Origin of the sequence: Methylobacterium platani (genome assembly GCF_001653715.1) — a bacterium.
GTDB classification, from domain to species: domain Bacteria; phylum Pseudomonadota; class Alphaproteobacteria; order Rhizobiales; family Beijerinckiaceae; genus Methylobacterium; species Methylobacterium platani.
Window position 1 is genome coordinate 1 of record NZ_LWHQ01000069.1, and the last position, 48,296, is coordinate 48,296.

Below are 48,296 nucleotides of genomic sequence, written 5' to 3' on the forward strand. Positions count from 1 at the left end.
GAGCTTCCTGTCGCGGCGCGGAACGGCGCCGGTGGCGCGCGAGCGCCTTCAGATCCTGCTGGCGCACGAGCGCACCGCCTTCGGCAACTCGGACCTCGTCGCGACCCTGCGCGAGGAGATCCTGGCGGTGATCGCCAAGCACGTCGCCATCGACCAGGACAAGGTCAAGATCACCATGGAGCGGGGCAATTCCGTCTCGACCCTGGAGATCGACGTCGAGCTGCCGAAGACGCTGCACCGCGCGGCCTGAGCCGCCGCGCGGCCGACGGCGGTCCACCGCACGGCGTCCGCCCCTTGCGCTCGCGGCCCGCCCGGCCAATCTCAGGCATTCCCCGGGCCGGACGGAGCATGCTTTGGCGGACGCCTTCCCCTTGCAGGACAAGCTGGCCCTGGTCACCGGGGCCGGCGGCGGGATCGGGGCCGCGCTCTCCGCGGGCCTCGCCCGGAGCGGCGCCCGCCTCGTCCTGATCGACCGCGATGCCGAGGGGCTCGCCCGCAGCGAGGCCGTCGTGCGGGCCCTCGGGCGCGAGGTGAGCGCCCACATCCTCGACCTCGCCGAGGCCGACGCCATCGCGGCCCTGCCCGCGGCGGTGGCCGCCCGGCACGGGCCGCTCGATCTCCTGGTCAACAATGCGGGCGTCGCGCTCGCCGGCCGCTTCGCCGATGTCGAGCTCGCCGATTTCGACTGGCTGATGGACGTGAACTTCCGCGCCGTGGTGCGGATGACCCATGCCTTCCTGCCCGTCCTCGAGGGCCGGCCGGCGGCGCAGATCGTCAACCTGTCGAGCCTCTACGGCATCGTCGCCCCGCCGGGCCAGACGGCCTATGCGGCGAGCAAGTTCGCGGTGCGCGGCTTCTCCGAGGCGCTGCGGCACGAATATGCCGGCACGAATCTCGGCGTCAGCGTGGTGCATCCCGGGGGCGTGGCCACGTCAATCGCCCGCAGCGCCCGGGCCGGACCGCGCCTCGATCCCGCCGAGGTCGCCCGGGGCAAGGACGCCGCCGAGCGCTTCCTGCGGCTCTCGCCCGAGGCGGCGGCGGCGCGCATCCTGCGCGGCATCGCCCGGCGCGAGCCCCGCATCGTCGTCGGCCGCGACGCCGCCCAGGTGGCGCTGATCCAGCGCCTGATGCCGGTGCGCTACTGGTCGCTTCTCGCCCGCGCCATGGAGCGAACCGCATGACGAGCCTGCGCGCCCACCTCTTCACCTGGATCATCCGCTGGCAGGTCCGGCCGAAGATCGCCCGGGCCGGCGGCGACGTCGCGGCGATCCGGCGAGTCATGAACCAGGGAAGCTTCCCCGATCGCCCCGGCATCGTCTTCCGCGACGGCGAGGTCGGCGGCGTCCCGGGCGAATGGGCCGAGCGCCCGGACCTCGCGCCGGACGCCCCGCGCCTGCTCTACCTGCATGGCGGCGGCTTCATCGCCTGCTCGCCCCGCACCCACCGGCCGTTCACCGGGGGCTTCGCCGCACGCGGCTTCCGGGTGTTCTGCCCCGATTACCGCCTCGCCCCCGAGCACCCGTTCCCGGCCGCCCTCGACGATGCCGCCGCCTGCTGGTCCGCCTTCGCGACGGCAGGCGCGGCGAGCGTCGCGGGCGATTCCGCCGGCGGCAACCTGGCGCTCGCCCTGATGCTGCGGGCGCGCCGGGACGGCCTGCCGCAACCGCAGGCCGCCGTGCTGTTCTCGCCCTCGACCGACATGCTCGGCCGCGGCGAGTCGATGCGGACGAATGCCCGCCGCGACGCGATGTTCGATCCCGCCAAGCTGCAGCACCTCGTCGACCTCTACCTCGCCGGGCACGACCCGGCCGACCCGCTCGTCTCGCCGCTCGAAGGCGACCCGGCGGGCCTGCCGCCGCTCCTGTTCCACGTCGGCGAGCGGGAGGTGCTGCGCGACGATTCCGTGCGCTTCGCCGAGAAGGCGAGGGCGGCGGGGGTCGATGCCACCGTGAAGACCTGGCCGGTGGTGCCGCATGTCTGGCAGCTCGCCCAGTCGTTCCTGCCGGAGGCGCGCCGCTCCCTGTCGGAGGCCGCCGCCTTTCTGAAGGCCCACGCCCGGGCGCCGGAGGCGGTGCGATGACGGACGCGCCCGCCCCGCCGACGGCGCCCGTCCCGCCGGCACCCTGGCCGGACAAGCCCCTCGACCTCCTGGTGATCGGGGCCGGCTTCTCCGGCCTCGCCATGGCGATCCGCGCCCGGCAATCGGGCATCGACGACCTCCTGGTGGTCGAGAAGGCGGACGGGGTCGGCGGCACCTGGCACGAGAACACCTATCCGGGCGCCGCCTGCGACATCCCGGCCCATCTCTACGCGCTCTCCTTCGCCCCGAAGCCCGACTGGAGCCGGACCTATGCCGGCCAGCCGGAGATCGCCGCCTACCTGCGCGACCTGGTCGACCGGTTCGACCTGGGGCGGCACCTGTCCCTCTCCACCGCCGTCACCGGCGCGGTCTGGGACGGGGCGCGGGCGCTGTGGCGGGTCGAGACCGATCGCGGCCCGCTCGAGGCCCGGGTGCTGGTCTCCGGCATGGGGGCGCTGCACCATCCGGCGCTGCCCGCGATCCCCGGCCTGCACACCTTTCTAGGATCGCTCTTCCACACCTCGGGCTGGGACCACGGCGTTGACCTGCGGGCCAGGCGCGTCGGGATCATCGGCACGGGGGCGAGCGCGATCCAGGTCGTGCCGGCGATCGCGCCAGAGGTCGGGCATCTCACCCTGTTCCAGCGCACGCCCCCCTGGGTGATGCCGCGCAACGACCGGCCGATCGGCCCGCGGATGCAGGCGCTGTTCCGCCGCCTGCCCGCCGCGCGCCGTGCCCTGCGCGAGGTCCAGTTCCGGGTGCGGGAGGCGCGGGCGGCGCTCGGCTTCATCCGGGTCTCGCGCCTCACCCGCCTCGCGGAAGCCGCGAGCCGGCACCACCTGCGCCGGCAGGTCGCCGATCCGGCCTTGCGCGCCCGGCTGACCCCGCCCTACCGCCTCGGCTGCAAGCGGGTGCTGATCTCGGACGATTTCTACCCGGCCCTGGCCCGGCCGAACGTGACGCTCGAGACCGATCCGATCCGAACCGTCACCCCGGACGGCGTGACGATGGCGGATGGCCGCCACCACCCCCTCGACGTGTTGGTGCTGGCCACCGGCTTCGATGTCACCGCGTCGCTCGCCCGGGTGCCGGTGGTCGGCCGCGACGGCCTGATCCTGGCGCGCGCCTGGGGCGAGCGGGTGGCGGCGCATCGCGGGGTCGCGCTCGCGGGCTTCCCCAACTTCTTCATGCTGCTCGGCCCCAATACGGGTCTCGGCCACAACTCCGTGGTGCTGATGATCGAGGCGCAGGTCGAGTACGTGCTCGCCTGCCTCGCCGAGATGCGGGCGCGCGACCTGTCGGCGATCGAGCCGACGCCCGAGGCGCAGGCGCGCGACCTCGCCGACCTCGAGGCGCGGCTCGCGGGGAGCATCTGGCAGCAAGGCGGCTGCGCCAGCTGGTACCAGGACGCCGCCGGCCGCAACGTCGCGCTCTGGCCCGGCACCGTCCTCGCCTACCAGCGGGCGATGCGGGTGCCGGACTGGAGCGAATTCGTCCTGACGCCGGCCCGGGGCCGGACCCGCGCCGCGCAAGAGTCGTGAATCGCATCGCTGCGCTGCGGCGATAGTGCTTTGCGCCCGTCACGGACGCATGCTATCGGCCGGTGCCAACTCAAGACAGGCATTGGCCGGGCAAATCGCCCGGCGCGACGCCGATTTCGCGGCCGGTCCAGGGGTGCCTCATGCCCGTGGACGCCGCACGCACCAGGAGTTGGTTCATGGCCCGCATCAGCACCGATACGATCATCGAGGGCCTGACCTTCGACGACGTCCTGCTCCGTCCCGCCGCATCCTCGGTGATGCCGGCCGAGGTGAATCTCGGCACGCGGCTCACCCGCACGATCAAGCTCAACATGCCGATCATCGCCTCGGCGATGGACACGGTGACCGAGGCCCGGATGGCCATCGCGATGGCGCAGAACGGCGGCCTCGGGGTGATCCACCGCAACCTCGAGCCGCCGGAGCAGGCCGAGCAGGTGCGGCTCGTCAAGAAGTACGAATCCGGCATGGTGCTCAACCCGATCACCATCCACCCGGACGAGACCCTGGCCGACGCCTACCTCCTGATGCGCCAGCACGGCATCTCGGGCATCCCGGTGGTCGAGCGCGGCCCCAACGGCTCGCGCGGCAAGCTCGCCGGCATCCTGACCAACCGCGACACGCGCTTCGCCACCGACCAGAGCCAGCCGGTCGCCGAGCTGATGACCCGCGACCGGCTGATCACCGTGCGCGAGGGCGTGACCCAGGACGAGGCCAAGCGCCTGCTGCACCAGTTCCGCATCGAGAAGCTGCTCGTCGTCGACGACCACTACCGCTGCATCGGGCTCATCACCGTCAAGGACATCGAGAAGCAGGTCGCCTACCCGAACGCGATCAAGGACGAGCAGGGCCGCCTGCGGGTCGCCGCCGCCACCACGACCGGCGACGGCGGGTTCGAGCGGGCCGAGCGCCTGATCGATGCCGGCTGCGACGTGATCGTGGTCGACACCGCCCACGGCCACTCGGCCAAGGTGCTGGAGAGCGTGCGCCGGGTGAAGACCCTGTCGAACGCCGTCCAGGTCATCGCCGGCAACGTCGCGACCCGCGAGGGCGCGAAGGCCCTGATCGATGCCGGCGCCGACGCGATCAAGGTCGGCATCGGCCCGGGCTCGATCTGCACCACCCGCATCGTCGCCGGCGTCGGCGTGCCCCAGCTCACCGCCATCATGGAGGCGGTCGAGGCCGGCAACGAGGCCGACGTGCCGGTGATCGCCGACGGCGGCATCAAGTATTCGGGCGACCTCGCCAAGGCGATCGCCGCCGGTGCCTCGGTGGCGATGCTCGGCTCGCTGCTCGCGGGCACCGACGAGGCCCCGGGCGAGGTGTTCCTGTACCAGGGCCGCTCGTACAAGAGCTATCGCGGCATGGGCTCGGTCGGCGCCATGGCGCGCGGCTCGGCCGACCGCTACTTCCAGGCCGAGGTCAGCGACACCCACAAGCTCGTGCCGGAGGGCATCGAGGGCCAGGTCCCCTACAAGGGCCCGGTCGCCGCGGTGCTGCACCAGCTCTCGGGCGGGCTTCGCGCCGCCATGGGCTATGTCGGCGCCCCGTCGATCCCCGAGATGCAGGAGAAGGCGCAGTTCATCCGCATCACCAATGCGGGCCTGCGCGAGAGCCACGTCCACGATGTGACGATCACCCGCGAGAGCCCGAACTATCCGGGGCGGGTATGACCGGCCTTCGACCGGACGCGACTCGATAAATATCAGTCGCGGGATCCCCTCTCCCGAGTGGGCAGGGCTGTCCTGGGAAAAGAAGGGGCGCGTCTCCCCTCTCCCGTGTGGGAGAGGGGCCGGGGGTGAGGGTGACACGCTTCCGTATGAATCACTGAGCGTGGTGCTGGTAGCGGCACGGTCAGAGGCGACTCAGAACCGTGCCACCCGCACCCCTAACCCCTCTCCCACACGGGAGAGGGGGACGCGCTCTGCTCGTCAGTATGCGCAGTGAGCTATTCAGGTGAACCACTGGCGGGCTCACCCCCCCTGCGCCCCTCCGGGCACCGGCCCCAGCCGCTTCGCCAGTCGCTCGATCCGCTCGGCGGTGCGCTGCACGGTCTCGGCCAGCCGCGCCTCGGCGCCCTCGCGCTCGGCGGTGCCGGCGTTGGCGGATTCCCGCAGGGCCGCAGTCTCGCGCTCCATCGCCTCCATCCGGCGCCGGGTCTCGGCGAGCTCGTCCGCGAGGGTGAGCGCCGCCATCACGTGCAGACGCATGTCGCCGATCTCGCCGAAGGCCTTGCGCATGTCGCCGATGCGGGCGTCGAAGCTCGCGGCCAGCCCTTCCAGGTGGCTCTCCTCGCCCTCGCCGCAGGCCATGCGGTAGGTCTTGCCGGCGATGGTGACCGTCACTTGAGGCATCGCCCCCTCCTCGCACGCTTGAAACGCCCGTCCAGGACACCGGGTCCCGGACGTCAGCCCTCGCCCCGCTCGCCGGTGCGGCCGAGCACGCCCTCGACGGAGCCGATGGCGCGGCCGAGGCGATGGTCGACCTCGTCGGTCACCGACTGCATCTCGGCGAGGCGGGCGGTCGCCCCGTCGAGCTCGGCGGCGAGCCGGGCCCGGTCGTCGCGCATGATCTCCAGCTCGGTCTCGAGATCGCCGTGGCTGCGCTCCGCGTCGAGCCGGCGCGCCACCGCGGATTCGAGCAGGGCCACCGAGGCTTCGAGACGGCGCAGCGCATCCTCCACCGCTGCGGTCATGCTCACCTCCGAATGAAACGCCGACTGGAAACGCGGGACTACGTGACCGAAACCCTAAAGGCCAGGGCCGTACCTCGCAATCGCCGGGCCGGGGCCGCCCCGGGCGGGAAGCCCGCGCTGGGGATAGCGGGGGCGGATCACGCGGCGGCCGCCACCTCCAGGCGGTTCCGCCCGCCCGCCTTGGCGCGGTAGAGCGCGCGGTCGGCGGCCGAGAGCAGGGACGACAGGTCGTCGAGGCCGGGCCGCGCCGCCGCGAGGCCGACGCTGACCGTCGCCGGGATGCCGGGGCCCTCGCCCTGCCGCCCCGCGCCCGCGAAGCGGCGGGCGATCTCCTCGCCGGTCCGCCGCGCCGCGGCGACGTCGCGCCCCGGCAGCAGGGCGGCGAATTCCTCGCCGCCGAGCCGGGCGACCAGGGCGTCGGGCCCGGCGATCCGGCGGGCGGTCTCGGCGAACAGCCGCAGCACCGCGTCGCCGGCGGCGTGGCCGTGGCGGTCGTTGATCGCCTTGAAGTGGTCGAGGTCGAAGGCGAGGAGCGCCGCCGGCCGGTCCGGCCCGCGGTCCCGCAGCAGCCGCTCGCCCTCCTCGAAGAAGCCGTGGCGGTTGGACAGCCCGGTGAGGTAGTCGGTGCGCGAGGCCGCGACCGCCTGGGCCTGCGCCTCCTCGCGCACCAGCGCGATCAGGCTCATCGGCATCGCGACCGAGTAGAGCACGCCCTCGTACATCGTGATCTTGCCGAAGACCGGCAGCAGCGCCTCGCCGTAGGCGGCGACGAGGAACGGCGTCAGGACCGCCCGCACCAGGTTGAACAGGCCGTGGCCGGCCGCGATCGCGATCACCACCGGGCGCGAGCGCAGGCCCCGGGCCGTGCGGCTGCGCCGGACGGCCAGAGCGGTGAGGCCGCAGGCCAGCACGATCGGCAGCGACGCGACGTAGTTCCAGAACGCCCCGGGGAAATGCACGCCGACCGTGGCCCACAGGAGCGCCAGGGCCGCCAGCACCGCCAGCGGACGGCGCAGCCGCGCCGGCCCGTCGAGGCTCGCCGCGCCGTGGAACACCAGCAGGTACCCCGCCACGATCAGCAGGTTGGCGAGCGCCGCGCCGCCGACGCCCGGCACCAGGGCCCGGTTCATCGCCACGACGAGGCCCGCCGCGAAGGACAGGTAGGCGCCGGCCCAGATCCCGAGAACGCGCGCCCGCGCCGGATGGGCCTGACGCTCCCACAAGGTCATCGCGACGGCGACGAGCAGCGTCCCGACGATCAGGGCGTAGAGGGTATGAAGATCGATCTGCATCGCTGTCGTCACCTGTACTCGACGACCTACCTGCGATCCGGCGTAAATTTGGTTACAGAACGGGCCGTCTCTCACCCGTCGTGCGGCATGGTTAAGTCGGGCCTGACCGGATCGTTACAGATGCCGAAGCCCGATCGCGCCGCCGATTCCGGGGCGGGAGACCGCCCGCGGGGCTCCGGAACGGGTTTTCCCCAAGCTGGGCCCTGAGTTTGACACGCCCCGGCGCCATGTTAGGAAGCCGGCGCCCCGCCAGGCGGCTGTCGCCGGCGGACAGACAGATACGAGCTGCCGTGACGCCTCCCGTGCCCCCCGCCAGCGCCGTCCCCGCCGGGACGGCCGGCGCGTCCGGGACCACGAGCGCAGCGCGATCCGGCGGCCCGGCCCGGCCCCGCCCGGTCATCCCCCACGCCCGTCGCCCCGGCGCCCGCCGCGCGGCCCGGCTCGCCGCGGGGCCCGGCCCCCGCGGCCCGATACCCCCCGATCACCCAGCCCTCAAGGGAGAGCACACATGACGGTCAAGGTCGCCATCAACGGCTTCGGACGCATCGGCCGCAACGTCCTGCGCGCCATCAAGGAGGCCGGCCGCACCGACATCGAGGTCGTGGCCATCAACGATCTCGGCCCGGTCGAGACCAACGCCCACCTGCTGCGCTTCGATTCGGTCCACGGCAAGTTCCCCGGCACCGTCTCGGTCGAGGGCGACCACATCGTGGTCGACGGCCAGCGCATCCGCGTCACCGCGATCAAGAACCCGGCCGAGCTGCCCCACCGCGAGCTCGGCGTCGACATCGCGATGGAATGCACCGGCATCTTCACCTCGAAGGACAAGGCGAAGCTCCACCTCGATGCCGGCGCCAAGCGCGTCCTCGTGTCCGCTCCTGCGGACGGCGCCGACCTCACGGTCGTCTACGGCGTGAACCACGACAAGCTTTCGGCCGACCACCTCGTGGTCTCCAACGCCTCGTGCACCACCAACTGCCTCGCCCCGGTCGCCAAGGTGCTCAACGACGCCGTCGGCATCGAGCGCGGCTTCATGACGACGATCCACTCCTACACCAACGACCAGCCGTCGCTGGACCAGATGCACAAGGACCTCTACCGGGCCCGCGCCGCGGCCCTGTCGATGATCCCGACCACGACCGGCGCCGCCAAGGCCGTCGGCCTGGTGCTGCCGGAGCTGAACGGCCGCCTCGACGGCACCTCGATCCGCGTGCCGACCCCGAACGTCTCGGTCGTCGACTTCAAGTTCAACTCGAAGCGCGCCACCTCGGTCGCCGAGATCAACGAGGCGATCAAGGCGGCGGCGAACGGCCCGCTCAAGGGCGTGCTCGGCTTCACCGAGGCCCCGAACGTCTCGATCGACTTCAACCACGATCCCCATTCCTCGACCTTCCACATCGACCAGACCAAGGTCATGGACGGCACCTTCGTGCGCGTGCTGACCTGGTACGACAACGAGTGGGGCTTCTCGAACCGCATGGCCGACACCGCCATCGCGATGGCGAAGCTGATCTGACGCCGATGACGGTCCGGCCTCCCCCGGGAGGCCGGACCGTCTCCCGGGCGGTCCCCCGGCGGGGCCGCCCTCGTCGACCTTCAAGATTCGCCCCGCAGGATTCGCCCCCGAGGATCCGCCGATGACCGACGCCGTGCCCTCCGCCCGCCCCGCGACCGCTCCCCTGCCGCAGGGCCAGATGGCCCCCGCGCAGGCCCTCCAAGGACAAGCCTCGCCCGCGCAAGCCGCACCCGCACAAGTCGCGCCCGTGCAGGTTTCTGCCGCGCCCGCGTCCCATGCGCCGACGCCCCCGCTGCCGAGCCAGGTCGCCGACCAGCTCGCCCGGATCGAGGACAAGGCCTCGCGGATCGAGGACAAGTACGCCCGCTCCGAGGCGCTGCTCGGCCGCGTCGAGGACCGGGTCGAGGCGGCCGGCGCCCGCATGAACGAGGCCGCCCGCCAGGCCGACCTCGCGGCCCTGCGCAACGAGGTCCGGGCCCTGTCCGAGCGCACCCGCGGCCTGCCCGGCCTCGGCGCCCTGATGCTCACCGCGCTCGTCACCGCCGTGCTGACGGTGGCTCTGACCCTGGTGGCGCAGCGCCTCAACCTCCAGGGCCTGATCCCGCTGCGCTGAGCCGGCGCCCGCCATCCCCGCCATTCCCGCTTGTAAGGTGCCCCCGCCGATGACCCGTTTCCGTACCCTCGACGATGCCGGCGACCTGAAGGGCAAGCGCGTCCTCGTGCGCGTCGATTTCAACGTGCCGATGGACCAGGGCCGCGTCACCGATTCCACCCGCATCCAGCGCGTGCTGCCGACGCTGCACGAGCTCGTCGAGGCCGGCGCCAGGATCGTCCTGCTCGCCCATTTCGGCCGCCCGAAGGGCAAGCCGGTCCCGGCCGAGTCCCTCCGCCCGATCGCCGAGGCGACCGCCAGGGAGCTCGGCCGCCCGGTCGCCTTCGCGGAGGATTGCGTCGGCGAGACGGCCGCCGCGGCGGTGGCGGCGCTCAAGGACGGCGACGTCCTGATGCTGGAGAACACCCGCTTCCACGCCGGCGAGGAGAAGAACGATCCCGCCTTCGTCGAGGCGCTCGCCGCGAACGGCGACGTCTACGTCAACGAGGCTTTTTCCGCCGCCCACCGGGCGCACGCCTCGACGGAAGGGCTCGCCCACGTCCTGCCGGCCTATGCCGGGCGCCTGATGCAGGCCGAACTCGACGCGCTGACCAAGGGCCTCGAGGCCCCGGCCCGGCCGGTGGTGGCGATCGTCGGCGGCTCCAAGGTCTCGACCAAGATCGACCTGCTCAAGAACCTCGTCGCCAAGGTCGACGCCCTGGTGATCGGCGGCGGCATGGCCAACACCTTCCTGCACGCGGCCGGCCTCGGCGTCGGCAAGTCGCTGTGCGAGCGCGATCTGGCCGGCACCGCGCAGGCGATCATCGAGGCGGCGCGGGAAAAGAACTGCGCCATCATCCTGCCGGTCGACGGCGTGGTGGCCGAGGAGTTCAAGGCCGGCGCCCCCCACCACACCTACGGGGTCGACGCGATTCCCGACACCGGCATGATCCTCGACATCGGCGGCCTGTCGGTCGACCGGATCGCGGCGGCGATCGACGACGCCAGGACCCTGGTGTGGAACGGCCCCGTCGGCGCCTTCGAGATCGCGCCCTTCGACCAGGGCACGGTGGCGGCGGCGCGCCACGCGGCCGCGCGCACCAAGGCCGGCAAGCTCGTCTCGGTGGCGGGCGGCGGCGACACGGTGGCGGCGCTCAACCATGCCGGCGTGTCGGGGGACTTCACCTACATCTCGACCGCCGGCGGCGCCTTCCTCGAATGGCTCGAGGGCAAGCCGCTCCCGGGCGTCGACGCCCTGCGCCAAAAAGCTTGAGGGTTCCGTTCAGGTCGGCGGGGTTAGGACGCCGACCTGCTCGTCCGCTATAATCCAGCAACATCGACAGTCTCGGAGGATTTCGACATGGCGCGCATCACGCTCAGGCAGCTCCTCGACCACGCCGCCGAGCACGGCTACGGGGTTCCGGCCTTCAACATCAACAACATGGAACAGGGCCTCGCCATCATGGCGGCGGCCGACGCCACCGATTCGCCGGTGATCCTGCAGGCGAGCCGCGGCGCCCGCGCCTATGCCAACGACGTCGTGCTGGCCAAGCTGATCGACGGCCTCGTCGAGATCTATCCCCACATCCCGGTCTGCATGCACCTGGATCACGGGAACAACGAGGCGACCTGCGCCACCGCGATCCAGTACGGCTTCACCTCGGTGATGATGGACGGGTCGCTGAAAAGCGACGGCAAGACCCCGGCGGACTACACCTACAACGTCGAGATCACCCGCAAGGTGACCGAGATGGCGCACTGGGCCGGCTGCTCGGTCGAGGGCGAGCTCGGCGTGCTCGGCTCGCTCGAGAGCGGCCAGGGCGAGGCCGAGGACGGCCACGGCGCCGAGGGCACCCTGTCGCACGACCAACTCCTGACCGACCCGGCGGAAGCCGAGAAGTTCGTCGCGGCCACCAAGGTCGACGCGCTCGCGGTCGCCATGGGCACCTCGCACGGCGCCTACAAGTTCACCCGCAAGCCCGACGGCGCGGTGCTGGCGATGAACGTGATCGAGGAGATCCACCGCCGCCTGCCCAACACCCACCTGGTGATGCACGGCTCCTCGTCGGTCCCGCAGGACCTGCAGGACATCATCAACCAATACGGCGGCGAGATGAAGCCGACCTGGGGCGTGCCGGTCGAGGAGATCCAGCGCGGCATCAAGCACGGCGTGCGCAAGATCAACATCGACACCGACAACCGGATGGCGATGACCGGCCAGATCCGCAAGATCCTGCAGGAGAACAAGGCCGAGTTCGACCCGCGCAAGTACCTGAAGCCGGCGATGGACGCGATGCAGAAGCTCTGCAAGCAGCGCTTCGAGGAGTTCGGCACCGCCGGTCACGCCGGCAAGATCCGCCCGGTCGCGCTGTCCGAGATGGCCAAGCGCTACGCCGCCGGCAAGCTCGACCCGTCGTTCGCCGCCCACAAGGCCGCCGCGGAGTAAGGGCGCGCCCGGCGCGGGCCGCCCGCGCCGCATCGCCGCCCCATTGACCATGCAGCAGGGCGGGCGGCCGAAGGGCCGTCCGCCCCATGCTTTTCGTGCCGGTGCGCGTGTTGCCCGTGCGTCTTCGTCCCCCTTCGCAGGCTCGACTGAACTCCCGATGGCCGAACCCCAGACCCGCCTGATCCTCCTCACGGCCCCCGAGGCCGGCCCGGACCTCGGCCAGCGCCTGGCGCGCGCGGTCGAGGCCGGCGACGTCGCCGCGGTGATCCTGCGCCTGCCGCCCGGCGACGAACGCGCGCTGGTCAACGCCGTCAAGGCGGTGGCGCCCGCGGTTCAGGAGGCCGGTGCGGCCCTGGTGCTCGCCGGGGGCGGGACCACCGACCTCGCCACCGTGGCCTCCCGCTCCGGCGCCGACGGCGTCCACGTGCCGGCGAATTACGGAGCGACGGACCTCGCGGAGGCGGATGGCCCCCCGGAGGCCGGCGACGCCGACGACGAGGAGGAGGCGGGCGAGAGCCCGCTGCGCTCCTTGCGCGATCGCCTGCGCGACGGCCGCATCCTGGGCGTCGGGCGCCTGCGCACCAAGCACGCCGCCATGGAGGCCGGCGAGGCCGGGGCGGATTACGTGCTGTTCGGCGACGAGGCGAAGCTCGGCCTCGACGACCTCGTGGCGCGGCTGACCTGGTGGGTCGAGATCTTCGAGACGCCCTGCATCGCGCTCGCCCGCGACCTCGCGGCGGTCCCGGACCTCGTCGCGACCGGGGCCGAGTTCATCGGCCTCGATCCCGCTCTGTGGGCGGGGGAGGGGGGCGAGGCCGCGGTGGCCGAGGCGCAGAGGATGATCCAGGATCATCGGCCGGCCGGGGAGGGGTGAGAATGCGGACGCTCCGCCTCGCGACGCTGGCACTCCTGCGGGCCTCGGGCCTGGCGGCGCTGGGGATATCGGGCCTCGCGGCCGGGCCGGCCGCGGCCAAGCCGACGCCCGCGGCGCCCGCACCCACGATCACCGCCCCCGCGCCGGCCCTGCCGGGCGTCCAGACCTTCGGCGCGCCGAACCAGACCCTGCCGGGCGCGATCTCGCTGCCGCCGGCGCCCTCGAAGGACCCGAAGGCCGACCTCGCCTACGGCGCCTACCAGCGCGGCTTCTACGTCACCGCGTTCCGGGAGGCGACGAAGCGGCTCGAGACCAACAAGACCGACTTTCCCGCCATGACCCTGCTGGCGGAGCTCTACAGCCAGGGCCTCGGCGTGCGCCAGGATCCGGCGCGGGCCGCCGAGTGGTACCGGCTCGCGGCCAATCTCGGCGATCCGCACGCCGCGGCGACCCTCGGCATGATGCAGATCGAGGGCCGCGGCGTGCCGAAGGACCAGGCGGCCGGCCGCGCCCTCCTGGAGAAGGCCGCGGCCCGGGCCGACGCGACCGCGAGCTACAACCTCGCCCTGATCCTGCTCGGCACCGGCGTGCCGGCGGACCTCGCCCGGGCCGCCGAGCTGCTGCGCCAGGCCGCCCACCAGGAGCTGGCCCCGGCCCAGCACGCGCTCGGCGTGCTCTACCTCCAGGGCCGTGGGCTGGCGAAGGACCCGGCCAAGGCGGCGGACTGGTTCCGCCGCGCCGCCGATAACGGCGACCTCGCCGGCGAGGTCGAGTACTCGATCCTGCTGTTCAACGGCGAGGGCGTCGCGAAGGACGAGGTCCGGGCTGCCCGCTACTTCCGCCACGCCGCCTTCCGGGGCAACGCGGTGGCGCAGAACCGCGTCGCCCGCCTCTACGCCAGCGGCCGCGGCGTCCCGAAGAACCTCGTCGAGGCCGCGGCCTGGGACCTGGCCGCGCGGGCGCAAGGGCTGTCCGACGCCTGGCTGACCCAGGCGGTGGCCGGGCTCGGCCCCGAGGAGAAGACCCGCGCCGAGCGGCTGGCGGCCGACCGGGCGGGGCCGTGAGCGGAGCCGGCGCATCAGCGCCGACGCCCGCTCGGGCTCGTCTCGCGCCTGCGAACGAGTTCGTTCAAAGGCGGGACTTTATGACGCCCTGCCAAGCTAAGTGCTCGCGACGGCTCCCGGCGACACCGCGTACGGCGTGCGACACCGACGGCTGAAGTGCGGGCAGGCGTATGCTTCGTGCGGGCTCGTGCCTTCTCCCGGGCGACTGCCGCGAGAATGGACGGAGCATTCGGGGGTGAGAGGGGCTTGCGACCGAGCTTGAATTTCGCGACCCTGAGCATTGCCCCAGTGTTACCGAGGCAACGCGATCGGATAGCGTGCTGCCCTGCCCCGATTGAGACTGAAGCCGGTATGCTTGTTTCGTCTCCGATCCACCCAGGAAGGCAGCTGGAGAAGCACCGCAAGCGCTGCTCCGGCCTTTGATTTTGGCGTATCTTCTACGATGAACCGGTATGCACGCCGTCGTAATGTGCTCTAGGATCACACCCGGTCTAGGACGTTTCGACGACCGAAGCGGTGTTGCTCTGACGAGATATTTAAATTAAATTCGATGCTGCGCTAGAGCGCAAAATTATTGACATAACAAGGAATTATGGCATATGACGATACCGGAACTTCTTGAGCAGCTTTGGAATTATTTTAAGGGAGACAAAATTGGCCGGATCGAAGTCGGAATAGTCACCGGATTATTCGGAGTTTTTGTTGCGAGCCTTTTTAAGAAGCGGAGGCTCAAGCTCGCCATACGACAAGAGCTTCAAATCATGATGGAATCTTACAATCAACAATTTAGCAATGCTAACAAGAAATATCTTATCGGAAAGATCACGACGGAGCCTACGTACAGAGTAATTATATTGACATCTCAAAAACGAACGGTCATCGGAAATCTGAATGACGACATATCGTATCTCAACAAGCGCACTATCGAAAATCTAATACATTTTAACGATCTTGCCGAGTTGGTCGACGATGCCATCAGGGTAATAAGAGACGATATTTTTTCGTCCCTTACCACCGAGAGGAAAATTAGCTTGTTGAACTCAGTTTTTGGCCATCTTCCAGAACTTCAGTCGCATTACGAAAAGCTAATGGAAGATCTTTAGCTGAGCTTGATGATCTCGGTCGATGCGATCATGGGGCCTCCACAGAGTGCACGTTGGAATGTGCCAACGACATGATTTCTAGCATAATATGGTGCGCCTTCCAACTTTGCCAACCGGTGGAGGCGCGTTTGTCCCGACGAAATGCCCGCCACGTCCGGTGAGCTTGACTTCACGGAGAAGCTCGACCTTCCCGAGACGGATCTGCGGCAAGCGCATGACCTGCGGGTCGTGAGGCGGATAGGCACATCAGCACCGTGAGCCGAGGCGCGATGCAGGGGGCAGCCACTCTTTCGTAGCGCTTTCGGCCGGGCGCCACGCTCCTCCGGGGCTGGTCGCCGGCATCGGCCGCCGGCCTGCGCGCCTGAGCCTGCGCTCGGAACAGAACAGATGCGAGCTACCGGAGGAGCCCGGCCCTCGCGCGCCGGTCGCCCTCTTCGCCCCACACGGCCCGAGCGAGGCCGCACGAATGACCGCGAGTTCGCCCACGACGCCCCGTGACCGAACAAGATCCTGAGCGGGCGAACTATCCGCCCGCGAGGTAATGCTGCTTGCGGTGCTGCGGGTCGCGCCGAAGGACGTTGCCGCTCGAGATGCGGCCGGTCGCGCCTGCGGCTCCCTCAGGACGACATCGACCGGTCGGCCTCTTCCTCGCCGAAGCCGAGCTCGTCGAACACCGCCGAGGCGGCGCGGAACATCGCCTGCATGGAGGGCAGGTCGCGGATCTGCGGGCTCGCGGTGCGCTGCAGGTCGAGGATGCCGGCGGCGAGGCGCAGCACCTGGATCTCGGCCCTGGCGGCCTGCGAGAGATCGGTCGACGACGGGGGGACGTGGAAAGCGGGCGCCATGGTGCGTGCCTGATGGGGTGCTGAGCGGGTCTGGGGTGGGGTCGGCCCGCGGCGGGCGCGGGTTCGGGCGGGACGGGATGCGCCGAGGGTCACGGCCGGTGTCCCTCCTCGGCGGCGATCATGTCCGACGGCGGGTAGGTGCGGCCGACATGGCCGAGCGCCAGCCGGATCAGGTCGAGGGCGACCGGGTCCTCGCACGCGGCGGCGTGCCGGTAGGCCTCGATCAGGTGCTCGGCGAGGAGGTCGGCCGGGGCGCGCATCCCGCCCGGCGGCCGCACGGTGCGGGAGACGGCCTGACGGGAGCCCTGGCGGGCCGCCTCGCGGGATTCCTGGTTAGAACCCTGGCGCGAGCCCTGGCGGGCGATCCGGGTGAAGAGGCGGGTGCCGTCGTGATGGGACATCGCGTGCGACCTCAGGCTGCCAGGCCGCGTCCGGCCCGGTCTCGGTCCGGCGGCGGGGTCGGGGTGCGGGGACGGGCCAGGACGGAGGCGACGATGCCGTAGGCCGCGCGGGTCTCCGCCAGGGCCTCCTCGGTCGTCGCGACCGTGACGGCGCAGAGCGAGGCGCCCGCATAGGCGACCGGCAGGCCGAGCGGCCGCGGGCGCCAGCCGAACTCGGCCATCTGGGGGATCCAGTAGGTCTCGACGACGACGGTGAGCCGCGGGATGCCGTGTTCGAGGCAGTGCTCGATCAGGCCCGCCGCCACGATCCCGGCCGCCCGCGACAACGGCCGCTCCTCGCGGTAGCGCGACGAGGCGAAGAACCGGGTGCATTCCCACGCCCCCGGGCCGCGATCGATGCCGCGGACCTCGGCGAGGTGCGGGAAGATCTCGCTCAGGAGCGTCGGCCGGTCGGCCGGCAGGAGCCGCGTGCCGCCCGCCACCCGGCCGTCGCCGTCGATGGCGAGGAGGTAGAGCGTGGCCTCGGTGTCGAACCGGTCGCGCCCGGCGGCGTCGACGGCCCGCAGCGCCCGGCAGCGGCTCTCCTCGAAGGCGGTGCGGCGCAGGGCGTGGTGCTGCGCCAGCGCGTCCGCGTAGGTGCCACGGCGCGCCGGGTCGATGACGTGGAGGCGGATCATGCGCTGACGTCCCTCGGTCCGGCCCCATAAGGCCAGAGGACGGCGCCGGCCGGTATCCCCGAAAACCGGTAGAGCGAGTGCGACTTTGCGAAAAAAACGCCCGCGGGCGCCGGCTAGAGGGTGATCTCGCGCAGGCGCAGGGCCTCGATCACCGTGTGGGTGGTGTTGCGGGTGCCAATCTTGCTGCGGGCGTTGCGCAGGTGGGTCGAGACGGTCTCGATCGAGACGCCGAGGAGGTCGGCGGTCTCCTCGCGGGTGCGCCCCTGGGCGGCGAAGGACAGGACGTCGCGCTCGCGTGCGCTCAGGAGCCGGCCGGCGGGCTTGGGCCGCTGCTGGGTCGTGCGGGCCGCCGCCGACCAGGCGTAGAGCCCGAGCAGGTGGACGGCGCGGCGCACCCGGGGCGGCAGGTCGATCCGCTCGCCGGCCATCGAAATCCCGCCCTGGAAGCCGTGGGCATCGTGGATCGGCACGCAGTAGCCGGCGCCCATGCCGTGCTCGCGCGCCTCCTCCATCACCCGGCGGGTCTGCGGGGTCGCCTCCGGATCGTCGGTCACCTCGCTCCAGGCGAAGGGCTCGGTGGTGCGCAGGCAGTGCCGCACCACCGGATCGTGGCGGTAATGGCCGACCTGATCGTAGTGCGACAGCCATCCCTCCGGCCAGACGCTGAGCAGCAGGTTCGGGCCGATCCGCTCGCCGGGCTGCGGCAGCCGGGTGATCGCGAAGTAGGAGAAGCCGCAGCGGGCGACGAGATCGAAAATCGTCTTCTGCACGTCGAGAGGGTCCGACAGGCCGTCGAGGCCGTCGATCAGGTCGAACGATTGACGAATGAACGCATCATCGGCGTTCGCCATGACCCGACCCCTGAACCCCGCTCTGAACCCCGCGCCGTCCTCGTGCGACGCGGACCCGCCCGTGACCCGATTGCCCGCCACCGTTGAATACTTTTAGAATCCCGCCAGCAAAGATCAATCGCCGCAGCGCCGCGGGCCGCGCGCGCGGCGTTGCCTCTGGACCCGTTCCGCACTATCGGGAGCCTGAAAGAAGCCCTCCGCTGTCGAAGGTCTGGCCGATGAAAGCGCGCGTCACCGTTACCCTGAAGACCGGCGTCCTCGACCCTCAGGGCAAGGCGATCGAAGGCGCGCTGCGCTCGCTCGGCATCACCGGCATCGCTGGCGTGCGCCAGGGCAAGTTCTTCGAGGTCGAGGTCGACGCCGCCGACGAGGCCGCCGCCGAGGCGACCGTCAAGGCGGCCTGCGACCGGCTGCTCGCCAACACCGTGGTCGAGAACTACCGCGTCGAGATCGCCCGATGAAGGCCGCCGTCGTCGTCTTCCCGGGCTCGAACCGCGAGCGGGACGTCGCCCGGGCCCTGCGCCTCTCCGGCGCCGAGGTGACCATCGTCTGGCACACCGAGACCGAACTTCCCGCCGGCACCGACCTCGCGGTCCTGCCCGGCGGCTTCTCCTACGGCGACTACCTGCGCTGCGGCGCCATCGCCGGGCGGGCCCACGCCATGGACGCGGTGCGGGCGCACGCCGCCCGGGGCGGCCTGGTGCTCGGCATCTGCAACGGCTTCCAGATCCTGTGCGAGTCCGGCCTCCTGCCGGGCGTGCTGATGCGCAACGTCAACCGCCGCTTCATCTGCCACCGGCAGACCCTGCGGGTCGAGCGCACCGACACCGCCTTCACCCGGGCCTATGCCCGGCACCAGGTGATCGACGTCTGCGTCGCCCACGGCGAGGGCAACTACTTCGCCGATCCTGAGACGCTGGCGCGGATCGAGGGCGAGGGCCGGGTCGCCTTCCGCTACTGCGACGCGGCCGGCGGGCTCACGGTCGAGGCCAACCGCAACGGCTCGCTCAACGCGATCGCCGGCATCTACTCCGAGGCCCGCAACGTGCTCGGGCTGATGCCGCACCCGGAGAACTTCGTCGAGGGCCTCGTCGGCGGCACCGACGGGCGCGGCCTGTTCGAGAGCCTGGCCAAGGCGGCCTGAGGGCAGCCGACGCGACGTGAGGACGACGGGAGGCGGGCCTGGCGGCCCGCCTTTCTCGTCAGTGCCCCTCGAACTCGATCAGGGTGCGCACCGGCAGGTCGAGGGCGCGCAGGCGGTCGGCGCCGCCGAGCTCCGGCAGGTCGATGACGAAGCAGGCCGCCACCACCTCGGCGCCGATCCGGCGCAGCAGCTCCACCGCCGCCGTGGCGGTGCCGCCGGTGGCGATCAGGTCGTCGACGAGGATCACCCGGTCGCCGGGCTTCACCGCGTCGGAGTGGATCTCCATCTCGTCGGTGCCGTATTCGAGCGCGTAGGCGATCGAGACCGTGGTGTGGGGCAGCTTGCCCTTCTTGCGGATCGGCACGAAGCCCGAGGAGAGCTGGTGGGCGATCGCGCCGCCCAGGATGAAGCCCCGCGCCTCGATGCCGGCGACCTGGTCGATCCGGCCGCCCGCGAAGGGATGCACCAGCTCGTCCACCGCGCGCCGGAAGGCGCGGGCGTCGCCGAGCAGGGTGGTGATGTCGCGAAACACGATGCCGGGCTTCGGGTAGTCCGGGATCGAGCGGATCGCGTCCTTGAGGGCGGACAGGGTGCGCGGGTCCACGGTGCTGCGGTCCATGGGGAAGACCTTCGGATTGGAGGATGGGGCGGGGCGGGAACCCGGACCGGCGGGTCCCGGCCCGGGCGGGCGCGTCAGCCGCCGACCTTGCGCAGGATGGCGACCAGCTCGCGCTGCAGCACCTCGTTGCCGCAGGCGACCGAGCGCGCGGTCATCGGGTCGGCGCCGCCGTCGGCGCTGCCGGCGAAGCCCCCGGCCTCGCGCACCAGGAGCAGGCCCGCCGCCATGTCCCAGGTCTGGAGGTCGCGCTCCCAGTAGAGGTCGGCCCGGCCGCTGGCGACCGCCGCGAGGTCGAGGGCGGCCGACCCGGTCTGGCGCACGCCGCCGGTCACCGCCATCACGGCGGCGAGCTCCTTGAGCAGGCGCGGATGGCTGCCGCGGCCGAGATAGGGCGAGCCGTAGAGCGCGAGGCTGTCGGCGAGATCCTGCCGGCCGGCGACCCGCAGGCGCTTGTTGTTGAGGAAGGCGCCCTTGCCGCGCTCGGCGATGTAGAGCTCGTCCTTGATCGGCTCGTAGATCACCGCGGCGACGATCGTGCCCTCGCGCTCGAGGCCGACCGAGATGCAGAAATGCGGCACGCCGTGCAGGAAGTTGGTGGTGCCGTCGAGAGGATCGACGTGCCAGGTATGGGTCTTGTCCTGGCCCTCGATGACCCCGCTCTCCTCCATGACGAGGCCGTAGCCCGGCCGCGCCTTCATCAGCGCCTCGCGCAGGGTCGCCTCGGCCTTGCGGTCGGCGGCGGTGACGAAGTCGCCAGGGCCCTTTCGCGAGACCTGCAGGTTCTCGATCTCGCCGAAGTCGCGCTTGAGCCCGCGCGCCGCCTTGCGCACGGCGTCGATCATCACGGTCATCAGGGGAGAGACGATCATCGGACGGCGGCTCCCGGGTTGCGGGTCGGGGTCATGGCGGATCCTGGGGTGGCGGGCGCGGGCGCCCTGCATGACGGGAAGGAAAGGACGGGCGGCTCGCGCCGTGCCGGCGCGGGCAGCCCCACTGATGGTTGCCTCTAAGCCGCATCGCGCGGCGTGTCACATCGGTTCGCGCAAGAAAATGCGCCGCCGGGGTCGCGGGGCCGGATCATGGCCCGCGCCCGCTCTCCCCGCGCAGGGTCCGCACCAGCGCCTCGGCGTCGCCGCCCTGGAGCAGCGGCACCAGGGCCCGCACCCGCTCCGGCGGCAGGTCCCACCAGGCGGTCTCGACGAGCGCCGCGGCGATCTCGGGCGGGAAGCGATGCCGGATCACCCGGGCCGGGTTGCCGGCGACGACGGCGTAAGGCGGCACGTCCCGGGTCACGACCGCGTGCGCCGCGACCACGGCCCCGGGGCCGACCGTGACTCCCGACAGGATCAGGCAGCCCGAGCCGAGCCAGACGTCGGCGCCGATCGCCACGTCGCCGCGGGTCGCGTGATAATCCTCCGGCGCGTCGAGGTCCGGCCACAGGCCCCTCATCGCGGCGAACGGGTAGGTCGACACCCAGTCGATGCGGTGATTGCCGCCCAGCAGGATCTCGACCTTGTCGGCGATCGAACAATAGGGGCCGATCGACAGCCGAGCGCCGGATTCCGGGAAGCGGACCTTCGGCCTGCCGTAGGAGTAATGTCCGATCCGGAAGCCGTAACGGGCCGCAAGCTTGGCGAGATGCCGGCGGGTCTCGTTGTGAGGGTTGCGCCCCTGCCGCAGGCGGTGCAGGAAACCCCTCACCCGCGGGCATCCTCGTGATGGGCGGGCGGGATGGCGGGCCCGACCTTGCGGGCGATCCGGGGAGACAGCGCGGTGAGCAGCAACATTTCGGACGATCTGAAGAGCGGCGCGCTGTTCTACCACCGCAATCCGCGGCCCGGGAAGCTGGAGATCCAGCCGACGAAGCCGCTCGGCAACCAGCGCGACCTCGCGCTCGCCTACTCGCCCGGCGTGGCCGCCGCCTGCGAGGCGATCGTCGCCGACCCGGAGGAGGCCGCGAGCCTGACGGCGCGCCAGAACCTCGTCGCGGTGGTCTCGAACGGCACCGCGGTGCTCGGCCTCGGCGACATCGGGCCGCTCGCCTCCAAGCCCGTGATGGAGGGCAAGGCGGTCCTGTTCAAGAAGTTCGCCGGCATCGACGTCTTCGACATTGAGCTCGCCGAGAAGAACGTCGACAAGCTCGTCGACGTGGTGGCAGCGCTCGAGCCGACCTTCGGCGGCATCAACCTCGAGGACATCAAGGCGCCGGAATGCTTCGAGGTCGAGGAGCGCTGCCGGGCCCGGATGAACATCCCGGTCTTCCACGACGACCAGCACGGCACCGCGATCATCGTCGCGGCCGCCGTCCTCAACGGCCTCGAATTCGCCGGCAAGCGGATCTCTGACGTCAAGATCGTGACGTCGGGCGCCGGCGCCGCCGCGCTCGCCTGCCTCAACCAGCTCGTGTCGCTCGGCGCGCGGCGCGAGAACATCTTCGTCACCGACATCGAGGGCGTGGTCTACAAGGGCCGTGAGACGCTCATGGACCGCTGGAAGTCGGTCTACGCCCAGGACACCCAGGCTCGCACCCTCGCCGAGGTGATCCCCGGCGCCGACGTCTTCCTCGGCCTCTCGGCCGGCGGCGTCCTGAAACCCGAGATGCTCGAGCGGATGGCCGAGAAGCCGCTGATCATGGCGCTCGCCAACCCCTATCCGGAGATCATGCCGAACCTCGCCGAGGAGAAGCGGCCGGATGCGATGATCTGTACCGGGCGGTCGGACTTCCCGAACCAGGTCAACAACGTCCTGTGCTTCCCCTACATCTTCCGGGGCGCGCTCGACGTCGGCGCGACCACGATCAACGAGGAGATGAAGGCGGCGGCCGTCAAGGCGATCGCCGGGCTCGCCCGCGAGACCCCGTCCGACGTCGTCGCCCGCGCCTATGGCGGCGAGGCGCGGCCCTTCGGCCCGCACTCGCTGATCCCGTCCCCGTTCGACCCGCGGCTCATCCTGCGCATCGCGCCGGCCGTCGCCAAGGCCGCGATGGAATCCGGCGTCGCCAAGCGGCCGCTGCCGGACGTGCAGGCCTATGCCGAGTCCCTCGACCGGTTCGTCCACCGCTCCGGCTTCATCATGAAGCCGGTCTTCACCAAGGCGAAGGAGGATCCCCGCCGGGTCGTCTACGCCGAGGGCGAGGACGAGCGGGTGCTGCGCGCCGTGCAGGCGATCGTCGAGGAGGGGCTGGCCAAGCCCATCCTGATCGGCCGCCCGTCGGTCATCGAGACCCGCCTGAAGCGCTTCGGCCTCGCGATCCAGCCCGGCCGCGACTTCGAGCTGATCAACCCCGACGACGATCCGCGCTACCGCACCTACGTCCAGACCTACATGGACCTCGCCGGCCGCCGCGGCATCACGCCCGACGCCGCCCGCACGCTCGTGCGCACCAACAACGCGGTGATCGGTGCGCTCGCCGTCCGCCGCGGCGAGGCCGACGCGCTGATCTGCGGCCTCGAAGGGCGCTTCGAGAGCAAGCTGCGGGTGATCCGCGACATCATCGGGCTCGCGCCCGGCGCCCGCGACTTCGCGGCGCTCAGCCTCATCGTCACCTCGAAGGGCGCCTACTTCCTGGCCGACACCCACGTGCGGCCCGATCCGAGCGCCGAGGAGATCGCCGACGTCGCCATCGCCTGCGGCGACACCGCCCGTCGCTTCGGCCTGTCGCCGAAGATCGCGCTCGTCAGCCACGCCGATTTCGGCTCGTTCGACACGGCGTCCGCCCGCAAGATGCGCCAGGCCCTGGCGCTGCTGCGCGAGCGTGCCCCCGACCTCGAGGTCGACGGCGAGATGGCCGCCGACACCGCCCTGTCGCAGGCAATCCGCGACAAGGTGCTGCCCGGCTCGCGCCTCAAGGGCGAGGCCAACGTGCTGATCATGCCGAACCTGGATGCGGCCAACATCGCTTTCCAGTTCTCGAAGACGCTGGCCGACGCGCTGCCGGTGGGACCGCTGCTGCTCGGGCCGGCGCAGCCTGCGCACATCCTCACGCCGTCGGTGACGGCGCGGGGCATCGTCAACATCACGGCGGCGGCCGTGGTCGAGGCGCAGGGGAGCGAGGGCGTGACGGTCGAGGCGGATAGCACCGCGGAGGTGGGGACGCCGTTGGTTTCGGCGTAGGCGGAATTGGGGCGGCCCGGCGCAGTGATCGCCGGGCCGTTATATTCCGTCGGGGCATCATCATCTTGACCGTGTGAGTCTGCCCCCGACCCTTCCCGGACATTCGATGGGTCCGTTCGAGCCGCCGCATGGCTTCGGCTGTTGCAGCGCCTGCCGCCCAGGGACCGCCGCCCTGCCGGTACAGCTCTGATTTTAACCGTTAAAAAGTATCACGGAATTTAACGCACGTTAAAGCCAGATAGGTCAGCAGTATCAAAATGCTCAAATCATGAGCAAAGATCTTGATTATAAGAGCAGCAGGTTAAGCGCAATCGCTCAGACGCTCGGCCTGCCTATCGATCAACTATTTTTAGGCGGCGATAAAATTGACGGATTGTTTGATGTGCATGAATGTATTCGACTTTATTTGGCCATCCAAACCGAAGACGGCCGCAGGCGTGCCATCGATTTTCTTCGTCAGATCGTAGACGACGAGCAGCCCTAGCCAAGGTCCGCAATCCACCATCAGCAGTCATTCCTGATTCGAGCCAGTCGTCCTCACCTCCTCGCCTACCCCCGCGGCTTCGGCGCCGCCTTCCCCGCCTGCCCCGGCGGCTGCGCACACCCCGCCTGCTTGCCCTTGGCACCATCATCCTTGCCGCCCGGCACGAACATCGCCGAGACACGCCCACCCGCGACCGGGTCCATGTTCGCCCGGCCGGTATTCATGTCGTAGACGAGGCGCGAGCCGCGGGTGACGTTCTGGCACTGGCTCAGGACCACGTTGCCGGTCAGCACGACGCGGTTGGCCACCCGGTCGAACACCGCGTTGTCGCCGCTCGCCACCTGGTCCTTCGACACCACCGTGACCGGGCCGGCGCAGACCACCTGGCGGATCGCGCTGCCGTCGGTCGGGTCGGCGGACTTTTCGGCTTTCTCCACCTTGGGCTCGGGCTTGGCCTCGACCTTCACGGCCTTCTCGACGGGCTTGCCGTCGACGGGCTTGGCCTCCGCCGGCTGGGCGATGGAGGCCTTCGCGTCGGGCTTCGCCTCAGGCTTCGCCTCGGCCGCCTTGCCCTTCGGCTCCTTCTCCTTGCGCTGGTAGTGCACGGTCATGCTGGAGCAGCGGATCGTGCTCTCGCCCTGCACCGCCACGACGTTGCCGGCAAAGATCGCCTTGTTCTCGCGGTCGAACACGTCGAGGCGGTCGGCGTCGATCTTGATCGGCTCCTTGCCGCCGCCGCTGCCGAAGGCGCCGAAGCCGGAGCCCGCTTCCTTCTTCTTGGCGGCGGGCGCAGCCGGGGTCTCGGCCCGCGGGGCGGAGGGGAGGGCGAGGGCCGCGACGGTGAGGCAGCCGAGCGCCGCGAGGGCCGGGAGACGGGGACGCACGCTCAATCGTCCTTGATCTGGGCCTCGGTGGTCCGCAGGTGCGGATCCTCGTCCGTAGGCGCGTGATTGCTGAAGACCGCCTTGACGTTGCCGACGAACGAGATGGTCTTGCCGTTCTCGGTCACGTCGAGGCCGTCGGCCTTGATCGAGCCGGTCGGCATCGTGACGGTGACCGCCTCGCGCGAGTGCATCGTGCCGGCCTTGAAGTCGACATGGGCCGAGGTCAGCCGCGCCTCCTGGCCCTTGTCGGTCCAGAGGCGGATGTGCTGGCTCAGGTCCAGCGCCTCCTTCTGGGTGTCGAAGACCCCGGCCGTCGCCTCGATATGGGCGAGGCTCCCCGATTCGTCGGTGGTGAGGCGCCCGAGCATGCTCTGCAGCTCGATGACGAAGGGCTTCCTCACGTCCTGCAGCGCGGCCTTCGCCGTGACGACGTAAGGGCGGTTGTCCTTCGAGCGATACCCTGAGAGCCGCGGGCTCTCCATCGTCACCTTCGAGCCCGAGACGCCGATCGAGCCGAGGCTGACCGAGACGCCGAGATCGGCGAAGGGGTTGAGCCAGGTGCCGACCACGATCGCGAGCCCTGCCGCACCCGCCCCGAGGGGGATCGCGCGGCGCAGCCAGCGCACCTGGGCGCTGTGCCGGCGCGCCCTCGCATGGGCGCGCAGGCGCCGGGGATCGAGGCCCTGGGAGGGGAGCGCGTCGAGCGGGGAAGCGTGCTGCAAGGGGGAAGCGTGCTGCAAAGTCCTGGCCGCCTGCATCGTGCCGACATCCGGCGCGGGACGCGCGGGACGTTGAGCCCCCGTGCCCCGGCGCGGTGTCGAAGTTATGGCCGCGAGGTTAACAGAACCGCCAGGCTTGCGTCTCGCGCCTCAGCTATGCGCGAAGATGTCGGTTTCGTCCCATTCGAGCAGGTCGAGGCGGGAGCGGGTCGGCAGGAAGTCGAAGCAGGCCTGGGCCATCGCGGTCCGGTCCTCGCGGGCGAGCATCAGGTCGAGCCGCTCGCGCAGGGCGTGCAGGTGCAGCACGTCGGACGCCGCGTAGTCGACCTGCGCCTGGGTCAGGGTCTCGGCGCCCCAATCCGAGGATTGCTGCTGCTTCGACAGGTCGACGCCGACGAGCTCGCGCACCAGGTCCTTCAGGCCATGCCGGTCGGTGTAGGTGCGGGCGAGCCGCGAGGCGATCTTGGTGCAGTAGACCGGGCCCGGCATCACGCCGAGGCGATGGTAGAGCACCGCGAGGTCGAAGCGGGCGTAGTGGAAGATCTTGGTGACGGCGGGATCGGCGAGCACGCGCTTGAGCACCACCGGCTCGGGGCCGGCCTTCGGGATCTGCACCAGGTCGGCCTCGCCGTCGCCGCGGGAGATCTGCACCACGCAGAGCCGGTCGCGATGGGGCTGGAGGCCGAGGGTCTCGGTGTCGATCGCGATGGCCGGGCCCGGCACGTAATCGTCGGGCAGGTCGCCGCGGTGCAGGCGGTGGGGCATGGGCGGGGTGTCCGGGGAAGCGCGTGTCTGCCCCGGCGCCTACCACCCCTCCCGGAAGCCGGCAAGGATCGCGGGCGCTCAGCTCTTCTGGCGGGCGATGACCTTGTCCTTGATGTCCTCGTAGACGTTCGACGGGACGATCTTCTTCGACAGGAGCTCGTCCTTGCCGCGATAGGGCCGGCCCTTGATGATCGCCTCGGAGCGCGCCGCGCCGATACCCTTCAGGGTCTCGAGCTCCTGCTTCGAGGCGCTGTTGAGGTCGAGGAGGGCGGGCTTGGCCGCCTGGGTGGCCGGGGCGGCGGCCTTGGGCGCCTCGGGCGCCCTCGGGGCGGTGGGCGCCGTCGGCGCCGGGGCCGTGGGAGCGGGCCGGGTCGCCGGGGTCGAGGTCGCCGGGGTCTGGGCCAGGGCCGGCGCCTGGATCAGGGCGGGGCCCGCGGCCAGCAGGGCGGTCAGCGCCAGGGCGCGGGTCAGGCGGGGAAAGCGCGTCATCGGGAAAGCTCCGATCGTGCCGCCCTCGGGGTCCCGGATCTGGGCTGTCCGGAGCGGCTGGCCCCATCATGCGGCCTTCGCCGTTGAACGGCAGCTTAATACGTGTATGACGCAGGCCAGCGGTTTTCCGGGGTGCGCGGTTTTCTGGGCCGGTCCCCTAGCCAGGGCGGCGCGTCTCCTCTATAGACCCCGCTCCGATCAGGATCGCGACGCGCGCGGCGGCTCCGCCCGGGGGCCTCTACGCGCCTGTTTTGTTGCACGGGAAGTAGTTCCAATGGCCGTTCCGAAGCGAAAGACCTCTCCGTCGCGGCGCGGCATGCGCCGCTCCGCCGACGCCCTCAAGGCCCCGACCTACGTCGAGGACAAGGATTCCGGCGAGCTGCGTCGCCCGCACCACATCGACCTGAAGACCGGCATGTATCGCGGTCGCCAGGTCCTGAAGGTCAAGTCCGACGCGTGACCCGGCGTGGCGGCGCTCCCGCGCCGCCGATGACCGGCACGGGATGACGGCGCCCCTCGCGGGCGCCGTTCTCGTTTGCGGGCTCAGAACTTTGCGGGCTCAGAACGGGCGCTTCCCGGCCCGCCACAGCCACAGGGCGGTGAGTGCCAGTGTCAGCGCCGCGACGGCGCCGGTCGGGCCCAGCCCGTCGCCGCCGCCGGATCCGACGCCGGCATGCCCGAGGGCCCGCACCAGGAGCGGGCCGGCGATCTGCCCGGCCGCGAAGGCGGCGGTCATCCGGGCGAGCAGCGGCGTCGGATCGTCGGGGCGCGCCTCGCGCGCCCATTGCAGCCCCGCCATCGTGGCGATCATGAAGGTGCCGCCGACGAGCACCGCCGAGGCCGCCACCGCCCACAGGGCGTGGATCGCGAGCGGCAGGGCGGTACCGAGCGCCATGATCCCCTGTGCCGCCGCCCACAGCCGCCGCCGCGGCACCCCCGCGAGGCGGCGCGCCGCGACCGCGACCGACGCCAGGGCGGCGAGGCCGAAGAGCGGCCAGGCGAGGCCGAAGACCAGCGGATCGGGCGTCAGTTCCCGCGCCATCGCCGGCAGGAACGTCGCCGGCACGATGTAGCCGAAGCCGAAGGCGCCGTAGCACAGGATCGGTCCCGCCTCGCCGCCGGCCGGCCCGCGCGCCACGGCGGCGCCCTCGCGCTCCGATGGCTCGGGCGGGATCGTGCCCTGCCGGCGCACGAGGCCCGCGACGAGCCCGGCGCCCACGGCCGCCAGCAGGCCGAGCTCGAGCCACAGACGCGCCGCCGGCTGGCCCCCGCCGAGCCAGGCGAGCGCGCCCGCGAGGGCGATGCCGAGGCCCACCCCGGTATAGATCCAGGCGCCCCGCCGGGGCGCGTGCCGCCGGGCGAGCTCGGCGAGGCACCAGCCGCTGGCGCAGACGAGCGCCCAGGCGCTGAAGACGCCCGCCGCCGCCCGCAAGGTCGGCCCCAGGATCGCCGGGGCGGGGTCGCCCGCCGCGGCCATCGCGAGGGTCGTCAGCGCCACGCCGCCGAGGCTCAGGATCAGCCCGCGGCCGGGACGGCCGGAGAACCGCGCCGCGGTCAGGGCGCCGGCGAGATAGCCGGCATAGTTCGCCGCCGCCCATTCCGCGCCGGCCGCCGCGCTCAGGCTGCCGTCGCGCACCATCAGCGGCAGCAGCGGCGTGAAGGCGAACCGGCCGACGCCCATGGCGACGGCGAGGGCGAGGATCCCGGCGGCGACGATCGGCCAGGTCGTCGGCGGTGAGGCCGCCGGAGGCGCGGCGGAGCGGGCGAGGGGAGGCGAGATCGTGCTCATTGCCGCATCCAACACCCGTACATTCATCTTGGAAAATGAATTTCCGAGACGTATCGTTCTTGCCATGAGAACGATGGATCTCGACGACCTGCACATCTTCCGCAGCGTGGTGCGCGAGGGCGGGGTGACGCGGGCCGCGGAGCGCCTCAACCGGGTGCCGTCCAACGTCACGACCCGGATCAAGCAGTTCGAGGAGCGCCTGGGGATCGCCCTGTTCCGCCGCGAGGGGCGCTCGCTCACCCTCACGGAGGCCGGCCGCACCCTGCTGGGACATGCCGATAAGCTGCTGCACCTGGCGGATCTCGCCGAGCGGGAGCTGCGGGGCGGCGGCGTGCGCGGCACCCTGCGTCTCGGCTCGCTGGAGAGCGCTGCCGGGGCCCGGCTGCCGCCGATCCTGTCGGCGTTCCACGCGCGCTATCCCGACGTCACGATCGAGCTGCAGACCGGCACGACCCGGGCGATGCTGCGCCAGCTCGAGCGCCACGAGGTCGAGGCCGCCTTCGTGTCCGAGCCGTTCGAGCGCGGCGCGCTGTCGTCGGTGCCGGCCTTCGACGAGGAGCTGGTGCTGATCACCGCCCTGGGCGCCGCGGAATCCGCGCGGACCCGGACCGTGGTGGCGTTTCCGCACGGCTGCTCCTACCGCCAGCGCCTGTTCGCGTGGCTCGCCGAGGAGGGCCGGTCGCCCGAGCGGATCCTGGAGATGAGCTCGTACCACGCCATCGTGGCCTGCGTGGCCGCCGGCACCGGCGCGGCCCTGGTTCCGGCCGAGGTGCTCGATCACGCGGTGCTCGGCAGGACGGTCGCGCGCCACACCCTGCCGGCCCATCTGCGGCGCAACCGCACGCACCTCGTCTGGCCGGACGCGGCCAGCCCGCCGCTGCGCGCCCTGATGGCGCTGCTGCCGCCGGCGGAAGGGGAGCCTGGCGCGGGCGCCTGAACGATCGGGCCGCCGAATGCCGGGTTCAGCCGCCTTCCCCGGCGGCCGCGTAACGCTGCGAGGCCACCCGCGAGCGGTCGAGCCGCGACGGCCGCAGGGTGCCGCCCGGCCCGTCGATCAGATGCACCAGGAAGGTCGCCAGCGGCCGGGCCGGCACCGCCTGGGCGGGGGACGCGGCCTCGGTCGGGACGAGGGCCCGGCCGGTCGTGTCCGGGCCTGGGACGGGCGTGTCGGGGTGGGACATGGCGGGGGCTCCGCGAAGCGACGACGCATCAACGCCGCAAGCCGCCTGCCGTGTTCCCGCCGCGTCCTTCGTCCCGACGCGGCTACTTCTTGGCCAGGGCCTCGAGGCGGTTCTGCATCTCGGCCATCTGGCGCTTGAGGTCGTCGAGCTCGCCCTTCGGGGCGGGCGCGGCCGCCGGCGCCTCGGCCGGCTTGTCGTCGGCGCCGGGCTGGCCGCCGGGGCCGAACGGCGTGAACATCCGCATGGCCTCGTTGAAGAAGCTCATGTTGGCGCGCACCTGCTCCTCCATCGCGTGCTGGAAGGCGGTGGGGCCGAAGGTCTGGGACATCTTCTCCCGCAGGCCGTCCTGCTCGCGGGCGAGGTGGTGCATGGAATGCTCGAGGAAGCTCGGCACCATCGCCCGCATGCTGTCGCCGTAGAAGCGGATCAGCTGGCGCAGGAAGGCCACCGGTAGCAGGTTCTCGGCCCCGGCCTTGTTCTCCTGCTCGAAGATGATCTGGGTCAGCACCGAGCGGGTGATGTCCTCGCCCGACTTGGCGTCGTAGACCACGAAATCCTCGCCGGCCTGCACCATGGCGGCCAGGTCCTCGAGGGTGACGTAGGTCGAGGTGCCCGTGTGGTAGAGACGCCGGTTGGCGTACTTCTTGATGACGGTGGGTGTCGACTTGCCGCTGTCCGCCATCGGTACGCTGTCTCCCTGTTGGCGAACCCGGCGGGAATGGGACGGCGCCGGGCGAGCCGAATTTTCACCGGTTCTCATGATCCGACCTTAAGGCCTTCGTGTGCCGGCGAAAACAGCAATCTGACTGCCGTCCACGCAAACTGGCCGCGCTGCCAGCGCGAGAACCGGCCGGGCGCGCCTTGACTTCGTGGAGGGCAACGCTTTCATCCAGGCCAAAGCGCGCGGGAGCGCCGGCAGGAAGCCGGCCGGCGGCCCGCGACGCTGGGTGAGGATGCAAGAGGAGAGGCGCATGGCCGAGAAGGCAGATATCGTCATCGTGGGGGCCGCCCGCACCCCGGTGGGCTCGTTCAACGGGGCCTTCGCCACCGTGCCGGCCCACAAGCTCGGCGCGGTCGCCATCAAGGCGGCGCTCGAGCGCGCCAAGGTCTCCCCCGAGGAGGTCGACGAGGTGATCTTCGGCCAGGTGCTGGCCGCGGGCGAGGGCCAGAACCCGGCCCGCCAGGCCGCCATGGCCGCCGGCATCCCGCAGGAGAAGACCGCCTGGGGCCTCAACCAGCTCTGCGGCTCGGGGCTGCGCACCGTCGCGGTCGGCATGCAGCAGATCGCCAACGGCGACGCCGACATCATCGTGGCCGGCGGCCAGGAATCGATGTCGATGGCCCCCCACGCCCAGTACCTGCGCGGCGGCCAGAAGATGGGCGACCTCAAGCTCGTCGACACGATGCTGAAGGACGGCCTGATGGACGCCTTCAACGGCTACCACATGGGCAACACCGCCGAGAACATCGCCCAGCAGTGGCAGCTGACGCGCGAGGAGCAGGACGCCTTCGCGGCCCGCTCGCAGAACAAGGCCGAGGCCGCCAAGAAGGACGGCCGCTTCAAGGATGAGATCGCCCCGGTCACGGTGCCCGGCCGCAAGGGCGACGTGGTCGTCGACACCGACGAGTACATCCGCGAGGGCGCGACCCCCGAGGGCATGGCCAAGCTCAAGCCCGCCTTCTCGAAGGAGGGCACCGTCACCGCCGGCAATGCGTCGGGCATCAACGACGGCGCCGCCGCCCTGGTGCTGATGTCGGCGGCGGAAGCCGAGAAGCGCGGCCTCAAGCCGCTCGCCCGCATCGCCTCCTGGGCCACCGCCGGCGTCGACCCGAAGATCATGGGCACCGGCCCGATCCCGGCCTCGCGCAAGGCCCTCGAGAAGGCCGGCTGGAAGGCCTCCGACCTCGACCTGATCGAGGCCAACGAGGCCTTCGCGGCGCAGGCCCTCGCGGTCAACAAGGACCTGGGCTTCGACGATTCCAAGGTCAACGTGAACGGCGGCGCCATCGCCATCGGCCACCCGATCGGCGCGTCGGGCGCCCGCGTCCTCGTCACCCTGCTGCACGAGATGCAGCGCCGCGACGCCAAGAAGGGCCTCGCCACGCTCTGCATCGGCGGCGGCATGGGCGTCGCCATGTGCCTCGAGCGCTGAGGCCGCAAGCTCGGTTGCCCGGGGCGCCAAGTCGCGCCGGGCGCTGATATTTCATCTCCGGGACGGAGGCGGCCGGGAGCCCGGCCGCCTGATCCCAGTTAGTACTTTAAGAAGCGGGACAGCACCCGCCTTCATTGTGGAACGGCCGCTTTCCGTAACGTATCGAGGGAAGTGCGCCGAGGGATGGATATCGCTCGAACGCTTGTGAGGAGAGGGCACATGGCAGAACGCGTCGCACTGGTCACCGGGGGCACGCGCGGCATCGGCGCTGCGATCTCGAAGGGTCTGAAGGCGGCCGGCTACAAGGTGGCGGCCAATTACGGCGGCAACGACGAGGCCGCGCAGGGCTTCAAGGCCGAGACCGGCATCCCGGTCTTCAAGTTCGACGTCGGCGACGCCGCCGCCTGCGAGGCCGGCATCCGCGCGGCGGAAGGAGAGCTCGGCCCAATCGACATCCTGGTCAACAATGCCGGCATCACCCGCGACGGCATGTTCCACAAGATGACCTTCGAGCAGTGGCAGGCGGTGATCCGCACCAACCTCGACTCGATGTTCACCTGCACCCGTCCGCTGATCGACGGCATGCGCTCGCGCGGGTTCGGCCGCATCATCCTGATCTCGTCCATCAACGGCCAGAAGGGCCAGATGGGCCAGACCAACTACTCCGCCGCCAAGGCCGGCGTGATCGGCTTCGCCAAGGCCCTGGCCCAGGAGAACGCCAACAAGGGCATCACCGTCAACGTGATCGCGCCGGGCTACATCGGCACCGAGATGGTGAAGGCGATCCCCGAGGAGGTGCTGAAGGCCAAGATCCTGCCGCACATCCCGGTCGGCCGTCTCGGCGAGGCCGAGGAGATCGCCCGCGCGGTCGAGTTCCTGGCCGGCGAGCAGGCGGGCTTCATCACCGGCTCGACCCTGACGATCAACGGCGGCCAGTACTTCGCCTGATCGGGGATCGGGGACGCCGGGCGGCGCCCCCGCTTCCGACACCCGACGTCATCCCGGGGTTCGGCGCCGCCGAGAAACCGGGATCCATATCCGCTGACAACGCCACACGAGGCGGTCGGCGTTCCGCTTCATCCGGCGGCGTCAGCGGTTCTGCATCCCGGGTTCCGCTTCGCGGCCCCGGGATGACACCGAGAATGTCGGCTTCGTGGTGGGAGCAGGACGACGTCTCCCGTCCGACACCTCACTGCGTCAGCGGGCACCCGCTCGCCTTGGCGGACAGGAACGCCTTGTCGCCGGGAATCGTCGCCAGCAGCTTGTAGTAGTCCCACGGCGCCTTCGACTCGGCCGGCGTCTTGACCTGGAACAGGTACATGTCGTGGACCATGCGGCCATTGGCCTGCACCGTGCCGCCGCGGCCGAAGAAGTCGTCGACCTTCAGCTCGCGCATCTTGGCCGCCACCGCGTCGGTGTCGTCGGTACCGGCGGCCTTCACGGCCTTGAGGTAGTGCAGCACCGACGAGTAGGTGCCGGCCTGGATCATGTTCGGCATCTTGCCGGTCTTGGCCATGAACCGCTTGGCGAAGCCCCGGGCCTGGTCGTCGAGGTCCCAGTAATAGCCCTCCGTCAGGACGATGCCCTGGGCCGCCTTGAGGCCGAGGCCGTGCACCTCGGAGAGGGTGAAGAGCAGGGCCGCGAGGCGCTGGCCGCCCTGGACGATGCCGAATTCCGCCGCCTGCTTGATCGCGTTCGAGGTATCGAGCCCGGCATTGGCGAGCCCGATGATCTTGGCGCCCGACCCTTGCGCCTGCAGCAGGAAGGACGAGAAGTCCTGGGCGCTCAACGGGTGGCGCACCGCGCCCACCACCTTGCCGCCCTTCTGGGTCACATACTGGGTGACGTCGGCCTGGAGCGCGGTGCCGAAGGCGTAGTCGGCGGTGAGGAAGAACCAGGTGTCGCCGCCGGTCTCGACCAGCGAGCCGCCGGTGCCCACTGCCAGCGCGTGGGTGTCGTAGGCCCAGTGGAAGCCGTACGGCGTGCATTGCTTGCCGGTGAGGTCCGAGGTCGCGGCCCCGTCCACGATGGTGATCTTGCGCTTCTCCTTCGACAGGCCCTGCACGGCGAGCGCCACCGAGGAGGTGGTCAGCTCCATGATCGCGTCCACCTTGTCGGTGTCGTACCATTGCCGGGCGATGTTCGAGGCGACGTCCGGCTTGTTCTGGTGGTCGGCGTCGACGATCTGCACCGGGACGTCGAGGACCTTGCCCCCGAAATCCTCGACCGCCATCTTCGCCGCCTCGACCGAGCCGCGGCCGCCGAAATCGGCGTAGACGCCGGACTGGTCGTTGAGGATGCCGATCTTCACCACGCCGTCGGAGGCGCCCTTCGGCGCGGCGGTCTGGGCCTGCGCCGCGACCGCGAGGACGAGACCCGCGGCGAGCGCGGTGGTGTGGGCAAGCGCCCGGCTCAAGCGTGTCATGGTGTTCCTCCCCGGCCGACGTTGCGGCCGCATCCCGAGTGCCTTGCCAGGTGCCGGTACCGAATGGCAGCACGGCAGCTAGGGCGCTGCCGGGACGGGAATCAAGCGGCGTCCCGGGTTTGCGCCCCCCGTCTTTCGCCGCACGGCCAAGTTTGGGCCGGCGCGCCCGCTGCCTTTTGGGTGCACGGCTCCCTATATGGGCCTATAAGGCGCCCGCGGCGCGCGCCACTACCGCTACGATCGATCGCAGGTTCACGATGCTGGGTTCCCTTGCCAAGAAGATCTTCGGGTCGTCCAACGACCGCCGGGTGAAGGGATACCGACCCCGCGTCCAGGCCATCAACGCCCTCGAGCCCGAGCTGGCGGCCCTGTCCGACGAGGCCCTGCGCGCCCGCACCGACGCGCTCAAGGCCGAGCTCGCCGCCGGCAAGACCCTCGACGACATCCTGGTCCCGGCCTTCGCCACCGTGCGCGAGGCGGCCAAGCGCGTGCTCGGCCAGCGCCACTTCGACGTGCAGATGATCGGCGGCATGGTGCTGCACGAGAGCGGCATCGCCGAGATGAAGACCGGCGAGGGCAAGACCCTGGTGGCGACGCTCGCCACCTACCTCAACGCCCTGTCGGGCAAGGGCGTGCACGTCGTCACGGTCAACGACTACCTCGCCCGCCGCGACGCGGAGTGGATGGGCCGGGTCTACCGCTTCCTGGGGCTCACCACCGGCATCATCGTCCACGGCCTCGACGATGCCGAGCGCAAGGCGGCCTACGCCTGCGACATCACCTACGGCACCAACAACGAGTACGGCTTCGACTATCTTCGCGACAACATGAAGTACGAGCTGGGCCAGATGGTCCAGCGCGGCCACAACTTCGCGATCGTCGACGAGGTCGACTCGATCCTGATCGACGAGGCGCGCACCCCGCTCATCATCTCCGGCCCGATCGACGACCGCTCGGACCTCTACGTCTCGATCGACGCGGTGATGCCGCGGCTGGTGCGCGAGGATTACGACCTCGACGAGAAGCAGCGCACCGTCTCGCTGACCGAGGCCGGCAACGAGCACATCGAGGAATTGCTGCGCGAGGCCGGCATCCTCAAGGAGGGCGACCTCTACGACGCCCACAACGTCACGCTGGTCCACCACGTCAACCAGGCGCTGCGCGCCCACACCCTGTTCACCCGCGACAAGGACTACATCGTCCGCAACGACGAGGTGGTGATCATCGACGAGTTCACCGGCCGCATGATGCCCGGCCGGCGCTACTCGGAGGGGCTGCACCAGGCGCTCGAGGCCAAGGAGCGGGTCGAGATCCAGCCCGAGAACCAGACGCTCGCCTCGATCACCTTCCAGAACTACTTCCGGCTCTACAAGCACCTCGCCGGCATGACCGGCACCGCCTCGACCGAGGCCGACGAGTTCCAGGAGATCTACAACCTCGAAGTGGTCGAGATCCCGACCAACAAGGAGGTCGAGCGCGTCGACGAGGACGACGAGGTCTACCGCACCGTCGACGAGAAATACGCCGCGATCATCAAGGAGGTCGACAAGGCGCATTCGCGTCTGCAGCCGGTGCTGGTCGGCACCGGCTCGATCGAGCGCTCGGAGCACCTCGCGAGCCTCCTGGTCCAGCACGGCTACAAGCCGCTCGACTACAGCGACCCGTCGGCGCTCGAGGACGTCTACGCCGCCGCCCGCGAGGGCCGGGTGACCAAGCGCTTCGCGGTGCTGAACGCCCGCTTCCACGAGCAGGAGGCCTACATCGTCGCCGAGGCCGGCGTGCCCGGCGCGATCACCATCGCCACCAACATGGCCGGCCGCGGCACCGACATCAAGCTCGGCGGCAACCTCGACATGCGCATCGAGCAGGAGCTCGCCAACGTCCCCGAGGGGCCGGAGCGCGACGCCCGCATCGCCGCGCTGAAGGCCGAGATCGACCAGAACCGCGCCCGCGTCCTGGCCTCGGGCGAGCCCGCCGACCCGGCCGCCGGCCGTAAGGTCGCGCTGCCGGGCGGCCTCTACATCGTCGGCACCGAGCGCAACGAGAGCCGACGCATCGACAACCAGCTCCGCGGCCGCTCCGGCCGCCAGGGCGATCCCGGCCGCTCGAAGTTCTACCTCTCGCTTCAGGACGACCTGATGCGGATCTTCGGCTCCGACCGCATGGACGGCATGCTCCAGCGCCTCGGGCTCGAGGAGGGCGAGGCGATCATCCATCCCTGGATCAACAAGGCGATCGCCAAGGCGCAGCAGAAGGTCGAAGCGCGTAACTTCGACATGCGCAAGAACGTGCTCAAGTACGACAACGTCATGAACGACCAGCGCAAGGTCGTGTTCGAGCAGCGCCGCGAGTTCATGGCGCAGGACAGCGTGCGCGAGACCGTCGACGAGATGCGCCAGGGCGTGGTCGAGGACGTGGTGGCGCGGCACGTGCCGGAGGACGCCTATCCGGAGCAGTGGGACATCACCGGGCTTCGCGAGAGCGTGACCCGCGACCTCAACCTCGACGTGCCGGTCGAGGACTGGGCCAAGGAAGAGGGCATCGCCGACGAGGAGATCCGCGAGCGCCTGCGCAAGGCCGCCGACGAGGCTTACGCCGAGCGCACCGCCCGCAACACGCCCGAAGTGATGGCCTACGTGGAGAAGCAGGTGCTGCTCCAGAGCCTCGACCACCTCTGGCGCGAGCACCTCGTGACCCTCGACCACCTGCGGCAGGTGATCGGCTGGCGCGGCATCGCCCAGCGCGATCCGCTCAACGAGTACAAGTCCGAGGCGTTCGACCTGTTCAACAGCCTCGTCGGCTCCTTGCGCGAGCAGGTGACCGGCCAGCTGATGCGGGTCGAGATCATGTACCAGGAGCCCGAGCCGCAGGGCCTGCCGCCGATGTTCGCCCAGCACCTCGACCCCGTCACCGGCGAGAACGAGTTCGCCTACGCGGAGGGCGCGGCCGGGGGAGGGGGCGGCGCCTACGAGTATGCCGGCCAAGCGCTCAATCCCGATGCGCCGGTGCTGGAGCGCAACCCCGACGACGCCGCCACCTGGGGCCGCGTCGGCCGCAACGAGCCCTGCCCGTGCGGCTCGGGCAAGAAGTACAAGCACTGCCACGGGCGGTTCGCGGCGGACGAGACGACGTCCGTGTGATCCGTCCGGACGAGGACAGGGCGCTCCTCCCCTCTCCCGTGTGGGAGAGGGGACCCCGTGCCCTATGAGTAGTCAGGGCAGATCAGGCGGAACCGGGATCTGTTTCTACAGCCTCTTTCAACGAGAAAGGGGAGGCCGTTCGGCCTCCCCTTTCTCGTTCGCAGCGGACCCGACCGCCCGCAGGCGGCCCGCTCCCCCTCACGCCGTCCGGCGCAGCGGGTAGGACGGCATCGCGACCTCGGCCGCGGCCCGGTCCTGGGCCACGATCACTTCCGGCACGCCGGCCGCCTCGGCGGTGTCGAACAGGCCGACGAGGCGCGGGTCGTCGGCCTCGGCGTTCGAGGCGATCACCACCGCGTCCATCCAGGCGGCGAGCGCGCTCACCAGCGGCCCGGTCTCGGCCTCGAAGCCGCCGCCGAGGCAGGCGATCACCCAGTCATAGGCCTCGCCGAGGGCGTCGAAGGTGAGGCCGAGCGCGTCGTGCCCGGCGACCAGCGCCTCGGCCGGGCCGGTGCCGCGGCCGATCAGGTTCAGGCGCGGGCCGGCATCGGGCTGGATCACGGTCATGAAGTCCGCGCGCCCGGCGACGAGGTCGGTCAGGCCAGGGCGTGCTCCCGACGGGCCGTCGAGGCGCACCATCAGGGCGCGGCCGTGCAGGGCGGCCGCGCGGCCGAGGCTGCGGGCGAGGCCGTCGAGATCCGCCTCGTCGCCGGTGCCGACGAGCAGCACCCGCCGTCCGCCGCCCGCGGTCTCGACCGCGTCGAGCCGCGCCACCAGCACGTCGAGGTCGTAGCGCGCCTCGAACGGCAACGGGACGGCCGGCGCCGGAGCCTGCGCCACGGCCGGGGCCGCTGCGGGCGGAGTCGGCGCGACGACCGGGATCGGCTCGGCGGTCGGGGCCGGTTCCGGCGCGAGGGCGGCGGAGGCCGCCGCGGGCATCGCCGGGGCGGCGACCGGGGCCGCCACGAAGGGAGCGTCGGGCATCGGCTCGGCCTCGGGCCGGCGCAGGGGCGGGCGGCCGCGGCCGCGGCCGGGCGGGTCGCCGGCGAGCAGCGCCTTCGCCACCACGCCGCCGATGGCGAACAGGAAGGCGATGACGGTGGAGAACAGGATGATCGGCAGCTTCTTGGGGAAGGAGGGCAGGTCGGGCACGACCGCCCGCGAGACCACGCGGGCATCGGCCGGCGCGGCGCTCGCGGCATCGCGGGCCGCGGCCTCGCGGAAGCGGCCGAGATAGGATTCGAGCTGCTCGCGCTGGGCCTTCGCCTCGCGCTCCAGGGCGCGCAGCTCGACCTCGTCGCCGTTCGCCTTGGCGACGACGCCGCGCTGGCCGTCCACCGTCGCCTGCAGGCTCTCGACCCGGCTGCCGGCGATGCGGGCATCGTTCTCGAGCGTGCGCACCGCGCGGTCGGCGGCGGCGCGGATCTGCGTCTCCAGGCCCTCGAGCTGGGCGCGCAGCTCCTTCATCCGGGGATGCTGCGGCAGCAGGGTGCGGGCCTCAAGGGCGAGCTGCGCCTTCAGGCCGATGCGCTGCTCGACGAGGCGGCGGATCAGCTCGTTGTTGGCGACGTCCGGGATCTCGAAGCCGCGGCCGTCCTTCATCATCTCACGGATCAGCTTGGCCTTGGCGGCGGCATCGGCCTGGGCGGCGCGGGCCTGGGTCAGCTGGGTCGAGAGCTCGGCGAGCTGCTGGGCGGCGAGCGGCTGGTTGGTCGTGCCGCCGCTGCCGATGAGCCCGTTGCGGGCCCGGAACGCCTCGACCTTCCCCTCGGCCTCCGCGACGCGGCTGCGCAGGGTGTCGATGTTGGAGCCGAGCCAGGTCGAGGCGTAGCGGGCGGTGTCGACCTTCGCGGCGGCGAGCGAGGACAGGTAGAGGTCCGAGATCAGGTTGGCGGCCCGGGCCGCGAGCTCGGGATCCTTCGAGCGGAACTCGACCGTGAGGATGCGCGACTTGCCGGCCGGATAGACCAGGAGCCGCTCGTAGTACTTCTCGAGCACCCGGTCGACCGGCTCGCGGTCGAGGGGGTTCTGGGCGAGGCCGAGCATCACCAGCACCTGCTGGAGACCGCCGACGCCCTGGACCATGGGATCGAATTCGGGGTTGCCGACGAGGCCGAGCCGCTTGATCGCCTCGCGGGCGATGTCGCGCGACATCACCACCTGGACCTGGCTCGCCACCGCCTGCTCGTCGATCGGCTGGGGCAGCTCGCCGCGGTCCTGCTGCAGCCGCGTCAGCGCGCTGTCGCGGCTCTCGAGCAGGAGCTTGGCCTCGGCGGTGTAGCGCGGCGCCACCACGTGCACGAAGGCGACGGAGAGCCCGAAGGCGGCGAGCGTCGGCAGCAGGATGACGAGCCAGCGCCGCCGCAGCAGGCGGCCGACATCGCCGAGGCTCAGGCCGTCCTCGCCCCCGTCGGAGCGGCGCTCGCGGGAGGGACCCGGATCGCCGGGACCTTTGCGGCCCGTCCCGGCGAGGCGGTCGGGCAGGCGGGCATGCGACCGCTCGGCGAAGGGGAAGACGCGGGGCATGGGGGACCGTCGGTCGGGACGCGGAAAAGAGTCGGCCCGAGACGGGCCTGGCCGCGAGAACACCCGATTAAGGTTGCGGGCGGGTTAAGGGCCCGGCGCCGCCGACGATCCGGGTCCGGACGGGCGGATCGCGAGTGAGACTTCATTAACCACGGCAACCTAGTCATGGGGACAGCCTCGGGGGTCGACACCCCGTCGACACGATTTGGACTGGCCGGAAGCGATGAACCGACGCGCCCTCCTCACAGGCATGGCGACGACCGTGGCGACCACCGTCGCGCTCGGCGGCTGCCTGCGGCCGGAATACCGCACCGCGCTCCTCGACGAGACCGGGACCGGCTCGGTCGGCGCCGCCTACTCGCTGGCCGCCGGCGACAAGCTGCGGGTGATCGTGTTCGGGCAGGACAACCTCTCGAACATTTACGCGGTCGACGGGGCCGGGCGCATCGCCATGCCGCTGATCGGCCCGATCAAGGTCGCGGGCGGCAGCACCGCCCAGGCCGCCCGCGCCATCGAGGCGCGCCTGCGCGAGGGGTTCGTGCGCGAGCCCCACGTCACGGTCGAGGTCGACGTCTACCGGCCGTTCTTCATCCTGGGCGAGGTCACGACCTCGGGCCAGTATCCCTACGTGAGCGGCATGACGGTCGAGACCGCGGTGGCGATCGCGGCGGGTTTCGGCCCCCGTGCCGCCCGCGACTACGCCGTGCTCACCCGCGAGGGACCGACCGGCCTCGTCTCCGGCATCGTCCCGATGACCTACCCGGTCCGTCCCGGCGACACGATCGTCGTCAAGGAGCGCTGGTTCTGAAACCTGACGCTCCGCGCAGGCGGGCTCGACTTGCAACGGTTCGACTTGCGACGGTTCGACTTGCGACGGTTCGACTTGCACCGGTTCGACTTGCGCTGACCGACGGTTAACCACGCGGCCAGCGATCGCGGCTTGGACTTACATGTCGAGCCGCTGCCTTAACCTCCCGGCCACGGGACTCGGGCGAGATGGACGGTGCCGCGCGCCGCGGCGTCGTCATCCGTCTCGAGGATCAAGAGCCGTGGCCGCCTCCCATCTCCGCCTCGCCGCTGGCCTGCCGCCGGACGCCGTGCCGGCGCCCGCCCCGACCGCGAGGCCGGCGCGCGCCCCGCGCGAGCGGATCCTGCACGTCTTCCGCGCCCCGGTCGGCGGCCTGTTCCGCCACGTCCTCGACGTCGCGCGGCTGCAGGCCGAGGCCGGCCACGCGGTCGGGCTGTTCTGCGACGCCAGCACCGGGGGCGCCCGGGCCGAGGCGACGCTGGCCGAGCTGGCGCCGCTCCTCACGCTCGGGGTCACCCGGGTGCCGATGCGCCGCAACCCGCATCCGAGCGACCTCGGGGCCCTCGCGGCTTTGTCGGCCCTCGTGCGCCGCGCCGCGCCCGGCGTGCTGCACGGCCACGGCTCGAAGGGCGGCCTGTTCGCCCGCCTGGTCCCGGCCGGCGCCGGTCCCGCGCGCCCGGTCCGGGCCTACACGCCCCACGGCGGCAGCTTCAACTACCGCCCCGGCACGCCGCTGCACCGCCTCTACATGCTGGCCGAGCGCGTGCTGACGCGGCGCACCGACGTGTTCCTGTTCGAGAGCGACTACATCGCCGGGCGCTACCGGGCCTATGTGGGCCCGACCGACCGGCTGGTGCGGGTGGTCCACAACGGCATCGGCGCGGCGGAATTCGCCCCGATCCTTCCCGCCCCGGAGCCGCTCGACCTCGTCTATATCGGCGAGCTGCGCGAGGCCAAGGGCGTGCCGGTGCTGTTCGAGGCCCTGGCGCGCCTGCGCCGGGAGCACGGCCGGCGCCTGACCCTGCTGGTGGTCGGCTCGGGGCCGGACGAGGCGGCCTTGCGCCGGCGCGTCGCCGATCTCGGCCTCGCGCCGGACGTGCAGTTCGAGCCGCCGCAGCCGATCCGCGCCGCCCTGAGCCGCGCCACCGTGATGGTGGTGCCCTCGCTCGCCGAATCGCTGCCCTACGTGATCCTGGAGGCGGCGGCCGCCGCCCAGCCCCTGGTCTCGACCGATGTCGGGGGCATCCCGGAGATCTTCGGGCCCGCCGCTCCCGCCCTGGTGCCGCCGCGCGACGCCGCCGCCCTCGCGGCGGCGATCCTGCGCAAGGTCGACCAGGATCAGGACCGGCGCCGCGGCGAGGCGGCGGCGCTCAGCGCCTTCGTCCGCTGCCGCTTCTCGATGGACCGGATGGCGGAGGACGGGCTTGCCGGCTACGCCGCCGCCCGGGACCGGCGCGCGTGACGGGCGCCGGAACCGATTCGATTTTCAACAATCTCTTCGGGGTCGTCTTAAGCCTTCCGTTAGAGCCGGCGGGCAGGCTCGCGACCCGGAACATCGATCGACGCGGGGCCGCGTGCGCCGCGAACCGAGACCAGAGCCGTGTCGTGAGAGCCTTGTCATGAGTGCGTTCGACGTCCGCGACATCCTGAAGACCGTGGCGGCCGACCCCCAGGGCCGCGAGGCGGTGCCGCCCGCCGAGACGATGGCGCCGGTGCGGCCGGACCCGGCGGTGTCGCCGGTGGTGTTCACCGGCTGCGTCCGGGCGATCGAGTTCGTCCTCGTGGCGCTCGCCGGCCTGTGCGCCCAGCGCTGGCTCCTCGCCGGCGTGGTGCCGCTGCACCTGGGCTACGTCGCGGCGATCCTCGGCCTCGCCGCCCTCGACGTGCTGGTGCTGCAGGCGCTGGGCGCCTACGGCATCCGGGCGTTCCGGGCCTTCTTCAGCGTCGGCGCCCGGGTGGTGCTCGGCTGGTCGCTGGTGGTGCTGCTGGCCGCCACCGTGCTGTTCTTCGCCAAGGTCGGCGACCAGTATTCGCGGCTGTGGCTTCTGAGCGTCTACGGGTCCGGCCTGGCGCTGCTGGTGGCCGAGCGCCTGGTGCTGGCGATGGTGGTGAGCGCGCAGATGCGCCGCGGCCGCTTCGACCGGCGCGTCGCCGTCGTCGGCGGCGGCGAGCCGGCCGAGGCGCTGATCCGGGCGATCGAGGCGCAGGGCGATTCCGGCCTCAAGGTGGTGGGCCTGTTCGACGACCGCAGCGACGGCCGCTCGGCCGACGTGGTGGCGGGCTATCCCAAGCTCGGCACCGTCAGCGACCTCGTCACCTATGCCCGGCGCACCAAGGTCGACCTGATCGTGTTCACGCTGCCGATCTCGGCCGAGGCGCGCATCCTGCAGATGCTGTCGAAGCTCTGGGTGCTGCCGGTCGACATCCGCCTCTCGGCCCACGCCTCGAAGCTTCGCTTGCGCCCGCGCAGCTACTCCTATCTCGGCTCGGTGCCGGTGCTCGACGTGTTCGACCGGCCGATCGCCGACTGGGACGTGGTGGTCAAGGGCGTGTTCGACCGCGTGGTCGGCACCCTGCTGCTGATCCTGCTCTCGCCGGTGATGCTGGCGGTCGGGCTCGCGGTGAAGCTGACCTCGCCGGGCCCGGTCTTCTTCCGGCAGAAGCGCCACGGCTTCAACAACGAGGTCATCGACGTCTACAAGTTCCGGTCGATGTACATCGACCAGTGCGACTACACCGCCGCCAAGGTCGTCACCAAGGGCGATCCGCGGGTGACCCGGGTCGGCCGCTTCATCCGCAAGAGCTCGCTCGACGAGCTGCCCCAGCTCCTCAACGTGGTGAAGGGCGACCTCTCCCTCGTCGGGCCGCGCCCGCACGCGCTCCAGGCCAAGGCCGCCAACACCCTCTACGACCAGGTCGTCGACGGCTACTTCGCCCGTCACAAGGTCAAGCCCGGCATCACCGGCTGGGCCCAGATCAACGGCTGGCGCGGCGAGACCGACACCAACGAGAAGATCCAGCGCCGGGTCGAGCACGACCTCTACTACATCGAGAACTGGTCGGTGTTCTTCGACCTGCAGATCCTGGCGATGACCCCGCTCGCTCTGTTCAAGACCGAGAACGCCTATTGAGCCGGGGGGCGGGGGAGGGCGCGTGCGCTCCTCCCCGACCGGTCATTCGGCGGTCGCGTCCACCGTCAGCCGGTCGAAGATCTTGCCCGGGCTCGGGGCGGTGCTAAAATCCATCAGCCCGAGGCCCGCCGGATCCTTGGCGGCGGCGCTGACCGAGAGCCGGCCGGGCTTGACCACGAAGCGCGACACCGCCTGCCCGAGCGCCTTGGCGGAAGGCGAGCCGCCGAGCACCGCCGGGATGCCGAGCATCGCGGCGGTGCCGTATTCCCGCTGCAGCTCCTCCGGCTTGAGGCTCTGGGCCTTGGCCTGCTGGTCGACGAAGCGCTGGAACAGCCCGCCATTCTCGAGCGTGAGCCCGAGGGACTTGGCGGTGGCGCCGAGCAGCGCCAGGGACGACACCATCGGCTCGGGGTCGAACACCTCCTTGCCGATCCCGCCGATCGTGCCGGTGATCCGGGCGGTGCCCATGTCCTTGCCGGTCAGCGTCACGTCGCGGACGGTCACCTCCCGGGCCGCCTCGTCCCAGCGGATATCGGCCTGCCCCGAGAGGTCGAGAGCGGTGTAGCCGAGGCCGGCGAGGTCGGACAGGACCGGCGCCGTGGTGCCGGGCGGCACCGCGCAGGTGAAGCCGTCGACGGCGAGGCGCGAGGCGGTCGGCACGCCGTCGCGCGGCTCGCTCATCGCGAGGTTGGCCTTGCGCACGGCGAAGCGCACCGGGCCCGAGGCGGCCATCGGATCTCCGGCCGGGGGCGAATCCTTCGCGGCCTGGGCCGGCAGGTCGACGTCGAGGTCCTGCAGGGCGATCATGCCGAGGGACGGGGCGTAGCGGCGCATCTCGGCCGGGTCGAGCGGGCCGGCGGCGGCGCGGCGCAGGCCCTCCAGCATCGGCTTGAGCGACAGGCCGGAGAGGGACAGCCCCTTGAGGGCGACGCGGCCCGCCGGGGCGTCGACCGCCAGGCCCTCGGCCTTGACGAGGCCGGTGCCGGTCTCGGGCGCGTAGGTCAGGCGGGCGAGGCTCGCCTGGACGGGCATCGGGCGGGCGCCGGGCCCGCCGGGGGCCGCGAGCGTGATGCCGCTGATCTCGAGCCCGCCGAGGCCGATCCCGTCGAGGAGATCGGCGGCGAGGCCCGCCATGCGCGCCCGCTCCGGCGCTGCGGGCTTGGCATCGCCCTTGGCCCCCGCCTCGCTCAGGGCCCGCGCCGTCTCGCCCCACGGGATCGTGGTCGGCCGGCCGGTGAGGTCGCGGGCGTCGATGCGGGCGATGCGGAAGGCCGTCCCGTCGGGGCCGGTCAGCGCGATGTCCTCGGCGGTGATCCCGCCGTAGAGGCGGATCGGCGCCGCGTCCGGGCCGCCGGCCTCGGTGAACAGGCGCGCGAGGCCGGGCAGGTCGATCTCGCGGGCGCTCAGGCGGCCATAGGCGCCGGCGGCGTCGGGGCCCGGCCCCTCGACCGTCAGGGTGGCGCCGCCGGCCTCCAGCGTGCCGATCCGGCCGGCCGAGACGTCCCGGGCGACGACGTCGTGGTAGACCGCGACCTGGACCCGCCCGCCCGCCGGCTGCTCGACGCGCAGGACCGGGATCACGATCTCGCGGGCGGAGAGCCTGTCGAGGCGGGTCCGCCACGGGGCGGGACCGGCCGGATCGAGGATGGCCCGCACCTCGTCCCGCGACAGGCCGGTGCCGCGCAGCTCGAGCTTCGGCGCCTTCAGGGTCACGGGACCGAGCGGGATCACGACCTCGTCGAGGGCGACCGTCGCGTCCTGTGCCGGGGAGCCTTGCGCGAGCGCCGGGCCGGCGAGGAGCGGCACGGCCGCCGGCAGGCCGGCGGCGAGCGTCGCGCAGGCAAGGACACCGAGCGCGGCCCGGGCCACGCCCGTTGTGAGTGAGCGGGTCATGGCGGAGCGTCCCGGGATGGAGAGAGCGAAAGCGGGGCCTAGAGCGAGAACGAAGTGCCGCAGCCGCAGGAGGCGGTGGCCTGCGGGTTCTCGATCTTGAACGACTGGCCGATCAGGTCGTTGACGAAGTCGATCGTCGCGCCTTCCATGTACGGCAGCGAGGTCGGATCGACCAGCACCGTGGCGCCGTCCTGCTCGACCGCGAGGTCGTCGCTGGCACGGTCCTGCGCGATGTCGAAGGCGTATTGGAACCCGGAGCAGCCGCCGCCATTCACGCTGATGCGCAGCATCGAGCCGGGCGGCTCGGAGCCCATGATCTCGTTGATGCGGCGGGCGGCGCGGGACGTCAGGGTGATCGGGGTCATCGACGGCTTCTCGGGTGGGGGTCCGGCGTGCGATGGCAACATAAGAATTGAGAGCGTGCGCCGCAACAGCGGCGCGCGAACGCTCATGGAGGGCCTGCCCCGCAACAGCGGCGCAGGGGGATGCAGGCAGGGGGCTGGAACGTGAAACGGACAGGCGAGCGCTGGCGGGCCCCCTACGGCAGCGACCCGTTCGCGTCGCGCGGGCGGCTGATCCCCGAGGCGGCCTCGCCGACCCGCACCGACTTCCAGCGCGACCGCGACCGGATCGTGCATTCCGCCGCCTTCCGGCGCCTCAAGCACAAGACGCAGGTCTTCGTCCACCACGAGGGCGACCATTACCGCACCCGCCTGACCCACACCCTGGAGGTGAGCCAGATCGCCCGGGCACTCGCCCGGGCGCTCGGCCTCGACGAGGACCTGGCCGAGGCCCTGGCGCTCGCCCACGACCTCGGCCACACCTGCTTCGGCCATACCGGCGAGGACGCGCTGCACGCCTGCATGGCCGGGCATGGCGGCTTCGACCACAACGCCCAGGCCCTGCGTCTCGTCACCCGGCTGGAACGCCGCTACGCCACCTTCGACGGGCTCAACCTGACCTGGGAGACGCTGGAGGGCCTCGTCAAGCACAACGGCCCGCTCCTGACGCAGGCCGGGGCGCCGACGCCGCACTACGCGAAGACCGGCATCCCGGTGGCGATCACCGAGTACGACGCGATCCACGACCTGGAGCTGTCGACCTTCGCCGGACCCGAGGCCCAGGTCGCGGCGCTCGCCGACGACATCGCCTACGACGCCCACGACCTCGACGACGGGTTGCGCGCCGACCTGTTCTCCCTCGACGACCTGACCGAGGTACCATTCCTCGCCGGCCTCCTCGACGAGATCCGCCGCACCTATCCGGGGCTGGAGCGCTCGCGGGTGGTGCACGAGCTCGCCCGCCGGGTCATCACCCGCTTCGTCGAGGACGTGATCGCCGAGGCCGAGCGGCGCCTCGCCGCCCTGCAGCCGGCCGACGCCGCCGCGATCCGCCACGCCTCCGCCCCGGTGGTCGCCTTCTCGGAGCCGATCGCGGCGGCCGACCGGGACATCAAGACCTTCCTGTTCGCCCGGATGTACCGCCATCCCGGCGTGATGGCGGTGCGCCGCCGCGCCGCCGCGATCGTCGAGGACCTGTTCGCCACCTTCCGCGAAGACCCGACCCGGATGCCCGAGGAGTGGAGTGCCGGCCTCACCGGTCCCGACGACCCCCGCACCCCCCGCCGCGTCGCCGACTTCATCGCCGGCATGACCGACAACTACGCGGTCAGCCAGCACCGCCGGCTGTTTTCCGAGACGCCGGACCTGCACTGGGTGATCTGGCCGGGGTTGGAGGGGTGAGGGCGACTGATCCTCGTGACCTCGTGTTCTGCGTGATCCCACCCACGACCTCATCCTGAGGTGTCGGTCCATCCCTGATGGACTGACCTCGCAGGGGCTCTCCCGATGGCCCGATGATTTCCGAAGCCCTCCTTCGAGGTCGATCGATCTCCGATCGACTGACCACGGTCCACGACACCGCGACCTCGGCCCGACCATAGGGGCGGACGATCCTCGTAAGCCTCCCCCTTTCCCGGACGACTGCAACGAAGTGGAAGGAGATCCGGGATCCAGCGAAAAAAGTGCCGCGAAGCGGCTCGATATTCTGCAGCGTTGCA

At 71.3% G+C, this 48,296-nt stretch carries 46 protein-coding genes; 25 read left to right on the plus strand and 21 right to left on the minus strand.

Annotation, left to right across the window (positions count from 1 at the left end; all coding sequences use genetic code 11):
* Nucleotides 1-7 precede the first annotated feature (7 nt).
* From minE to guaB, 5 genes are all read left to right on the plus strand, one after another.
* Entirely contained in the window at nucleotides 8-250 is a 243-nt protein-coding gene (gene minE / locus A5481_RS27480) for a cell division topological specificity factor MinE (RefSeq protein WP_064504434.1), read from the plus strand.
* A 103-nt stretch (nucleotides 251-353) separates the two neighbouring features.
* Nucleotides 354-1,181, plus strand: coding sequence for an SDR family NAD(P)-dependent oxidoreductase (locus A5481_RS27485; protein WP_048436218.1), 828 nt, complete (start codon nucleotides 354-356; stop codon nucleotides 1,179-1,181).
* Nucleotides 1,178-2,080, plus strand: a complete 903-nt coding sequence (locus A5481_RS27490) for an alpha/beta hydrolase (RefSeq protein ID WP_048436219.1) — start codon at nucleotides 1,178-1,180, stop codon at nucleotides 2,078-2,080. Before A5481_RS27485 ends, A5481_RS27490 begins: the two co-directional genes overlap by 4 nt.
* Nucleotides 2,077-3,621 carry a flavin-containing monooxygenase gene (locus A5481_RS27495; protein WP_048436220.1) on the plus strand — a complete coding sequence of 515 codons (1,545 nt, stop codon included), beginning with the start codon at nucleotides 2,077-2,079 and terminating at the stop codon, nucleotides 3,619-3,621. The genes A5481_RS27490 and A5481_RS27495 overlap by 4 nt, the downstream gene beginning before the upstream one ends.
* A gap of 176 nt (nucleotides 3,622-3,797) precedes the next feature.
* Nucleotides 3,798-5,291 carry an IMP dehydrogenase gene (gene guaB, locus A5481_RS27500; RefSeq protein ID WP_048436221.1) on the plus strand — a complete coding sequence of 498 codons (1,494 nt, stop codon included), beginning with the start codon at nucleotides 3,798-3,800 and terminating at the stop codon, nucleotides 5,289-5,291.
* 300 nt (nucleotides 5,292-5,591) lie between these two features.
* On the opposite strand, the gene A5481_RS27505 is transcribed toward guaB, so the two are convergent.
* The 3 genes from A5481_RS27505 to A5481_RS27515 form a co-directional block, all read right to left on the minus strand.
* Nucleotides 5,592-5,972: a cell division protein ZapA gene (locus A5481_RS27505; protein ID WP_048436222.1), complete on the minus strand. Its 381-nt coding sequence runs from the start codon at nucleotides 5,970-5,972 to the stop codon at nucleotides 5,592-5,594.
* Nucleotides 5,973-6,025: 53 nt separating this feature from the next.
* Nucleotides 6,026-6,313, minus strand: a complete 288-nt coding sequence (locus A5481_RS27510; protein WP_048436223.1) for a DUF4164 domain-containing protein — start codon at nucleotides 6,311-6,313, stop codon at nucleotides 6,026-6,028.
* 137 nt (nucleotides 6,314-6,450) lie between these two features.
* Nucleotides 6,451-7,605, minus strand: coding sequence for a GGDEF domain-containing protein (locus A5481_RS27515; RefSeq protein WP_064504432.1), 1,155 nt, complete (start codon nucleotides 7,603-7,605; stop codon nucleotides 6,451-6,453).
* A 508-nt stretch (nucleotides 7,606-8,113) separates the two neighbouring features.
* On the opposite strand from A5481_RS27515, the gene gap reads away from it, so the two are divergent.
* From gap to A5481_RS34270, 7 genes are all read left to right on the plus strand, one after another.
* Nucleotides 8,114-9,121 (plus strand): type I glyceraldehyde-3-phosphate dehydrogenase, encoded by a 1,008-nt coding sequence (gap, locus tag A5481_RS27520; protein WP_048435968.1) that lies wholly within the window; start codon nucleotides 8,114-8,116, stop codon nucleotides 9,119-9,121.
* A gap of 121 nt (nucleotides 9,122-9,242) precedes the next feature.
* On the plus strand, nucleotides 9,243-9,734 hold the full coding sequence (locus tag A5481_RS27525; RefSeq protein WP_048435969.1) for a hypothetical protein: 492 nt from the start codon (nucleotides 9,243-9,245) through the stop codon (nucleotides 9,732-9,734).
* 49 nt (nucleotides 9,735-9,783) lie between these two features.
* Entirely contained in the window at nucleotides 9,784-10,986 is a 1,203-nt protein-coding gene (locus A5481_RS27530) for a phosphoglycerate kinase (RefSeq protein WP_048435970.1), read from the plus strand.
* An 87-nt stretch (nucleotides 10,987-11,073) separates the two neighbouring features.
* Entirely contained in the window at nucleotides 11,074-12,159 is a 1,086-nt protein-coding gene (gene fba / locus A5481_RS27535; RefSeq protein WP_048435971.1) for a class II fructose-bisphosphate aldolase, read from the plus strand.
* A 157-nt stretch (nucleotides 12,160-12,316) separates the two neighbouring features.
* A complete protein-coding gene (locus A5481_RS27540; protein WP_048435972.1) occupies nucleotides 12,317-13,033 on the plus strand; it encodes a thiamine phosphate synthase in 717 nt (238 codons plus the stop codon).
* A gap of 2 nt (nucleotides 13,034-13,035) precedes the next feature.
* A complete protein-coding gene (locus A5481_RS27545) occupies nucleotides 13,036-14,097 on the plus strand; it encodes a tetratricopeptide repeat protein (RefSeq protein WP_082173348.1) in 1,062 nt (353 codons plus the stop codon).
* Nucleotides 14,098-14,696: 599 nt separating this feature from the next.
* Nucleotides 14,697-15,200, plus strand: coding sequence for a hypothetical protein (locus tag A5481_RS34270; protein WP_156312004.1), 504 nt, complete (start codon nucleotides 14,697-14,699; stop codon nucleotides 15,198-15,200).
* Nucleotides 15,201-15,817: 617 nt separating this feature from the next.
* Here the strand turns inward: A5481_RS34270 and A5481_RS27550 are convergent.
* The 4 genes from A5481_RS27550 to A5481_RS27565 all read right to left on the minus strand — a co-directional run bounded on the left by A5481_RS27550 (nucleotide 15,818) and on the right by A5481_RS27565 (nucleotide 17,974).
* On the minus strand, nucleotides 15,818-16,045 hold the full coding sequence (locus A5481_RS27550) for a hypothetical protein (RefSeq protein WP_048435973.1): 228 nt from the start codon (nucleotides 16,043-16,045) through the stop codon (nucleotides 15,818-15,820).
* 89 nt (nucleotides 16,046-16,134) lie between these two features.
* Nucleotides 16,135-16,446: a hypothetical protein gene (locus A5481_RS27555; RefSeq protein WP_064504433.1), complete on the minus strand. Its 312-nt coding sequence runs from the start codon at nucleotides 16,444-16,446 to the stop codon at nucleotides 16,135-16,137.
* Nucleotides 16,447-16,457: 11 nt separating this feature from the next.
* On the minus strand, nucleotides 16,458-17,123 hold the full coding sequence (locus tag A5481_RS27560) for an acyl-homoserine-lactone synthase (protein ID WP_053082214.1): 666 nt from the start codon (nucleotides 17,121-17,123) through the stop codon (nucleotides 16,458-16,460).
* A gap of 113 nt (nucleotides 17,124-17,236) precedes the next feature.
* Nucleotides 17,237-17,974, minus strand: a complete 738-nt coding sequence (locus A5481_RS27565) for a helix-turn-helix transcriptional regulator (RefSeq protein ID WP_053082213.1) — start codon at nucleotides 17,972-17,974, stop codon at nucleotides 17,237-17,239.
* Between the two features lie 218 nt (nucleotides 17,975-18,192).
* On the opposite strand from A5481_RS27565, the gene purS reads away from it, so the two are divergent.
* Together purS and purQ are read left to right on the plus strand one after the other, a co-directional pair.
* The gene (purS, locus tag A5481_RS27570) at nucleotides 18,193-18,435 is read left to right on the plus strand and encodes a phosphoribosylformylglycinamidine synthase subunit PurS (RefSeq protein ID WP_048431902.1); all 243 of its coding nucleotides are present in this window, start codon (nucleotides 18,193-18,195) and stop codon (nucleotides 18,433-18,435) included.
* Nucleotides 18,432-19,118, plus strand: a complete 687-nt coding sequence (gene purQ / locus A5481_RS27575; RefSeq protein ID WP_048431901.1) for a phosphoribosylformylglycinamidine synthase subunit PurQ — start codon at nucleotides 18,432-18,434, stop codon at nucleotides 19,116-19,118. Before purS ends, purQ begins: the two co-directional genes overlap by 4 nt.
* Nucleotides 19,119-19,176: 58 nt before the next feature.
* Here the strand turns inward: purQ and A5481_RS27580 are convergent, their stop codons facing one another.
* From A5481_RS27580 to A5481_RS27590, 3 genes are all read right to left on the minus strand, one after another.
* Nucleotides 19,177-19,737, minus strand: a complete 561-nt coding sequence (locus tag A5481_RS27580) for an adenine phosphoribosyltransferase (RefSeq protein ID WP_156311691.1) — start codon at nucleotides 19,735-19,737, stop codon at nucleotides 19,177-19,179.
* 74 nt (nucleotides 19,738-19,811) lie between these two features.
* Nucleotides 19,812-20,606 (minus strand): inositol monophosphatase family protein, encoded by a 795-nt coding sequence (locus A5481_RS27585; protein ID WP_048431900.1) that lies wholly within the window; start codon nucleotides 20,604-20,606, stop codon nucleotides 19,812-19,814.
* Nucleotides 20,607-20,814: 208 nt separating this feature from the next.
* Nucleotides 20,815-21,426: a CatB-related O-acetyltransferase gene (locus A5481_RS27590; RefSeq protein ID WP_048431908.1), complete on the minus strand. Its 612-nt coding sequence runs from the start codon at nucleotides 21,424-21,426 to the stop codon at nucleotides 20,815-20,817.
* An 84-nt stretch (nucleotides 21,427-21,510) separates the two neighbouring features.
* Here A5481_RS27590 and A5481_RS27595 point away from each other — a divergent pair, with 84 nt between their 5' ends.
* A complete protein-coding gene (locus A5481_RS27595; protein ID WP_048431907.1) occupies nucleotides 21,511-23,850 on the plus strand; it encodes an NADP-dependent malic enzyme in 2,340 nt (779 codons plus the stop codon).
* Nucleotides 23,851-24,118: 268 nt separating this feature from the next.
* Nucleotides 24,119-24,334 carry a hypothetical protein gene (locus A5481_RS34275; protein WP_156311690.1) on the plus strand — a complete coding sequence of 72 codons (216 nt, stop codon included), beginning with the start codon at nucleotides 24,119-24,121 and terminating at the stop codon, nucleotides 24,332-24,334.
* A 65-nt stretch (nucleotides 24,335-24,399) separates the two neighbouring features.
* On the opposite strand, the gene A5481_RS27600 is transcribed toward A5481_RS34275, so the two are convergent.
* The 4 genes from A5481_RS27600 to A5481_RS27615 all read right to left on the minus strand — a co-directional run bounded on the left by A5481_RS27600 (nucleotide 24,400) and on the right by A5481_RS27615 (nucleotide 27,191).
* The gene (locus A5481_RS27600; RefSeq protein WP_048431899.1) at nucleotides 24,400-25,218 is read right to left on the minus strand and encodes an LptA/OstA family protein; all 819 of its coding nucleotides are present in this window, start codon (nucleotides 25,216-25,218) and stop codon (nucleotides 24,400-24,402) included.
* Nucleotides 25,219-25,220: 2 nt separating this feature from the next.
* Nucleotides 25,221-25,940: an LPS export ABC transporter periplasmic protein LptC gene (gene lptC, locus A5481_RS27605; protein ID WP_245298670.1), complete on the minus strand. Its 720-nt coding sequence runs from the start codon at nucleotides 25,938-25,940 to the stop codon at nucleotides 25,221-25,223.
* 147 nt (nucleotides 25,941-26,087) lie between these two features.
* Nucleotides 26,088-26,702 (minus strand): ribonuclease D, encoded by a 615-nt coding sequence (locus A5481_RS27610; RefSeq protein WP_048431897.1) that lies wholly within the window; start codon nucleotides 26,700-26,702, stop codon nucleotides 26,088-26,090.
* A gap of 78 nt (nucleotides 26,703-26,780) precedes the next feature.
* On the minus strand, nucleotides 26,781-27,191 hold the full coding sequence (locus A5481_RS27615) for a ComEA family DNA-binding protein (protein WP_082172915.1): 411 nt from the start codon (nucleotides 27,189-27,191) through the stop codon (nucleotides 26,781-26,783).
* A gap of 274 nt (nucleotides 27,192-27,465) precedes the next feature.
* On the opposite strand from A5481_RS27615, the gene rpmF reads away from it, so the two are divergent.
* On the plus strand, nucleotides 27,466-27,651 hold the full coding sequence (rpmF, locus tag A5481_RS27620) for a 50S ribosomal protein L32 (protein ID WP_048425702.1): 186 nt from the start codon (nucleotides 27,466-27,468) through the stop codon (nucleotides 27,649-27,651).
* Nucleotides 27,652-27,750: 99 nt separating this feature from the next.
* On the opposite strand, the gene A5481_RS27625 is transcribed toward rpmF, so the two are convergent.
* Nucleotides 27,751-28,980 carry a YbfB/YjiJ family MFS transporter gene (locus A5481_RS27625; protein WP_048431896.1) on the minus strand — a complete coding sequence of 410 codons (1,230 nt, stop codon included), beginning with the start codon at nucleotides 28,978-28,980 and terminating at the stop codon, nucleotides 27,751-27,753.
* Between the two features lie 73 nt (nucleotides 28,981-29,053).
* Between A5481_RS27625 and A5481_RS27630 the strand changes: the two genes are divergently transcribed.
* A complete protein-coding gene (locus A5481_RS27630; RefSeq protein ID WP_053082211.1) occupies nucleotides 29,054-29,917 on the plus strand; it encodes a LysR family transcriptional regulator in 864 nt (287 codons plus the stop codon).
* Nucleotides 29,918-29,942: 25 nt separating this feature from the next.
* Here the strand turns inward: A5481_RS27630 and A5481_RS27635 are convergent, their stop codons facing one another.
* Together A5481_RS27635 and phaR are read right to left on the minus strand one after the other, a co-directional pair.
* Complete coding sequence (locus A5481_RS27635; RefSeq protein ID WP_048431894.1) at nucleotides 29,943-30,161, minus strand: hypothetical protein; 219 nt, start codon at nucleotides 30,159-30,161, stop codon at nucleotides 29,943-29,945.
* Nucleotides 30,162-30,243: 82 nt separating this feature from the next.
* Nucleotides 30,244-30,843 carry a polyhydroxyalkanoate synthesis repressor PhaR gene (gene phaR, locus A5481_RS27640; protein WP_048431893.1) on the minus strand — a complete coding sequence of 200 codons (600 nt, stop codon included), beginning with the start codon at nucleotides 30,841-30,843 and terminating at the stop codon, nucleotides 30,244-30,246.
* Between the two features lie 289 nt (nucleotides 30,844-31,132).
* Here phaR and A5481_RS27645 point away from each other — a divergent pair, with 289 nt between their 5' ends.
* Both A5481_RS27645 and phbB read left to right on the plus strand, forming a co-directional pair.
* A complete protein-coding gene (locus tag A5481_RS27645; protein WP_048431892.1) occupies nucleotides 31,133-32,314 on the plus strand; it encodes an acetyl-CoA C-acetyltransferase in 1,182 nt (393 codons plus the stop codon).
* Nucleotides 32,315-32,533: 219 nt separating this feature from the next.
* Nucleotides 32,534-33,262 (plus strand): acetoacetyl-CoA reductase, encoded by a 729-nt coding sequence (gene phbB / locus A5481_RS27650; RefSeq protein ID WP_048431891.1) that lies wholly within the window; start codon nucleotides 32,534-32,536, stop codon nucleotides 33,260-33,262.
* Nucleotides 33,263-33,503: 241 nt separating this feature from the next.
* Here the strand turns inward: phbB and A5481_RS27655 are convergent, their stop codons facing one another.
* Complete coding sequence (locus A5481_RS27655) at nucleotides 33,504-34,739, minus strand: ABC transporter substrate-binding protein (RefSeq protein ID WP_048431890.1); 1,236 nt, start codon at nucleotides 34,737-34,739, stop codon at nucleotides 33,504-33,506.
* A gap of 257 nt (nucleotides 34,740-34,996) precedes the next feature.
* On the opposite strand from A5481_RS27655, the gene secA reads away from it, so the two are divergent.
* A complete protein-coding gene (gene secA / locus A5481_RS27660) occupies nucleotides 34,997-37,879 on the plus strand; it encodes a preprotein translocase subunit SecA (protein ID WP_048431889.1) in 2,883 nt (960 codons plus the stop codon).
* Nucleotides 37,880-38,077: 198 nt separating this feature from the next.
* Here the strand turns inward: secA and A5481_RS27665 are convergent, their stop codons facing one another.
* Nucleotides 38,078-40,405 (minus strand): exopolysaccharide transport family protein, encoded by a 2,328-nt coding sequence (locus A5481_RS27665; RefSeq protein WP_082172914.1) that lies wholly within the window; start codon nucleotides 40,403-40,405, stop codon nucleotides 38,078-38,080.
* Nucleotides 40,406-40,628: 223 nt separating this feature from the next.
* Here A5481_RS27665 and A5481_RS27670 point away from each other — a divergent pair, with 223 nt between their 5' ends.
* The 3 genes from A5481_RS27670 (at nucleotide 40,629) to A5481_RS27680 (ending at nucleotide 44,344) form a co-directional block, all read left to right on the plus strand.
* Nucleotides 40,629-41,213: a polysaccharide biosynthesis/export family protein gene (locus A5481_RS27670; RefSeq protein WP_048431888.1), complete on the plus strand. Its 585-nt coding sequence runs from the start codon at nucleotides 40,629-40,631 to the stop codon at nucleotides 41,211-41,213.
* 289 nt (nucleotides 41,214-41,502) lie between these two features.
* Entirely contained in the window at nucleotides 41,503-42,675 is a 1,173-nt protein-coding gene (locus tag A5481_RS27675; protein WP_245238598.1) for a glycosyltransferase family 4 protein, read from the plus strand.
* Between the two features lie 157 nt (nucleotides 42,676-42,832).
* Nucleotides 42,833-44,344: an undecaprenyl-phosphate glucose phosphotransferase gene (locus tag A5481_RS27680; RefSeq protein WP_048431887.1), complete on the plus strand. Its 1,512-nt coding sequence runs from the start codon at nucleotides 42,833-42,835 to the stop codon at nucleotides 44,342-44,344.
* A 42-nt stretch (nucleotides 44,345-44,386) separates the two neighbouring features.
* On the opposite strand, the gene A5481_RS27685 is transcribed toward A5481_RS27680, so the two are convergent.
* Together A5481_RS27685 and erpA are read right to left on the minus strand one after the other, a co-directional pair.
* On the minus strand, nucleotides 44,387-46,237 hold the full coding sequence (locus A5481_RS27685; RefSeq protein WP_048431886.1) for a hypothetical protein: 1,851 nt from the start codon (nucleotides 46,235-46,237) through the stop codon (nucleotides 44,387-44,389).
* Nucleotides 46,238-46,275: 38 nt separating this feature from the next.
* Nucleotides 46,276-46,602: an iron-sulfur cluster insertion protein ErpA gene (gene erpA, locus A5481_RS27690; protein WP_048431885.1), complete on the minus strand. Its 327-nt coding sequence runs from the start codon at nucleotides 46,600-46,602 to the stop codon at nucleotides 46,276-46,278.
* A 141-nt stretch (nucleotides 46,603-46,743) separates the two neighbouring features.
* Here erpA and A5481_RS27695 point away from each other — a divergent pair, with 141 nt between their 5' ends.
* Nucleotides 46,744-47,979 carry a deoxyguanosinetriphosphate triphosphohydrolase gene (locus A5481_RS27695; protein WP_425339718.1) on the plus strand — a complete coding sequence of 412 codons (1,236 nt, stop codon included), beginning with the start codon at nucleotides 46,744-46,746 and terminating at the stop codon, nucleotides 47,977-47,979.
* Nucleotides 47,980-48,296: the final 317 nt, after the last annotated feature.

What these genes read in the sequence shown, in the direction of transcription:
- purS (WP_048431902.1), top strand. Translation starts at nt 18,193, where the DNA reads ATGAAAGCGCGCGTCACCGTTACCCTGAAGACCGGCGTCCTCGACCCT.
- phbB (WP_048431891.1), top strand. Translation starts at nt 32,534, where the DNA reads ATGGCAGAACGCGTCGCACTGGTCACCGGGGGCACGCGCGGCATCGGC.
- A5481_RS27565 (WP_053082213.1), bottom strand. Translation starts at nt 17,974, where the DNA reads ATGGCGAACGCCGATGATGCGTTCATTCGTCAATCGTTCGACCTGATC.
- A5481_RS27630 (WP_053082211.1), top strand. Translation starts at nt 29,054, where the DNA reads ATGGATCTCGACGACCTGCACATCTTCCGCAGCGTGGTGCGCGAGGGC.
- rpmF (WP_048425702.1), top strand. Translation starts at nt 27,466, where the DNA reads ATGGCCGTTCCGAAGCGAAAGACCTCTCCGTCGCGGCGCGGCATGCGC.
- A5481_RS27580 (WP_156311691.1), bottom strand. Translation starts at nt 19,737, where the DNA reads ATGGACCGCAGCACCGTGGACCCGCGCACCCTGTCCGCCCTCAAGGAC.
- A5481_RS27495 (WP_048436220.1), top strand. Translation starts at nt 2,077, where the DNA reads ATGACGGACGCGCCCGCCCCGCCGACGGCGCCCGTCCCGCCGGCACCC.
- A5481_RS27530 (WP_048435970.1), top strand. Translation starts at nt 9,784, where the DNA reads ATGACCCGTTTCCGTACCCTCGACGATGCCGGCGACCTGAAGGGCAAG.
- A5481_RS27540 (WP_048435972.1), top strand. Translation starts at nt 12,317, where the DNA reads ATGGCCGAACCCCAGACCCGCCTGATCCTCCTCACGGCCCCCGAGGCC.
- fba (WP_048435971.1), top strand. Translation starts at nt 11,074, where the DNA reads ATGGCGCGCATCACGCTCAGGCAGCTCCTCGACCACGCCGCCGAGCAC.
- A5481_RS27545 (WP_082173348.1), top strand. Translation starts at nt 13,036, where the DNA reads ATGCGGACGCTCCGCCTCGCGACGCTGGCACTCCTGCGGGCCTCGGGC.
- A5481_RS27550 (WP_048435973.1), bottom strand. Translation starts at nt 16,045, where the DNA reads ATGGCGCCCGCTTTCCACGTCCCCCCGTCGTCGACCGATCTCTCGCAG.
- secA (WP_048431889.1), top strand. Translation starts at nt 34,997, where the DNA reads ATGCTGGGTTCCCTTGCCAAGAAGATCTTCGGGTCGTCCAACGACCGC.
- A5481_RS34275 (WP_156311690.1), top strand. Translation starts at nt 24,119, where the DNA reads ATGAGCAAAGATCTTGATTATAAGAGCAGCAGGTTAAGCGCAATCGCT.
- A5481_RS27490 (WP_048436219.1), top strand. Translation starts at nt 1,178, where the DNA reads ATGACGAGCCTGCGCGCCCACCTCTTCACCTGGATCATCCGCTGGCAG.
- A5481_RS27615 (WP_082172915.1), bottom strand. Translation starts at nt 27,191, where the DNA reads ATGACGCGCTTTCCCCGCCTGACCCGCGCCCTGGCGCTGACCGCCCTG.
- erpA (WP_048431885.1), bottom strand. Translation starts at nt 46,602, where the DNA reads ATGACCCCGATCACCCTGACGTCCCGCGCCGCCCGCCGCATCAACGAG.
- A5481_RS27670 (WP_048431888.1), top strand. Translation starts at nt 40,629, where the DNA reads ATGAACCGACGCGCCCTCCTCACAGGCATGGCGACGACCGTGGCGACC.
- A5481_RS27555 (WP_064504433.1), bottom strand. Translation starts at nt 16,446, where the DNA reads ATGTCCCATCACGACGGCACCCGCCTCTTCACCCGGATCGCCCGCCAG.
- A5481_RS27635 (WP_048431894.1), bottom strand. Translation starts at nt 30,161, where the DNA reads ATGTCCCACCCCGACACGCCCGTCCCAGGCCCGGACACGACCGGCCGG.
- A5481_RS27505 (WP_048436222.1), bottom strand. Translation starts at nt 5,972, where the DNA reads ATGCCTCAAGTGACGGTCACCATCGCCGGCAAGACCTACCGCATGGCC.
- A5481_RS27510 (WP_048436223.1), bottom strand. Translation starts at nt 6,313, where the DNA reads ATGACCGCAGCGGTGGAGGATGCGCTGCGCCGTCTCGAAGCCTCGGTG.
- A5481_RS27525 (WP_048435969.1), top strand. Translation starts at nt 9,243, where the DNA reads ATGACCGACGCCGTGCCCTCCGCCCGCCCCGCGACCGCTCCCCTGCCG.
- A5481_RS27685 (WP_048431886.1), bottom strand. Translation starts at nt 46,237, where the DNA reads ATGACCCGCTCACTCACAACGGGCGTGGCCCGGGCCGCGCTCGGTGTC.
- guaB (WP_048436221.1), top strand. Translation starts at nt 3,798, where the DNA reads ATGGCCCGCATCAGCACCGATACGATCATCGAGGGCCTGACCTTCGAC.
- A5481_RS27665 (WP_082172914.1), bottom strand. Translation starts at nt 40,405, where the DNA reads ATGCCCCGCGTCTTCCCCTTCGCCGAGCGGTCGCATGCCCGCCTGCCC.
- A5481_RS27560 (WP_053082214.1), bottom strand. Translation starts at nt 17,123, where the DNA reads ATGATCCGCCTCCACGTCATCGACCCGGCGCGCCGTGGCACCTACGCG.
- A5481_RS27625 (WP_048431896.1), bottom strand. Translation starts at nt 28,980, where the DNA reads ATGAGCACGATCTCGCCTCCCCTCGCCCGCTCCGCCGCGCCTCCGGCG.
- A5481_RS27680 (WP_048431887.1), top strand. Translation starts at nt 42,833, where the DNA reads ATGAGTGCGTTCGACGTCCGCGACATCCTGAAGACCGTGGCGGCCGAC.
- A5481_RS34270 (WP_156312004.1), top strand. Translation starts at nt 14,697, where the DNA reads ATGACGATACCGGAACTTCTTGAGCAGCTTTGGAATTATTTTAAGGGA.
- A5481_RS27655 (WP_048431890.1), bottom strand. Translation starts at nt 34,739, where the DNA reads ATGACACGCTTGAGCCGGGCGCTTGCCCACACCACCGCGCTCGCCGCG.
- purQ (WP_048431901.1), top strand. Translation starts at nt 18,432, where the DNA reads ATGAAGGCCGCCGTCGTCGTCTTCCCGGGCTCGAACCGCGAGCGGGAC.
- phaR (WP_048431893.1), bottom strand. Translation starts at nt 30,843, where the DNA reads ATGGCGGACAGCGGCAAGTCGACACCCACCGTCATCAAGAAGTACGCC.
- A5481_RS27515 (WP_064504432.1), bottom strand. Translation starts at nt 7,605, where the DNA reads ATGCAGATCGATCTTCATACCCTCTACGCCCTGATCGTCGGGACGCTG.
- gap (WP_048435968.1), top strand. Translation starts at nt 8,114, where the DNA reads ATGACGGTCAAGGTCGCCATCAACGGCTTCGGACGCATCGGCCGCAAC.
- A5481_RS27585 (WP_048431900.1), bottom strand. Translation starts at nt 20,606, where the DNA reads ATGATCGTCTCTCCCCTGATGACCGTGATGATCGACGCCGTGCGCAAG.
- A5481_RS27610 (WP_048431897.1), bottom strand. Translation starts at nt 26,702, where the DNA reads ATGCCCCACCGCCTGCACCGCGGCGACCTGCCCGACGATTACGTGCCG.
- A5481_RS27645 (WP_048431892.1), top strand. Translation starts at nt 31,133, where the DNA reads ATGGCCGAGAAGGCAGATATCGTCATCGTGGGGGCCGCCCGCACCCCG.